The 57,671-nt window shown below is 60.8% G+C and carries 54 protein-coding genes and 1 pseudogene (2 of these 55 cut by a window edge); 17 read left to right on the forward strand and 38 right to left on the reverse strand.

Annotated elements, in window-relative coordinates:
- Positions 1–27, forward strand: the 3' end of a protein-coding gene (locus AX760_RS25390; protein WP_071835796.1) for an acyloxyacyl hydrolase. The gene continues 558 nt to the left of window position 1, outside the view; the window shows 27 of its 585 coding nt (coding positions 559–585); its start codon lies off the left edge, out of view; its stop codon occupies positions 25–27.
- Positions 28–45: 18 nt separating this feature from the next.
- On the opposite strand, the gene exbD is transcribed toward AX760_RS25390, so the two are convergent.
- From exbD to AX760_RS25405, 3 genes are all read right to left on the reverse strand, one after another.
- Positions 46–474, reverse strand: a complete 429-nt coding sequence (gene exbD / locus AX760_RS25395) for a TonB system transport protein ExbD (protein WP_071835797.1) — start codon at positions 472–474, stop codon at positions 46–48.
- Between the two features lie 3 nt (positions 475–477).
- Entirely contained in the window at positions 478–1,497 is a 1,020-nt protein-coding gene (exbB, locus tag AX760_RS25400) for a tonB-system energizer ExbB (RefSeq protein WP_071835798.1), read from the reverse strand.
- A gap of 257 nt (positions 1,498–1,754) precedes the next feature.
- Positions 1,755–4,292 carry a ComEC/Rec2 family competence protein gene (locus AX760_RS25405; RefSeq protein WP_425348897.1) on the reverse strand — a complete coding sequence of 846 codons (2,538 nt, stop codon included), beginning with the start codon at positions 4,290–4,292 and terminating at the stop codon, positions 1,755–1,757.
- A gap of 310 nt (positions 4,293–4,602) precedes the next feature.
- Here AX760_RS25405 and gltA point away from each other — a divergent pair, with 310 nt between their 5' ends.
- On the forward strand, positions 4,603–5,892 hold the full coding sequence (gltA, locus tag AX760_RS25410; RefSeq protein ID WP_071835799.1) for a citrate synthase: 1,290 nt from the start codon (positions 4,603–4,605) through the stop codon (positions 5,890–5,892).
- Positions 5,893–5,919: 27 nt separating this feature from the next.
- Here the strand turns inward: gltA and lpxB are convergent, their stop codons facing one another.
- The 14 genes from lpxB to AX760_RS25480 all read right to left on the reverse strand — a co-directional run bounded on the left by lpxB (position 5,920) and on the right by AX760_RS25480 (position 20,208).
- Complete coding sequence (gene lpxB, locus AX760_RS25415; RefSeq protein WP_071835800.1) at positions 5,920–7,095, reverse strand: lipid-A-disaccharide synthase; 1,176 nt, start codon at positions 7,093–7,095, stop codon at positions 5,920–5,922.
- The gene (locus AX760_RS25420; RefSeq protein ID WP_071835801.1) at positions 7,092–7,973 is read right to left on the reverse strand and encodes an LpxI family protein; all 882 of its coding nucleotides are present in this window, start codon (positions 7,971–7,973) and stop codon (positions 7,092–7,094) included. Before AX760_RS25420 ends, lpxB begins: the two co-directional genes overlap by 4 nt.
- Positions 7,974–7,977: 4 nt before the next feature.
- On the reverse strand, positions 7,978–8,790 hold the full coding sequence (lpxA, locus tag AX760_RS25425) for an acyl-ACP--UDP-N-acetylglucosamine O-acyltransferase (protein ID WP_071835802.1): 813 nt from the start codon (positions 8,788–8,790) through the stop codon (positions 7,978–7,980).
- A gap of 2 nt (positions 8,791–8,792) precedes the next feature.
- The gene (fabZ, locus tag AX760_RS25430; RefSeq protein WP_071835803.1) at positions 8,793–9,260 is read right to left on the reverse strand and encodes a 3-hydroxyacyl-ACP dehydratase FabZ; all 468 of its coding nucleotides are present in this window, start codon (positions 9,258–9,260) and stop codon (positions 8,793–8,795) included.
- Positions 9,253–10,320: a UDP-3-O-(3-hydroxymyristoyl)glucosamine N-acyltransferase gene (gene lpxD / locus AX760_RS25435; protein WP_071835804.1), complete on the reverse strand. Its 1,068-nt coding sequence runs from the start codon at positions 10,318–10,320 to the stop codon at positions 9,253–9,255. Before lpxD ends, fabZ begins: the two co-directional genes overlap by 8 nt.
- 47 nt (positions 10,321–10,367) lie before the next feature.
- Complete coding sequence (bamA, locus tag AX760_RS25440) at positions 10,368–12,698, reverse strand: outer membrane protein assembly factor BamA (protein ID WP_071835805.1); 2,331 nt, start codon at positions 12,696–12,698, stop codon at positions 10,368–10,370.
- Positions 12,699–12,938: 240 nt separating this feature from the next.
- Entirely contained in the window at positions 12,939–14,072 is a 1,134-nt protein-coding gene (gene rseP, locus AX760_RS25445) for an RIP metalloprotease RseP (protein ID WP_071835806.1), read from the reverse strand.
- A gap of 34 nt (positions 14,073–14,106) precedes the next feature.
- Positions 14,107–14,940: a phosphatidate cytidylyltransferase gene (locus AX760_RS25450; RefSeq protein WP_071835807.1), complete on the reverse strand. Its 834-nt coding sequence runs from the start codon at positions 14,938–14,940 to the stop codon at positions 14,107–14,109.
- Entirely contained in the window at positions 14,940–15,686 is a 747-nt protein-coding gene (locus AX760_RS25455; protein WP_071835808.1) for an isoprenyl transferase, read from the reverse strand. The genes AX760_RS25450 and AX760_RS25455 overlap by 1 nt, the downstream gene beginning before the upstream one ends.
- Positions 15,687–15,720: 34 nt before the next feature.
- The gene (frr, locus tag AX760_RS25460; protein ID WP_071835809.1) at positions 15,721–16,281 is read right to left on the reverse strand and encodes a ribosome recycling factor; all 561 of its coding nucleotides are present in this window, start codon (positions 16,279–16,281) and stop codon (positions 15,721–15,723) included.
- 62 nt (positions 16,282–16,343) lie between these two features.
- Entirely contained in the window at positions 16,344–17,066 is a 723-nt protein-coding gene (pyrH, locus tag AX760_RS25465; RefSeq protein ID WP_071835810.1) for a UMP kinase, read from the reverse strand.
- A gap of 179 nt (positions 17,067–17,245) precedes the next feature.
- Positions 17,246–18,172 carry a translation elongation factor Ts gene (tsf, locus tag AX760_RS25470; RefSeq protein ID WP_071835811.1) on the reverse strand — a complete coding sequence of 309 codons (927 nt, stop codon included), beginning with the start codon at positions 18,170–18,172 and terminating at the stop codon, positions 17,246–17,248.
- A gap of 259 nt (positions 18,173–18,431) precedes the next feature.
- Positions 18,432–19,199, reverse strand: a complete 768-nt coding sequence (gene rpsB, locus AX760_RS25475) for a 30S ribosomal protein S2 (RefSeq protein ID WP_071835812.1) — start codon at positions 19,197–19,199, stop codon at positions 18,432–18,434.
- A 181-nt stretch (positions 19,200–19,380) separates the two neighbouring features.
- Positions 19,381–20,208, reverse strand: a complete 828-nt coding sequence (locus tag AX760_RS25480; RefSeq protein ID WP_071835813.1) for a cell envelope integrity EipB family protein — start codon at positions 20,206–20,208, stop codon at positions 19,381–19,383.
- Positions 20,209–20,362: 154 nt separating this feature from the next.
- Here AX760_RS25480 and AX760_RS25485 point away from each other — a divergent pair, with 154 nt between their 5' ends.
- Genes AX760_RS25485 through AX760_RS25500 form a run of 4 tightly spaced genes read left to right on the forward strand, consistent with a single transcriptional unit; the run spans position 20,363 to position 23,262 of the window.
- A complete protein-coding gene (locus AX760_RS25485) occupies positions 20,363–20,830 on the forward strand; it encodes a RidA family protein (RefSeq protein WP_071835814.1) in 468 nt (155 codons plus the stop codon).
- 16 nt (positions 20,831–20,846) lie between these two features.
- Entirely contained in the window at positions 20,847–21,584 is a 738-nt protein-coding gene (locus tag AX760_RS25490; RefSeq protein WP_071835815.1) for a glycerophosphodiester phosphodiesterase, read from the forward strand.
- A gap of 3 nt (positions 21,585–21,587) precedes the next feature.
- Positions 21,588–22,787 carry a GNAT family N-acetyltransferase gene (locus tag AX760_RS25495; RefSeq protein WP_071835816.1) on the forward strand — a complete coding sequence of 400 codons (1,200 nt, stop codon included), beginning with the start codon at positions 21,588–21,590 and terminating at the stop codon, positions 22,785–22,787.
- A 43-nt stretch (positions 22,788–22,830) separates the two neighbouring features.
- Positions 22,831–23,262 (forward strand): HIT family protein, encoded by a 432-nt coding sequence (locus tag AX760_RS25500; protein WP_071835817.1) that lies wholly within the window; start codon positions 22,831–22,833, stop codon positions 23,260–23,262.
- Here AX760_RS25500 and AX760_RS25505 read toward each other — a convergent pair whose 3' ends face one another.
- From AX760_RS25505 to AX760_RS25540, 8 genes are all read right to left on the reverse strand, one after another.
- The gene (locus tag AX760_RS25505) at positions 23,263–23,634 is read right to left on the reverse strand and encodes an AzlD domain-containing protein (protein WP_071835818.1); all 372 of its coding nucleotides are present in this window, start codon (positions 23,632–23,634) and stop codon (positions 23,263–23,265) included. It lies immediately after the preceding gene.
- Positions 23,604–24,341, reverse strand: a complete 738-nt coding sequence (locus AX760_RS25510) for an AzlC family ABC transporter permease (protein ID WP_071835819.1) — start codon at positions 24,339–24,341, stop codon at positions 23,604–23,606. Before AX760_RS25510 ends, AX760_RS25505 begins: the two co-directional genes overlap by 31 nt.
- 82 nt (positions 24,342–24,423) lie before the next feature.
- Positions 24,424–26,958: an ATP-dependent Clp protease ATP-binding subunit ClpA gene (clpA, locus tag AX760_RS25515; RefSeq protein ID WP_071835820.1), complete on the reverse strand. Its 2,535-nt coding sequence runs from the start codon at positions 26,956–26,958 to the stop codon at positions 24,424–24,426.
- 10 nt (positions 26,959–26,968) lie between these two features.
- Positions 26,969–27,322, reverse strand: coding sequence for an ATP-dependent Clp protease adapter ClpS (gene clpS, locus AX760_RS25520; protein ID WP_071835821.1), 354 nt, complete (start codon positions 27,320–27,322; stop codon positions 26,969–26,971).
- A gap of 354 nt (positions 27,323–27,676) precedes the next feature.
- A complete protein-coding gene (locus AX760_RS25525; protein ID WP_071835822.1) occupies positions 27,677–28,030 on the reverse strand; it encodes a phasin family protein in 354 nt (117 codons plus the stop codon).
- A 234-nt stretch (positions 28,031–28,264) separates the two neighbouring features.
- The gene (locus tag AX760_RS25530; protein ID WP_071835823.1) at positions 28,265–28,468 is read right to left on the reverse strand and encodes a DUF3126 family protein; all 204 of its coding nucleotides are present in this window, start codon (positions 28,466–28,468) and stop codon (positions 28,265–28,267) included.
- 85 nt (positions 28,469–28,553) lie between these two features.
- The gene (gene cysE, locus AX760_RS25535; protein WP_071835824.1) at positions 28,554–29,384 is read right to left on the reverse strand and encodes a serine O-acetyltransferase; all 831 of its coding nucleotides are present in this window, start codon (positions 29,382–29,384) and stop codon (positions 28,554–28,556) included.
- A 155-nt stretch (positions 29,385–29,539) separates the two neighbouring features.
- On the reverse strand, positions 29,540–30,325 hold the full coding sequence (locus AX760_RS25540) for an alpha/beta fold hydrolase (RefSeq protein ID WP_071835825.1): 786 nt from the start codon (positions 30,323–30,325) through the stop codon (positions 29,540–29,542).
- 179 nt (positions 30,326–30,504) lie between these two features.
- Here AX760_RS25540 and AX760_RS25545 point away from each other — a divergent pair, with 179 nt between their 5' ends.
- Positions 30,505–30,750, forward strand: a complete 246-nt coding sequence (locus AX760_RS25545; RefSeq protein ID WP_071835826.1) for a zinc-finger domain-containing protein — start codon at positions 30,505–30,507, stop codon at positions 30,748–30,750.
- A 26-nt stretch (positions 30,751–30,776) separates the two neighbouring features.
- On the forward strand, positions 30,777–31,949 hold the full coding sequence (locus AX760_RS25550; RefSeq protein ID WP_071835827.1) for an FAD-dependent oxidoreductase: 1,173 nt from the start codon (positions 30,777–30,779) through the stop codon (positions 31,947–31,949).
- A 7-nt stretch (positions 31,950–31,956) separates the two neighbouring features.
- Here AX760_RS25550 and AX760_RS25555 read toward each other — a convergent pair whose 3' ends face one another.
- Positions 31,957–33,147 carry a cystathionine beta-lyase gene (locus tag AX760_RS25555; RefSeq protein WP_071835828.1) on the reverse strand — a complete coding sequence of 397 codons (1,191 nt, stop codon included), beginning with the start codon at positions 33,145–33,147 and terminating at the stop codon, positions 31,957–31,959.
- Between the two features lie 345 nt (positions 33,148–33,492).
- Here AX760_RS25555 and AX760_RS25560 point away from each other — a divergent pair, with 345 nt between their 5' ends.
- From AX760_RS25560 to AX760_RS25575, 4 genes are all read left to right on the forward strand, one after another.
- Entirely contained in the window at positions 33,493–34,518 is a 1,026-nt protein-coding gene (locus AX760_RS25560) for an amino acid ABC transporter substrate-binding protein (RefSeq protein WP_071835829.1), read from the forward strand.
- 97 nt (positions 34,519–34,615) lie between these two features.
- Positions 34,616–35,809 (forward strand): amino acid ABC transporter permease, encoded by a 1,194-nt coding sequence (locus AX760_RS25565; RefSeq protein ID WP_071835830.1) that lies wholly within the window; start codon positions 34,616–34,618, stop codon positions 35,807–35,809.
- A 4-nt stretch (positions 35,810–35,813) separates the two neighbouring features.
- Positions 35,814–36,971, forward strand: a complete 1,158-nt coding sequence (locus tag AX760_RS25570) for an amino acid ABC transporter permease (protein WP_071835831.1) — start codon at positions 35,814–35,816, stop codon at positions 36,969–36,971.
- Positions 36,972–36,990: 19 nt separating this feature from the next.
- Complete coding sequence (locus AX760_RS25575; RefSeq protein WP_071835832.1) at positions 36,991–37,767, forward strand: amino acid ABC transporter ATP-binding protein; 777 nt, start codon at positions 36,991–36,993, stop codon at positions 37,765–37,767.
- A 78-nt stretch (positions 37,768–37,845) separates the two neighbouring features.
- Here the strand turns inward: AX760_RS25575 and AX760_RS25580 are convergent, their stop codons facing one another.
- From AX760_RS25580 to AX760_RS26950, 6 genes are all read right to left on the reverse strand, one after another.
- Entirely contained in the window at positions 37,846–39,396 is a 1,551-nt protein-coding gene (locus AX760_RS25580; RefSeq protein ID WP_071835833.1) for a caspase family protein, read from the reverse strand.
- Positions 39,396–40,952, reverse strand: a complete 1,557-nt coding sequence (locus AX760_RS25585) for a caspase family protein (protein ID WP_071835834.1) — start codon at positions 40,950–40,952, stop codon at positions 39,396–39,398. Before AX760_RS25585 ends, AX760_RS25580 begins: the two co-directional genes overlap by 1 nt.
- A 3-nt stretch (positions 40,953–40,955) precedes the next feature.
- Positions 40,956–41,855 (reverse strand): OmpA family protein, encoded by a 900-nt coding sequence (locus AX760_RS25590; RefSeq protein WP_071835835.1) that lies wholly within the window; start codon positions 41,853–41,855, stop codon positions 40,956–40,958.
- 89 nt (positions 41,856–41,944) lie between these two features.
- Positions 41,945–45,247, reverse strand: a complete 3,303-nt coding sequence (locus AX760_RS25595; RefSeq protein ID WP_071835836.1) for a c-type cytochrome — start codon at positions 45,245–45,247, stop codon at positions 41,945–41,947.
- 46 nt (positions 45,248–45,293) lie between these two features.
- Positions 45,294–46,553, reverse strand: coding sequence for a ferredoxin reductase family protein (locus tag AX760_RS25600; protein ID WP_071835837.1), 1,260 nt, complete (start codon positions 46,551–46,553; stop codon positions 45,294–45,296).
- A gap of 218 nt (positions 46,554–46,771) precedes the next feature.
- Positions 46,772–47,038: a hypothetical protein gene (locus AX760_RS26950; RefSeq protein ID WP_071835838.1), complete on the reverse strand. Its 267-nt coding sequence runs from the start codon at positions 47,036–47,038 to the stop codon at positions 46,772–46,774.
- Positions 47,039–47,162: 124 nt separating this feature from the next.
- Here AX760_RS26950 and AX760_RS27880 point away from each other — a divergent pair, with 124 nt between their 5' ends.
- The 3 genes and pseudogenes from AX760_RS27880 (at position 47,163) to AX760_RS25620 (ending at position 50,571) form a co-directional block, all read left to right on the forward strand.
- Positions 47,163–49,130 carry a M10 family metallopeptidase C-terminal domain-containing protein gene (locus tag AX760_RS27880; protein WP_071835839.1) on the forward strand — a complete coding sequence of 656 codons (1,968 nt, stop codon included), beginning with the start codon at positions 47,163–47,165 and terminating at the stop codon, positions 49,128–49,130.
- 211 nt (positions 49,131–49,341) lie between these two features.
- Positions 49,342–49,557 (forward strand): annotated as a pseudogene (locus tag AX760_RS25615) (ABC transporter permease); the annotation flags it as partial.
- Positions 49,558–49,950: 393 nt separating this feature from the next.
- Positions 49,951–50,571: a GntR family transcriptional regulator gene (locus AX760_RS25620; RefSeq protein ID WP_071835840.1), complete on the forward strand. Its 621-nt coding sequence runs from the start codon at positions 49,951–49,953 to the stop codon at positions 50,569–50,571.
- A gap of 68 nt (positions 50,572–50,639) precedes the next feature.
- Here the strand turns inward: AX760_RS25620 and AX760_RS25625 are convergent, their stop codons facing one another.
- The 5 genes from AX760_RS25625 to cysG form a co-directional block, all read right to left on the reverse strand.
- Entirely contained in the window at positions 50,640–51,455 is an 816-nt protein-coding gene (locus AX760_RS25625) for a ferredoxin--NADP reductase (RefSeq protein WP_071835841.1), read from the reverse strand.
- Between the two features lie 156 nt (positions 51,456–51,611).
- Positions 51,612–52,112, reverse strand: a complete 501-nt coding sequence (locus tag AX760_RS25630; RefSeq protein WP_071835842.1) for a DUF934 domain-containing protein — start codon at positions 52,110–52,112, stop codon at positions 51,612–51,614.
- Positions 52,113–52,122: 10 nt separating this feature from the next.
- Positions 52,123–53,793, reverse strand: coding sequence for a nitrite/sulfite reductase (locus AX760_RS25635; RefSeq protein WP_071835843.1), 1,671 nt, complete (start codon positions 53,791–53,793; stop codon positions 52,123–52,125).
- 14 nt (positions 53,794–53,807) lie between these two features.
- Positions 53,808–54,122 carry a DUF2849 domain-containing protein gene (locus AX760_RS25640; protein WP_071835844.1) on the reverse strand — a complete coding sequence of 105 codons (315 nt, stop codon included), beginning with the start codon at positions 54,120–54,122 and terminating at the stop codon, positions 53,808–53,810.
- Position 54,123: 1 nt separating this feature from the next.
- Complete coding sequence (gene cysG, locus AX760_RS25645) at positions 54,124–55,593, reverse strand: siroheme synthase CysG (protein WP_071835845.1); 1,470 nt, start codon at positions 55,591–55,593, stop codon at positions 54,124–54,126.
- A 258-nt stretch (positions 55,594–55,851) separates the two neighbouring features.
- Between cysG and AX760_RS25650 the strand changes: the two genes are divergently transcribed.
- A complete protein-coding gene (locus AX760_RS25650) occupies positions 55,852–56,439 on the forward strand; it encodes a deaminase (RefSeq protein WP_071835846.1) in 588 nt (195 codons plus the stop codon).
- A 5-nt stretch (positions 56,440–56,444) separates the two neighbouring features.
- Positions 56,445–57,278: a nucleoside triphosphate pyrophosphohydrolase gene (gene mazG / locus AX760_RS25655; protein WP_071835847.1), complete on the forward strand. Its 834-nt coding sequence runs from the start codon at positions 56,445–56,447 to the stop codon at positions 57,276–57,278.
- A gap of 169 nt (positions 57,279–57,447) precedes the next feature.
- On the opposite strand, the gene hflX is transcribed toward mazG, so the two are convergent.
- Positions 57,448–57,671, reverse strand: partial view of a GTPase HflX gene (gene hflX / locus AX760_RS25660; RefSeq protein WP_071835848.1) — the 3' portion only. The gene runs 1,102 nt beyond the window's last position; the window shows 224 of its 1,326 coding nt (coding positions 1,103–1,326); its start codon lies off the right edge, out of view; its stop codon occupies positions 57,448–57,450.

Below are 57,671 nucleotides of genomic sequence, written 5' to 3' on the forward strand. Positions count from 1 at the left end.
GGTCTGGCGATCGGCTATAAATTCTGAGCCCGCTGCCCTGCTTCCTCAGCGGGCCGGCGCAGCTTCCAGACCGACCAGTGCGATCTTGCCATAACCGGCACGCTGGATGAGGTTCATGACCGTCATCAACTCCCCATAATCCACTGCCTTGTCGACGCGCAGAAGAATGCGGGTGTCCCTTTTGCCCTCGGTCACCTGTTCCAGCGTCGCGACGAAACTGTCCCGCGCTGTCTCCTCGTTGCCGAGCGCCAGCGTCAGATCGTCCTTGAGGGTGACAAACACCGGCTTGTCGTCTCGCTTCACCGGCTGGGCGGCAGATTGCGGCAGGTCGACCTTCATGTCGACGGTCGCCAGCGGCGCCGCAACCATGAAGATGATGAGCAGCACCAGCATGACGTCGATGAACGGCGTCACGTTGATTTCGCTGTTTTCGTCGAGGTCGCCACCGCCACCGTCGCTGAGTTTGCTGGCCATGGTTTATCCGATCCTGGCGATTGCGGCATCGACCTGGTGCGGCTGCAGGTCGGGTCTGCGGCTTGCCTGCCTACGGGCGGCCCGGAAATCGAGATCGCGGCTCACCAGACGTTCGACAGCCGCCGACGCATCGGCGAGCAGGAGGCGGTAGCCGCCGATCGAGCGGGCAAAATAGTTGTAGATGACAACTGCCGGAATGGCGGCGACAAGACCGATCGCCGTTGCCAGAAGCGCTTCGGCGATGCCGGGGGCAACGATTGCCAGATTGGTTGTCTGTGCCTGGCTGATGCCGATGAAGGAATTCATGATGCCCCAGACCGTGCCGAACAGGCCGACGAAGGGGGAGATCGATCCGATCGTTGCGAGGATGCCGGTGCCGCTGGCGATCTTCTTGCCGGCGCCGGCCTCGATCCGCGTCAGGCGGGAGGCGACACGCTCCTTGACGCCCTGCGTCGGCACGATGTCCAGGGTGGCTTCCGATTTGGCAAGCTCTTCGCCGGCAGCCGCGACCATCTGGCCAGCCGGTCCCTTTCGCTCGCCGAGTTCGTCGCGAACATCGCGCAACACCGTTGCATCGGTCAGGAGTCGAACGGCGCGTTTGATCCGATGTTTCGCACCGGCAATCTCGACAAGCTTGGCAATCAGAATGGCCCAGGTTGCGACAGAGGCCAATGCGAGCCCGATCATCACGCCCTTGACCACGATATCGGCAGCCAGGAACATGCCGAGTGGTGACAGATCATGCGGCAGCGTGGCGTCGGCTGCAGGCGTGTCTGCGGCGTCCGCCAATGGGTCCGTCAGATCCAGTTCCGGCCCGGCACCATTGTCCGATGCCGTGGCTGGCAGGGAGCCCTCGGGCTCTGCGGTCTGGCCGGTCTGGACCACGCGGTCAACAGTCCGGCTTTCGCCGGCAACTGGGGCCGGCGCTTCCTGCGCCAGGGCAGGCTGCATGGTTGTCAGGCCCGTTGAACCCAGCAGCAGAGCAGCCAGCAGGATCCATTTCGGCATTACCGGGTTCGACATATCCTATCCTTTCGATCAATCCGGCCGCATCCGCATGGGATACAGGCCCGCAATCCGGGACCATAAACAGCTTCCGACAGGCCAATCTCCTCGCCGCCATGGGCGAGCGACCGCAAGACCATCTTTTTCCAGCCGCTGTTTACGACACAGTATGGTTGAAAGACAAGTATATGTGGAGTATTTTTATCAAGAAATATCGAGGCCCTGAAAGACCGGCGTCGATCGCTCGCAAGGCCCCCGTGCAGGACCAGAGGACATCAATCGGCCGGCAATACCGGTACGAATGCGCCGGTGCGCCAGTCATAAAGCCGATGTCGCTCCCAGGCGCGGGTGGCGCCGCCAACGGCCTCGACAATCCGCATCCCGGTTGTGCCTTGGCCTGAACCCGTCGTCACGTCATCACTCGCGTAAATTTCCAGGGCACCGCTGCGGCGCAGGCTTTTGCCGCTGATCAGCCGCGCACCGGTGCGGCAGGTCGAAAACCGCAGCATGACCGGCGTGACGACGATATCCGCGGTATCGCAGGCCGCGCCGACGAAGCGGGCATCCTCGACCGCAACGACGAGCCACCCCTCTCGCGTTGTCATCGCGCACCATTGTTTTGGCGCACAGCCGAACCGGCCCGCGGGACTTTCAAGAAGTGCGCGGCGGATCGATGTTTTGGCGGCAACGACATCGATCGGCGGTTTTGGTGCGCGCCGGTTGCCCACGCCTGGAGACAGGATCGGTGGCGGATCCGCATAGGGCTTGTCTGCTTTTGCCTTCTCCGCCTGCTCCGTGTCCGCTTGCGCAAGATCGGCCCGCTGAACGGGGGGCCGGTGATCATCCAGATCCAGGGCACGCTGCCATTGCGCGAAAATGAAGTCCGGCGGTTTTTGGCGGTTGACCGATGCCCTCGCCCCCTCGATCGCCGCCACCAGACGGCCATCTTCCGAAATGACAAGGGCCGGCATGCTCGTCGACTGGACCAGCAGGACGACGACGCCGGCGGTCATCACGATCAACCCGCCGGCGGCAAGCCGGGTCCGGAAAAGGCACAGGAAGACACCACCCGCAGCAATCAGCAGGACTGCGCTCTCCGGCAGCCGTCCGGTCGTGATGTCGCCCTGCCAGCCGGCAACTATGCGGGCCATGGCGATCATCCATTCGATGCCCTGCCCCATGATCAGCAAGGGATAACGGTCGAGGCCCAACGGCATGAGCATCATGGCGATCAAGGCAAACGGCATGACGAGAACGCTGATCACCGGCATTGCCATGATGTTGCCAGCCAGTCCATAGGCCGCCAGCCGGTGGAAATGCCCGGCGGAATAGATCATGGTCGACAGCCCGCCGATCAGCGAACTGAGAAAAAGTCCGCCAAAAAAACCGGATACGAACCGCAGCCCGCCTGCGCCGGGGATGACGAGCGGCCTTTCCTCCAGCTTGCGATCGCGCCAATGCGCGTAACCTGCGACCAGCGCAAGGGTCGCGGCAAAGGACATCTGGAAGCCTGGACCGGTGACAGCAGAGGGATTGACGAGCAGGATGACGATCGCGGACAAAGCAACGTTGCGCAGGCTGATCGAGGGACGGTCGAAAAACACGGCCACAAGCATGATCGAGATCATGATCCAGGAGCGCACAGCCGACACGGCGCCGCCGGAGATCAGGATATAGGCAAAGACCATGACAAGGGCGCCGGTCGCCGCGATCTTCTTGATTGCCACGCGCTGCGCAAGGCCCGGAACGAGGCAAAGCAGGGTGCGGGCACCGATCAGGAACGTACCGGCCGCCAGAACCATGTTCAAGCCGGAAATGGCAAGCACATGGGCCAGCCCCGCCTGCCGCAACACGTCGATCGTGTCGCGACTGATCGCCCTTTCCTCGGCGGTCACCAGTGCTGCGGCAATGGCGCCGGCATCGCCGCCGATCGTCGTGCGGATGCGCGTTCCAATCGCCTCCCGCCACCGTGCGATTTCCTCCGTTATCCGCCCCCGGAGGGCGACAGCGGCGCCGTTCACCCTGGCCTCCGCTGCCGTTACGGCATGCGGCGTCCCATAGAAATAACCCACAGCGCCGATGCCCTTGAAATAGCTGTCGAAAGCAAAATCGTTCAACCCGGGCAAAGCCGGTCCGGAGGGCGGCGACAGCCGGGCCCTCCCCTCGATTGTCCGACCGATCGCGATGGCGGCTTCGCGGCTGCGCGACAAAAGGCTGACCTTGTCGGGTGGCCGCTTCAGCCTTGGGTCGGAGGTTTGCGTGACGGCAACGATATAGCGCCAGTGACCACGGTCCGTCGCTTCACGGCCGATCACCGTGCCGCGCACCAGGGTCGTCACCGGCGTATCGAGCAGGACCGTATCCAGGCGCTGCGTCTCGAGTGCCGCCAGAAGCATGCCGGCAACGAAACAGGCCACAAGCCGGCTGCCGAGGCGCCACACAGTCCGGGCATGGCGCAAGAGGATCGCAGCCATGCCGGAAACGCACAGCAGCAATGCGAGTTTGTAGAGTCCAGGCTGTTCGGCCAGGGCGAACCAGGTGAGCGCACCGGCGCCGATGAACACCGGAATGAACAGAAAAGCATGGCCATAAGCCTGCTCCTCGGCAATCGCCCTGGAGATGGCCGGCATGATCGCCTCTGGTCGCCATCGGAGCGTTTTGCGGATCAAATCCGGAGATCGGCGCTGAAAGCCTTCAATTGCGCCGCTTTGTCGCTCCGTCTCGACAAGGATCCCGTCTGCAAACCGCAGGTCTACCGTCGCGCCGACGGGATCATCGCGCTTGACGTCCACCCTTGCATGCCCCTCGCCCATGCCGCGTGCCCCGCAGTTCCTGCCAGACACAGAGTGCAACCATACCGGTAGAAATGCAACCGAAGAGAAAGATGCCTAAAAATACGGCAGCATCAGCACTTCCTTGGGCAATCGGTGCCTGCGCTTTGTTTTAAGCCATTGGAGATGTGCGTTGAACATGTAATTATTGCGCTGCCGTATGCCTTATTTTGCATCGCACAATTTGCCTTTCGTTCAACTTGGCAGGTGTGGGTAAATCATATAGCAAATGGACAACGTTAATAACTGTGGCACTTTTGTGTGCCATTTTGCTGCAAACGGAGGATCACCCATGACAGGAAAAAGCGCAGTCGTAACAGTCGATAACAAATCGGTCGAGTTACCGGTGCGATCCGGGTCGATCGGTCCGGATGTTGTCGATATTGCCACGCTCTACAAGCAGACCGGCCAGTTTACCTATGACCCGGGCTTCACATCCACAGCATCCTGCGAATCGAAAATCACCTATATTGACGGCGACGAAGGCATTCTTCTGCACCGTGGCTATCCGATCGAGCAGCTGGCCGAGCATGGCGATTTCCTCGAAATCTGCTACCTGCTCCTCTACGGCGAACTGCCGAGCAAGGCACAGAAGATCGACTTCGACTACCGCGTCACCCATCACACGATGGTGCATGAGCAGATGTCGCGCTTCTTCACCGGCTTCCGCCGTGATGCCCATCCGATGGCCGTCATGTGCGGCTGTGTCGGGGCGCTGTCGGCCTTCTACCACGACTCGACCGACATCACCGATCCGCACCAGCGGATGGTCGCTTCGCTGCGCATGATCGCCAAGATGCCGACGCTCGCCGCCATGGCCTACAAGTACCATATCGGCCAGCCCTTCGTGTATCCGAAGAATGATCTCGACTACGCGTCGAACTTCCTGCGCATGTGCTTTGCCGTTCCTTGCGAGGAATATACGGTCAATCCGGTGCTGGCGCGTGCCATGGACCGCATCTTCATCCTGCATGCCGATCACGAGCAGAACGCCTCGACCTCGACCGTCCGCCTCGCCGGCTCGTCGGGTGCCAACCCGTTCGCCTGTATCGCTGCCGGCATTGCCTGCCTCTGGGGCCCGGCCCATGGCGGCGCCAACGAAGCCGCCCTCAACATGCTGGCCGAAATCGGAACCGTCGACCGCATTCCGGAATTCGTGGCCCGTGCCAAGGACAAGAACGATCCGTTCCGCCTCATGGGCTTTGGCCACCGCGTCTACAAGAACTACGATCCGCGCGCCAAGATCATGCAGAAGACGACGCATGAGGTTCTGGCCGAACTCGGACATCGGGATGACCCGCTGCTCGAAGTCGCCATGGAACTCGAGCGCATCGCGCTGACGGACAGCTACTTCATCGAAAAGAAGCTCTATCCGAACATCGACTTCTATTCCGGCATCACGCTCAAGGCGCTCGGCTTCCCAACGACGATGTTCACGGTGCTGTTTGCACTCGCCCGCACCGTCGGCTGGATCGCCCAGTGGAACGAGATGATCGAAGATCCGGAACAGCGCATCGGCCGCCCGCGCCAGCTTTACATCGGCGAACCGCAGCGCGACTACCTTCCGGTGTCGAAGCGCTAACAGCGCCGCAGCCAACAAAAAACCCGGTCATCGACCGGGTTTTTTTGTGCTCAGCAGATCCATGATGACACCGGCCGCCTTTTGTCCGGGCGGCTGACGCGTCTTCATGCGCTCCCAGACCAGATCGTAGCCCTCCAGCATGGCGCGGCGCTGTGTCGTGTCGGCGACCAGTCGTTCCACCCAGCGGGCAAGGTTTCCCGGCCGCACGACCTCGACATATTCCGGCACGACGGGATAGTCGGCAATCAGGTTTGGCAGGGCTGCCGTCCAGATGGTGATGCGATGGGCCATCAGCTTGAACAGCCAATCGACCTTATAGGCTGAAATTGCAGGAATACCGGCCAGCGCCAGTTCGAGAATAACGGTGCCGGAAGCAGCGATCGCCGCATCCGCCTGCGCAAATGCTTTCCATTTTTCCTCCGTACCAGTCGTAATGACCGGTTGCCGGTCCCAGTCCGCGACCATGGCACGCACCAGCTGCTCCTGCCGCGGCACGGTCGGCAGCAGGAACCGCATGTCCGGATTGCGGGCTGCAAGCTGCTTCATCGTCTCACCGAACAGCGGCAACAGACGCTTGATCTCGCTCGACCTTGACCCCGGAAGAATGAGGCAGGTGGTGTTGCCGCCCGCTCCCGACATGCGCCGCGCGGCAATCGTTTGACGCGCACCCAGCAGAGCCGGATCGCTAGCCAGCCTGTGGCCGACATAGGTGGTCTCGGGGCCATCAAGGGCGATCATCGCCTGCGGCTCGAAGGGCAGCACCGCCAGCACGTGATCGACATAGGCGCGCATGCGCGGTGCGCGCTCGGGCTTCCAGGCCCAGACGCTCGGGCAAACATAATTGACCACCGGCAGGTCCGGCAGCGCCTTGCGCACGGCTTTCGCCACACGGTGGGTAAAATCGGGACTGTCGATGATCACAAGCACATCCGGCTTCGCCGCGATGATCGCCGCCGTCGTCAGGCGAATGCGCCGGATGAGGTTGGGCAGGCGTGCCAGAACCTGCGAAAGGCCCATGATCGACAGTTCGGAATAGTCGAACAGCGACCGCAGTCCCTGCGCCTCCAGCGCCTCTCCGCCGACGCCGACCAGTTCCAGAGGGCCATTGAGACGCTGCCGCAGGGCAAGGACCAGATCGCCGCCGAGAAGGTCTCCGGAGACCTCGCCGGCAATGATCGCCACTTTCAGCGCAGGCGCGGTCACGAACGCCCCCGGAGGCTTGCCCGATCGACGCCAATCACGAACAGACCGGCCTTGTCGGCCGCCGCAATCAGTTCCGCGCGCTCCAGAACAAGCGCCCGGCCCGCCTCGACGGCAACGCCCGCCAGGCCGGCTGCCGCCGCGTGGGCAATGGTCGACGGGCCGATCGACGGCAGGTCGGCGCGGACGTCCTGCTGCGGCTTGCAGAGCTTGACCAGCACGCCGCGGCGGCGCGCGGAAATGCGCCCGTCCGCCTTGAGCCGCGCCACCCGCTCCAGCATCGCATCGGTGCCCTCAGGGCCTTCCAGGGCAACCACCCGGCCGCCGACGGCCACGGCACCCTGCCCGACATCCAGATGCCCGAGCGCAATGGCGGCAGCTTCGGCGATCTCGATATCGGCCTGGTCCTCGGCGCCCGGCTCGCGCCCGCCCAGCGGCCCGACCGTTGCCAGAAGCTCCGGCACTATGTCCTGCACGCCGATGACACGTGCGCCATTCGTTTCGATCAGTTCGATCGCCATCTTGAGCACGGCGTCGTCGCCGCCGGACAGAAGCGTGCGCAGCACGCTTGGAACCCTGGCAAGACTTTTCAGCGTCGGCTTGATGTCGCGCCAGTCGGGACGGCGGCGCACAGCACCCGAGAGAACGACGCGACCAATCCCGGCATTGCGGAACAGGCTGCTGATCGCTTTGAAATTGCCGATGCCGAGCGTCGTGTTCTCGAAATCCGACCAGTCGCGATCGGATTCGTTGGCAAGCGCAATGATGAAAGGATTTTCGCCATGCCTGCGCGCCGCTTCGGCGACATGCAGGGGCAGGAGACCGCTGCCGGCGATGATCGCCAGCCGGTCTTTGATCTCAGGCCGGCTGTCCAGGATCATCTGCTCAGCCCTTGCTGCCCCGTGTCGGCGACGAAAGGGCACGGTCGCTTTCAGCCGCGATGAAATCGAGGATCTCCATGGCCGGCGGGCAGTCGGCGTAGTCGTCACGGATCGCAGCCGCGTTGGCGCGAACCGAGCCCGCGCCGTCGAAAATCTGCTTGTAGGCGCGCCGGACTGCGTGGATGACAGGTTTTTCAATGCCGGACCGGCCCATGCCCACGACATTCAGCCCGCCCAGCAGGCCGGGATTGCCGTTCAGCATGCCATAGGGAATGACATCGTAGGACACCGCCGAAAGCCCGCCAACGAAAGCCTGGTGACCAATGCGGGTAAACTGGTGCACGGCAGAACCGCCGCCGAGAATGGCGCGGTCGCCGACCGTCACATGGCCGGCCAGCATGACGTTGTTCGAGAGGATGATGTTGTTGCCGAGGCGGCAGTCATGCGCGACATGGGCATAGGCGAGGAACAGGCAATTGTCGCCGACGACAGTCGTCCCGCCGTGCTCGATCGTGCCGGTGTTCATGGTCACGCCTTCGCGGATCGTGCAGTTCTCACCGATCACCAGTGTCGTATCGACGGCGCTGTGGTGAACGCTCTGGGAATCACCGCCGATGACGGCGGACGGAAAGATCCGGCTGCCCTTGCCGACGGTCGTGCGGCCGAGAACCACCACATGGCTCAGAAGTTCGACATTATCGTGCAGCGTGACTTTTGGCCCGACATGGCAGAAGGGTCCGATCGTCACGTTTTCACCAATCACCGCGCCGTCTTCAATCACGGAGAGCGGGTGGATCCTTGCACTGGCGGAAATCATGATCAGGCATCTTCCTTGGCTATAATCATCGCGCCGATATCAGCTTCCGCGACAAGTTGCCCGTCAACTTTTGCATCACAGTGAAACTTCCAGATATTGCCACGCTGCTTCTGCTTGACGACATGATATTCGACGCGGTCGCCGGGCACCACTGGCTTGCGGAAGCGGGCATTGTCGATGGTCATGAAGTAGACCAGATTGCTGCCGCCGCCGTTCTTGCGGGCGCAGATCGCGCCGGCCGTCTGGGCCATGCCCTCGATCAGAAGCACACCCGGCATGATCGGCTGCTCGGGGAAATGCCCGGTGAAATGCGGCTCGTTCGCGGTCACGTTCTTGATGCCAACAGCGGAATTGTCGCCGTCGATCTCGATGATCTTGTCCACGAGAAGAAACGGATACCGGTGCGGAAGCAGTTTCAAGATTTCCTTGATATCGGCCGTACCGAGAACGGTGGTCGCTGCTTCACTCATCATTGCCTCCCGCTTTTTTCTGTCTGCTGTGCGCGCGCGCGGCAATCTCCGCCATGTCGCGCAGGAAATCCCGCATTGGCCGGGCCGGTATGCCGCCGTAGCGCTCGCCAGCCGGCACATCGGCCGCGACACCGCTCATGGCGGCGATCTGTGCCCGGTCGCCAATGGTGATATGGCCGTTGATGGCCGCCGCACCGCCGATCAGGACACCGTCACCGATGCGAGTGCTGCCGGCAATGCCCACCTGGGCGGCGATACCGCAATGCCTGCCGACGCGGACATTGTGGCCGAGTTGAACCATATTATCGATTTTCGTGCCTTCGCCGACCACCGTATCGTCCATCGCGCCGCGATCGATCGTGGTGTTGGCGCCGATCTCGACCCTGTCCTGCAGGATGACGCGGCCAATCTGGACGATCTTGATCATGCCACCCTTCGGCCCCGGCGCATTGCCAAAGCCGTCCTGGCCGATCCGCGCACCCGGGTGAATGATGACCTCGTCGCCGATCAGCGCGCAGAGCACGCTGGCGCCGGCCGCAATCGTGCAGTCACGGCCGATCCGAACCCCCGGCCCGATCACGGCCCCTGCGGCAATCCATGTTCCAGCACCGATCTGCGCACCAGCGCCGATCACAGCCGTCGCCTCGATCTGCACACCGTCCTCGATCCGCGCCGACGGATCGACAAAGGCAGCCGGCGATATGCCCGGCGGTCCGGACAGGTTCTGCACGGGGCGCATGGCCTGCGGATACAGAAGCGAGCCTGCGACGGCAAAGGCCGTATGCGCATGCTGCGTCAAAAGAACCGGAATATGTGGGGGGACGATCGCCGCAATGGCCTTGTCGCAAACAATCGCTGCAGCCTGGCATGTCTCCAGTTCGCTGCGGTTCTTGCGGGACAACATGTAACAGATGTCATCCTGTTTTGCCCGGTAGACGGGCGAAACCGACCGGACAACCCGGTCAGCCACTGTCTGATCTTCCAGTGTCGCCCCGATCTGATCCGCCAGCATATCCAGGCGGATCCCATCATGGGGCGGGAAGAACCAGTTCTGTTCCATGGCCGATACTCCAGAACGATTTGGCAGGCAGTTCTGGACTGCGACGATTAGAACGACGACGAGATACCGAACTTCAGGTTCTGGACGCGGTCGAAGTCTTCCTTGGCAATCGGGAACGCATAGTCGACACGCAGCGGACCGAATGGTGATGCCCAGAGCAGGCCAAGACCGACAGAGGCACGCAGCGACGCATCGGTGCCACGCACACCATCCGCACCTGTGACACTCACCTCATTGCCGTAAAGCGTTCCGGCATCGACGAAGAAGGCGCCACGGAAGCCGCTGTCACGCGGAATGCCCGGGAGCGGGAATGTCGCTTCAGCCGAAGCCGTGAAGTAGGTCGTGCCGCCGATCGAGTCGCCGTTGGCAGCGCGCGGCCCAACACCGTTCCGCTCGAAGCCGCGAATGTCGTTGCCGCTCAGCTGGAACTGGTCGAAGACCTCCATCTGACCGGATGTCCCGACAACATGGCCAGCACTACCGGCGATCGATGCAATGATGTCTGCATCGTCGTTCAGCGTGTAATAGGCCTTCGCCTTGCCGCTGATCTTGTAGAAATCCGACGTGCCGCCAAGGCCCGCAAATTCCTGCGTGATCGACGCAATGATACCCTCGTGCGGCGCCGCAGCATCATCCAGCGAATTGTAGCTGATGACCTGCGAGATCGACGAACGTGTCCAAGGCGAACCATCGATCACCCGATCATAGGGGCTCGACAGTTCAGTTTTGTCGCCACGATAATCATATTCCGAATAGTTGTAGCGGAACGTCGTCGAAATTCGCTCGGTGATCGGTGCCGTGACGCGCAGGCTGAAGCCCTGCTCATCATAGCTGTAGTTGTCGTCGTCGAAATCATTCTCGTTCTTGAACACATCAAAGCCGGCGGCCAGACGGTAACCGAGGAAATAGGGCTCGGTGAACGAGACGTTGTAGGTGCGGCTTTCGTCGCCGCGACCGGCGGCAAGACGAATATACTGGCCACGGCCGAGGAAGTTCTTTTCCTCGATCGAGGCCTCCAGAAGGAAGCCGCCGCCGCTGCCGGCCGAATAGCCCGCACCGACACCGAAGGATCCTGTCGACTGGTCCTGCACATCAACGACGATGACGACGCGGTCCGGAGCCGTCCCCGGAGCCGTCGTGATATTGACGGCGGAGAAGTAGCCGAGCGCGTCGAGACGACGCTTGGCGCGCGCAATCATTTCCTGGTTGAAGGCGTCGCCTTCGCTGAGGTCGAATTCGCGACGGATGACGTAGTCACGTGTGCGTGTGTTGCCGCGGATCTCGATGCGCTCAACATAGGCACGCTCGCCCTGGTCAACCAGATAATCGACGGCGATCGTACGATTGTCGAAATTACGGTTGCCACGCGGCGTGACGCGCGCAAAGGGATAACCTTCGGCAGCCACACGCTTGGAAATTTCCGAAATGCTCTCCTGTACGTCCTTGGCCTTGTAAACGGACCCTTCGCTGGTCTGGACCAGACCCTTGAGGGCCTCAGCATCCACACCTTCGACAGTCGATTCGACATTAACAGGACCGAAGTCGTAGCGCTCGCCTTCTTCAACGGTGATCGTCACCGTGTACTCGTTGGTCGATTCATCAAGGGCAGCGTCGGAAGAAACGACGCGGAAATCCGCATAACCGTGATTGTAATAGAACTGGCGCAGCAACTCTTCATCGGCGCGCAGCTTGTCTTCGTTGTAGACGTCCTTGCGGTTCAGGAACGAGAAGAGACCGGATTTCTTGGTTGCGATCACCGACTGCAGGCGACCATCACCATAGGCCGTGTTGCCGACGAAGCTGATCTGGCTGATCTTGGTGCGCGTGCCTTCATTGATCACGAAGGCGAGATTGACGCGCCCTTCCGCGATCGGAACCACCTGGGTCGTGACCGTCACATCCTCGCGACCGATCCCGGCATAGGCCTGCTTGATCGCCGCGATATCCGACTCAACGGTCGCTTCGCTGTAAGGGCCGAGCGGCTGCGTGCGCACGGCTTCCTGAAGTTTATTGTCCTTGATCTTGCGGTTGCCGTTGAACACCACCTGGTTGATCAACTGGTTCTCGCTGACAGACACGACGAGCGTGCCGCCTGAAATATTGATGCTGACGTCGGAAAAATACCCGGTCGCGTAGAGACGCTTCACCGAGGAATCGATGTCGGAATTGCTGAAGCTCTTGCCGGGGGTGATCGTGATGTTGGCGCGAACGGTTTCGGCGCTGACGCGCGTCGCACCGCGAACCTCTACCCGGCTGATGACAGCGGCCTCTGCAACAGACGCACTAGCAAGCGTTACGATGCCTGTACCCGTTGCGACAATTCCAGCAGACAGCGCAACCGCCGATACCGCGTTCAAAAACTTTGAACCAGCTTTCATAAATCTTACCTTTTTCCCAACGTCTCGCAGCAAAGCCATACCGACTCCGGCCACGTTTGCCGTTTTAACTGCTTTTCCCATACAAGCAAGGTCGCTCGTTAATTTCTGTTTACTTCAATTCAAACCGTGTCCCAACGGCCACTACAGAATTGATTTATCGTAAACAATTCCTTTCGACACAACCCATTGAAAACCAAGGGTGCTGCCGTTCTCCCAGGCAATCCGCAAGCCCGTCTTGGCCTAGCCGATCAGCATGCTGATGTCGTTCCACGTCGCGAACACCATCAGCATCAGAACCATTGCAAAACCGATGCGGAAAGCGATGTCCTGGGCGCCCGGACCGACAGGTTTTCCCCTGACGGCTTCCACCGCATAAAACATCAGATGCCCGCCATCAAGTACCGGAACCGGCATTAGGTTGAGAAGTCCAATGGAAACCGACAGGACGGCTGCCAATTGCAGCACGGCGGCGATGCCGAGCGTCGCCATCTGTCCCGAGGCCTGGGCAACGCGGATGGGTCCGCCCAGCTGATCCGCTTTCATCCGGCCGGTCACGAGGTTGGCGAGATAGTTGAACGTCCCGGTGACGATGTGCCAGCTTTCGACAGCCCCCTGCCCGACAGCTTCAATCGGCCCAAAAGTCTGGAGCCGGAAATTGCCGGCTTCCTGATTGGTGACGATACCGATAATGCCCAGTTCCATCTTGTTGCCGAACTGGTCGGTGATCTCCGTGCGCTGCGGCACCATCGGCAGATCCAGGAACGCGTCCTTGCGTTCCACCCTTATGGTGATCGGCGTTTCCGGGCGTATGCTGACGTAACGGCGGACATCGTCGAATGTCGTGACGGCATTGCCGTCGATCGAGACGAGCAGGTCTCCGGGCAGCACGCCGGCCTTCTGCGCCGCACTGTCGACCTTGACCTCGGCAACGATCGGATCGGCAACCGACTTGCCGTAGATCGAGAAGAGGACCGCAAAGATCGCGATCGCCAGGATGAAATTGGCGATCGGCCCCGCGGCGACGGTCGCGGCTCTCTTCCAGAGTTTGGCACCGAGAAACGTGCGGTCCCGATCTTCTGCCGAAAACTTTTCAAGACGGGCATAGTCCGGAATGCTGGCCGCATCCTCGTCCCCGAAGAATTTCACATAGCCACCCAGCGGAATGGCACAGAATTTCCAGCGCGTTCCATGGCGATCGGTAAAGCCGAAGATCTCCGGGCCGAACCCGACAGCAAAAGCAACGATACGGATGCCAGACCACCGCCCGACGAGGTAATGGCCCATCTCATGCACGAAGACCAGCAGCGTCAGCACCAGAAGGAATGGCACGATATAGCCCAGAACGAACTGCATCGCATCGGCCAGGAAAGTCATTCGCGTACCCCGTTCATGTCGCCTGAGGGGCGCTTTAGAGCCCCAGCAGGATTGCCCCTGTCGATGTGGTCTGCGCACCGGCAAATACGACCTGCATCAAAGAAAGCAGAAGTGCTGCAAAACAGGCGAAAACAAGGCCGTCGACCCGATCCATCACGCCACCATGGCCAGGAATGAGTTTGCTGGAGTCCTTTGCACCGAATTTGCGCTTGATGAAACTTTCGAAGAGATCGCCGCTCTGGCTTGCCACGGACAGCACGAGTGCCAGCACCGGCAAACGAAGATCATCCAGCGAAAACTGGCTGGACACCAGGGCAACCCCGGCAATCACCCCGGACACAGCGCCGCCGATGGCTCCGGACCAGGTTTTCCCGGGCGAAATCCGCGGTGCAAGTTTCGGTCCGCCAATCGCACGGCCCGTGAAATAGGCCAGGATATCGGTCGCCCAGACGACGGCAAAGACGAACAGCATGGCAATCAGGCCAGCCGAATCGTCACCCCGGATCGCAGACAGGGAAATGCCGGTCAGGCCCGCATAGACGATGCCGCCCGGTTGCCAGAAGCTTCCCTTGCGCAGCATGACCCACAACAACGAGACGATGGCGAAGCCCGACAGGACCGGAATGGTCAGACCGACATCGTCGAACAGGATCAGCCCGGCAACGACAATCTGCGACAACCATCCGAAGGCGTTTGCCTGGAAATCGACGTCGGCAAGCCGTGTCATCGTCGACCATTCGTAATAGACGAGCAGCGCAATGGCGACGGACAGAATCTGGAACGTCAGGCCGCCGGCCCAGGTCGCGAAAAGAACGACGACAGCCATGACGATGCCGGACAGGATGCGCAGCTTGAGTTCTGTCTGCATCAGGAACCGACCGCAATTGTCTGGCGCGGCGACAGGCCGCCAAAACGGCGCTCCCGGCCGGCATATTTTTCAAGGGCAGCCAGAAACACCTCGCGGGTGAAGTCCGGCCAGAGTTCGGGAACGAAGAGCAATTCCGAATAGGCCGCCTGCCACAACAGGAAATTGGACAGCCGCTCCTCGCCACTGGTGCGCAGGATCAGGTCGGGATCGGGAATGCCCGCCGTATCCATCCGGCTGGAGATCACCTCCGGCGTGATCTGTTCCGGGGTCATGCGTCCCTGGGCGACCTCGACCGCAAGCGCCTGCATCGCCCGGGTCATCTCGTCGCGCGAGCCGTAGTTGAAGGCGATGACCAGCGTAATGCCGGTATTGCTTCGCGTCGTCTCCTCGGCCTCGAGAAGAAGCGGCAGGATGTCTCCCCGCAGGTTCTTCTTGTCGCCAATCACGCGGATCCGGACATTCTGGCCGTGAAGTTCCGCCAGATCGCGACGGATAAAGGCTTTCAGCAGCCCCATGAGGTCGGAAACCTCCGCTTCAGGCCTGTTCCAGTTTTCCGAGGAGAAGGCGAACAGCGTCAGGTAGCGAATGCCGACGTCGCCTGCCGTGCGCACGGCTTCGCGGACCGCCTCGACGCCCTTGCGATGCCCCATCGTTCGCGGGAGACCGCGCGAATTGGCCCAGCGGCCGTTGCCATCCATGATGATGGCAACGTGCTCGGGAACGTCTCCTGCTGTGAGTTTTGACATCGGTGACCCGAAAAACAGAGATTCGATACGCAGACTAGACCTGCATGATTTCCTTTTCCTTGTCGGCGAGCAAGCGGTCGATGTCGGAAATCACCTCGTCGGTGATTTTCTGCACCTTTTCAGACTGGCTGCGGCTGATGTCCTGCCCGATATCGCCATCCTTTTCCGCTTTCTTGAGGCTGTCCATGCCGTCGCGGCGAACGTTGCGAATGGCGATTTTTGCCTTTTCGCTATAGTCATGGGCAACCTTGACCAGCGACTTGCGGCGCTCCTCATTCAGTTCCGGCAGCGGAATGCGCAGGTTCTGGCCATCGACGATCGGGTTGAGGCCGAGATTGGATTCGCGGATTGCCCGGTCGACGGCGTTGACCATGGATTTGTCCCAGATGGAAACGCCCAGCATGCGCGCTTCGGGAACCGTGATGTTGGCGACCTGGTTGAGCGGAACGCGCGAACCATAGGCCTCCACCATCACCGGGTCGAGCACGTTGGCCGAGGCGCGGCCGGTGCGCAGGGACGCGATATCACTCTTGAACGCGTTGATGGCGCCATCCATGCGGCGCTTCAGGTCATTCAGGTCAATACCTTCACTCATGGATCAAACTCCCGTTTTTTTTGTAGACGCGAACGCTCCTGTCGGGACCGTCCGTCAGGCTTTCAATTGTCGGTGACGATGGTCGCACGACCGCCGCCGGTCAGGATTTCCGCGAAACCACCTTTTTCGTGGATCGAGAACACGATGATCGGAATGCTGTTTTCCCGCGCCAGCGCGACGGCTGCGATGTCCATCACGGCGAGGCCCTTGTTGAGCACTTCGCTGTGCGTCAGGCGCTCGAAACGGGTCGCGGTCGGATCCTTCTTCGGATCAGCGGAATAGATGCCGTCAACCTGCGTTCCCTTGAAGATCGCCTCGGCGCCCATTTCGGCGGCCCGCAGCGCGGCAGCCGAATCGGTCGTGAAGAACGGATTGCCGGTGCCGCCCGCAAAGATCACGACGCGGCCAAGCGAGAGATGGTAGAGGGTGGCGCGCTGCGAAAAACTCTCGCAGATTTCCGGCATGGCAATGGCCGACAGAACGACGGTATCGATGTTCTGCTTGCGCAGCGAGGTCGCGAGCGCCAGCGCATTGATGATGGTGGCCAGCATGCCCATATGGTCGCCGGTGACGCGGTCGCCGCCCTTCGAGGCAACGGCGACGCCACGGAAAATATTGCCGCCGCCGACAACCACGCCGACTTCCACACCCATCGCCCGCGCTTCTGCGATATCGGCTGCGATACGGTCTGCAACCGCGACATCGATGCCGAATCCCTGGCTGCCCATCAGCGCTTCGCCCGAGGCCTTCAGTAGCACGCGTTTGTAGAGAGGTTTGGCCGACATCGTTACTCCTGAAATAGAACGGTACATGCGCGCGGCATGCGAAAAAAGGAAGCTGTTGATCGGGCCCGCCGGTCGCACGGCAATCCACCGGCGACGGAGACCAATGATGATGCCGGATACACGAAGGGCACCGCGTTGTCACGCGATGCCCTTTTGTTTTCCCAATCAGGATGAAGAAATCAGCCCTTGGCGACAGCAGCCACTTCTGCAGCGAAATCGCTCTCTTCCTTCTCGACGCCTTCGCCGAGCAGGAGACGCGCCATGCCCGTCACTTCGATCGGTGCGCCGACCGTCTTTTCGGCTTCCTTGATCGCCGCTTCGACCGTCAGCTCAGGGTTCATGACGAAGGCCTGCGAAAGCAGAGCGACTTCTTCGAAGAACTTGCGCATGCGGCCATCGACCATCTTCTCGATGATGTTGTCCGGCTTGCCCGAGGCGCGCGACTGTTCGATGAAGATGTTGCGCTCGCGCTCGGCAACGGTTGCATCGACTTCGCTCGAACGAATGGCCAGGGGATTGGTCGCTGCGATGTGCATGGCAACCTGGCGGCCGATCGTGTTGAGCGCATCCTTGTCGCCGGTCGACTTCAGCGCGACGAGCACGCCGAGCTTGCCGAGACCGTCAGCAACGGCGTTGTGGACATAGGTGGCAACGACGCCGTCTTCGACGGACAGAAGCGCCGACCGGCGCAGCGACATGTTCTCGCCGATGGTCGCGATCGCATCGGTGATGCTTTCGCCGACAGACTTGCCGGTGGCCGGGTAGTTGGCCGCGCTGATCGTCTCGACGGCACCGTCGGTTTCAACGGCAACCTTGGCAATGCCACGGACCAGATCCTGGAAGGCATCGTTGCGGGCAACGAAGTCAGTTTCGGAGTTCAGTTCGATGACAACGGCCTTGGTGCCGCTCGCGGTGATGCCGATGAGGCCTTCGGCCGCTGCACGGCCCGACTTCTTGTCAGCCTTGGCAATGCCCTTGGCGCGCAGCCAGTCAACCGCGGCTTCCATGTCGCCATTGGTTTCGCCGAGTGCCTTCTTGCAGTCCATCATGCCTGCGCCGGTCATATCGCGCAGTTCCTTCACCATTGCTGCAGTAATAGTGCTCATCTTTTTTGCCTCTTCGTTTGTTCGTCTGGTGTGCTGCCCGAGTACCGGCGCGCGACCAGGAGGATGTGGCAGGGCATGACCCCTGAATGTGACATCGTGATGAAGTCATCAGCACGACGGATGCAGGCTGGAAAGCGCCGTATGTTTGTGGCGAACCCAGATGCAAAAAAGAACAAGGCCGTTCACTTCCTCAGTCGCAAACGGCCTTGTCCTGATTTTATGGTAGACACCGGCGGAACGGATCCGCCGGCTGGCCTGATCAGGCTTCGGCGGCTTCTTCGAGCGCCGGTTCGACCGGCAGTTCGCTGGACGCCCCGAGATCGCGGCCGGAAGCACCCTGCTGACGGGCGATGCCGTCAAGCGCTGCACGCGAGATCAGATCGCAATAGAGCGAAATGGCGCGCGACGCGTCGTCATTGCCGGGGATCGGGTAGTCGATACGGTCCGGATCGCAGTTCGAATCGATGATCGCGACAACCGGGATGCCAAGACGCTTGGCTTCGTCGATGGCAATCGATTCCTTGTTGGTATCGATGATGAACATCAGGTCCGGAACGCCGCCCATGTCGCGGATACCGCCGAGCGCACGGTTGAGCTTTTCGCGCTCGCGCTCAAGGTTCAGGCGTTCCTTCTTGGTGAAGCCCGAAGCTTCCGAGTTGAGGATTTCGTCGAGCTTGCGCAGGCGCTGGATCGAGTTCGAAATCGTCTTCCAGTTGGTCATCATGCCGCCGAGCCAGCGGGCATTGACGTAATACTGGGCCGAACGCTTGGCAGCATCGGCAATGATTTCCGACGCCTGGCGCTTGGTGCCGACGAACAGGACGCGGCCGCCCTTGGCGACGGTATCGCTGACCATCTGCAGGGCGCGCGACAGCATCGGCACAGTCTGTGCAAGGTCGATGATGTGGACGTTGGAACGATCGCCGAAGATGTACGGCTTCATTTTCGGGTTCCAGCGATGTGTCTGGTGGCCGAAGTGAACGCCAGCTTCCAGAAGCTGACGCATGCTAAAATCGGGCAATGCCATGCCTTTTTCTCCTTTTCCGGTTGAACCTCCGCAAGGCAAACAGCACCTTCTTCGAAGATGCCACCGGGTGGAACCGACCGGATTTCTCCCGGACAGCCCCAAACCTTACGTGTGGAATGGGCTGGCCATACAAGCTGTCGCCCTAGAAATCAAGGGTAGATACGGGAAATGTGTCGCGGCTCTACTTGCAATCCTCGGTCTTGAACATTTCAAGATCCGCCAATTTGCCGCTGAGAACGAAATCGCCATAGTCCATCGTCAGGTCGCGGGTGATGCCGTTGTCATAGAGCTTGAACTGCATCCGGTAGATCGGCAGGGCATCGCCGGCCTGTTCGTCGTTGAAATAGGAAATCGTCACCGGCCAATAGGCCTTGGCTGCCATGGCACCCGCCTTTCCGACATCGACGTCATCCGGCTTCGGCTGCTGCGCCTTGCCGACCATGGTCGTGGTGATCAACGTCTTGTCGCCGGCGTCGGAGCCGTCAAAGATGCGCGATTCGAACAGCGTCTCGCCCTTCTGGGCGCGATCAATAACCTCGAGCATGTGTTCGGTCGGAAAGAGGCTCTGCGCCAGGTCAACCTGGCGCTTGTCGGGGGCCGTCAGATCGACAGTCACACCCGTGTCCGCCTCATGCGCGGAGCCGCGCACTTCCTTGTCGAGCTTCTCGTCGGTGAAGGAGCGTGTCAGAAACCGGAAATTGCCGTTCTTGAGGTCTTCATAGGTCGTCGTCTGCTGATCGGTCAGCTTAACCTCGTCACCGGTGTCGACCTGGGTCACGAACCGGAAACTCACCGTATAGCCCTCGCAGGCAGACCCGTTGAATTCATAGACCATGCGGCCATACATGCCGGCGATACCGGAGCGGTCGGAGGCATCCTTCAGCTCAAGATCATAGACCGCGCGATGCGGAACCAGGATGCTTGCCGATGCAGCGCCCGCGCCGCCGGCCGTCATGACCGAGCAACACGCCCCTGCCACAAGGGCTGAGACAAAGTCTGACCGAAACATCCGTTTCCTCCTGTTGGACTCGCCAGCGATGTTATAAGAACGCATTCGGCAAAAGCGAGGCATCGCCCATGACGAAGTGGTAATTTCTCCCGTCATGGATCTTGCTTTGCATGCAGCATTTGAAAACAAAAGACAACAATCACCGGAGTTATCCATGTCCGCAGAGATCGAAGCACGCATCAAAGACCTCGGAATCACCCTGCCGCAGGCCGCAGCGCCGGCCGCCAACTATGTTCCCTACGTGATCAGCGGTTCGCATCTCTATATTTCCGGACAATTGCCCATGGAAAGCGGCAAGATCGGCGTGACCGGCCATCTCGGCAAGGATGTGGATGTTGCCACCGGTCAGCGTGCCGCGGAACTCTGCGCGATCAACATTCTGGCGCAGGCTAAGTCTGCACTCGGCGGCGACCTTGGGCGCATCGCGCGGATCGTCAAGATCAACGGCTTCGTCGCCTCGGTCCCGGAGTTCGTCGAGCAGCATCTCGTCATCAACGGCGCCTCGAACCTGCTGGTGAACATCCTTGGCGATGCCGGCGTGCATGCGCGGGCCGCCGTCGGCATGGCATCCCTGCCCTTCAACGCCGCCGTCGAGATCGACGCCGTCATCGAAATTGCCTGATCGGAACAGCAGCGCCATGCCCATTGTCACGAAAGACCTCTCCTGGCTGACAGCACAGCCGGTTGCCCATCGCGGCTACCACGACATGAACAAGACGGTTTGGGAAAACACGCTGCCGGCGTTCAAGCGCGCCGTCGAGGCCGGTTTCGCGATCGAATGCGACCTGCAATATACGGCCGACAGCGTCCCTGTCGTCTTCCATGACGACGACATGCAGCGGCTCTGCGGCATCAAGGGCGATATCCGTGCCAAGACAGCGGGCGAACTCGGTCTGATCGCCATTGGCGGCACGGCCGACAAGGTACCCACCCTCGGTGCGCTGCTCCGGCTGGTCAAGGGCCGGGTGCCGATCGTGCTGGAACTCAAGGGCCGAAAAGGTGATGACGAGGGTTTTGCCGACGCGGTCCTTGAAACGCTCGACGGCTATACCGGCCCGATCGCCCTGATGAGCTTCGATCACTGGCTGTTGAAGGACCTGAAGGCACTCGAGCCATCCTACCCGGTCGGGCTGACGGCGGATGGTGCCAAGCCAGACACATTCGTCGTTCACGAAGAAGCGATGCAGCTCGGGCTTGATTTCGTTTCCTATTTCTACGGGCATCTGCCAAATTCCTTCATCACGAAGGTGCGCGCGCAGGGTGTGCCGGTCATCACCTGGACGGTGCGCGACGAGGCGGCGATCGAGCAGACCTTTGCCCATGCCGACCAGATGACGTTCGAAGGGTTCGATCCGAGAGAAAGGATCATTGCGTAAAGCATGGCAGGCGACGTCAGGATACGCATCGAAACTTCCTTTGCCGACATTACCACGGACAGCTGGAACAGGCTGTCCGGGGCCTCAAAAGGCCAATCCGGCAGCATCTACAATCCGTTTGTCTCGCACGCCTATCTGTCATCGCTGGAGGAATCCGGCTCGGCCATGGCGGAAACCGGTTGGCTCGGCCAGCATCTTCTCTTGGAGAACGACGCGGGCGGGCTCGACGGCGCGCTTCCCTGCTATATGAAAAACCACAGCCAGGGCGAATATGTCTTCGATCACGCCTGGGCCGACGCCTTCGAGCGGGCCGGCGGGCGCTATTACCCGAAGCTGCAATGCTCGGTGCCCTTCACACCGGCGACCGGCCCTCGCCTGCTGCATGCCATGGGGACCGACCGCAGCTCCATCCAGGCGGGGCTTGCCGCCGGGCTGAAGGAGCTGGCCCGCCGCCACAGCATTTCCTCAGCGCATGTCACGTTCCTGCCGCAGGACGAGGTGGCGACACTGGAGGATGCCGGCTTCCTGCATCGCACCGACCAGCAGTTCCATTTCACCAATGCCGGCTACGGCTCGCATGACGATTTTCTGGAGACGCTGGCGTCGCGCAAGCGCAAGGCGCTGAAGAAGGAACGCCGTTCGGCCCTCGAAAACGGCATCACCATCGACTGGCTGACCGGCGCCGACCTCACCGAAGCCATCTGGGACCAGTTTTTTGCCTTCTACACCGATACCGGCAGCCGAAAATGGGGTCGCCCCTACCTGACGCGCAAATTCTACTCGCTGATCGGCGAGCGCATGGCCGACGACATTCTTCTGGTGATGGCCAAGCGGGACGGACGCTACATCGCCGGCGCCATCAACTTCATCGGCGGCGATGCGCTCTATGGCCGGCATTGGGGGGCAATCGAGGATCACCCCTTCCTGCATTTCGAAGTCTGCTATCATCAGGCGATCGATTTTGCGATTGCCAAGGGGCTGGCGCGTGTCGAGGCCGGGGCGCAGGGCGAACACAAGCTGGCGCGCGGCTATCTGCCCGTCACCACCCATTCGGCCCATTTCATCAGCCATCCCGGGCTGGCGCGCGCCGTTTCCGACTACCTCCGGCGGGAGCGCCAGGAGGTGGAGCAGATCGGTGAAATCCTTTCCGACCACAGCCCGTTCCGCAAGGGCGAGCGGCAGGATCCGGATCGCGACGACTAAAATTTGAGCCACAGGATTGAGAGACGTCAGGGAGACCGATGCGATGACAGGCACACACTACGACACCGGCAACATCTTCGCCAAAATCCTGCGCGGCGAGATACCCGCGCACAAGGTCTATGAAGACGAGACGACGCTGGCCTTCATGGATGTCATGCCGCAGGCGGACGGTCATGTTCTGGTGATCCCGAAGACCGCCGCGCGCAATCTTCTTGATATCGATCCCGCCTTGCTTCCCGGCCTGATCGCCGTTGTCCAGACGGTGGCGATCGCCGCGCGCGACGCCTTCGACGCCGATGGCATCACCATCATGCAGTTCAACGAAGCGCCGGCCGGCCAGTCCGTCTTCCACCTGCATTTCCACATCATCCCGCGCAAGGAAGGGTCGATGCTCAAGCCGCATTCCGGCGGGATGGCGGATGGTGCCATGCTCGCCGAGCAGGCAGCAAGAATCAGAAACGCCCTGGCGGGCTGATCAGAACCCCAAAAGGAAAAGGCCTATCCCGAGGGCTGCAATCGCCGTGCCTATGCCGATGGCGGGCTTCTGACGGAACACGAAGAAGGCCAGCGTGCCGGCGGCGATCGCCCCCAGCCGCAGCCAGAGCGGCGATTGTTCGAGAATGCCGGTCGGATAGAGAATGAGCTTGGCGACGACCGCGGCCACCAGCGCGGTCGCAACGGCGCGCACCCAGTTCAAGGCCTCCGAATCCTCGCGCAGGCGGTTTCCGGCGAGAACGCCGAGCCAGCGCCAGAGATCGGTTGCCAGCCAGCCGGCAATGGCGATGAAGGCATAGGCCCACCAGCCGTCGTCCCAGCTCATGTGCCCGCCCTTTGCTTCATTCGCCATGCGCGCTCCACCACCCAGGCCAGCGTGCCGCCGCCGACCCCGGCCAGGAGAATGTCGAATTCCGGCGCAAGCCAGTAGAAGAATGGCCCGGCGATCAATCCGATGACCAGGGCCACATAGATCACCGGATGCCGCGCCGAACTCCAGATCGAGGCGAGAAAATAGACGGGTGTCAGGAAGAAAAGACAACCCGCGATGATCGGCGGAAACTCGGCGACGAAGCGGTAGACGATGGCGACCAGCAGCATGTTGGCAAGAACCAGCGTGACACCGAAGCCGGCAAAGAAGGCGATGCGATGCTGGCGCGGGACCGTCTGGATCCGCTCCATGGCAAACACCCAGGCGGTGATGGCCACGAAATGCGAGAGCAGCAGCAGAAGCCAGGTCGGTGTCCGGGACGTGCGAATTTCCGGAATGAGCGCCGCCACCATCGGCATCAGCCGGATCGAGGAGAGCGTCACTGCGATGAAGGCGGTCAAGAGATTGGCGCCGCTCATGATCGAGCCGACAAGGATCACCTTGGCCGGAAGGGCCCAGACGATGCCGGTCATGAACACCACCTGCTCGACGGGAACACCGGCCTGCGCGGTGAAGGCGCAGAACCCGACGAAGGAGAGCATGAGGATGATCGCCGGGAGGCTGGCTATGCCGCGCATACCGGCCAGGAACCAGTCCCTGCCCGTTCCCTCGCTCTGGCCGACGTCCATCAGTATTTCCAAATATGCCTGTGCCACAAACCATCAGTGCCGGACGATGACGCCCGGCACTGAGAGATCTCTTTGGTTCCGCTTACTTCTTGCGCGGAACCTTGGGAACGGTCCGGCCCTTGCGCGGGCCTTCGCCTGGATCGGCTGACGGTGCAGCTTTTGCCTCGGGCTCACTGACCGCGGCGGCCTTGGCGGCGCGCTTCGGCTTGGCCTTCGTCGCAGGCTCGGCCCCCACCGTCTCGACTTCCCGTGCCTTGGCCGCCTTGGCGGCCTTGCGTACGGGATTGACGACTTCGGCCTTCGGCTTGATGCGGGCCGTTTCCGGAACCGAATCGAGCAGCAGTCCCTTGCTGCCATCCGGCTTGGTGCCGACGGTGACCTTGACGACGCCGCCCTTTTTCAGCTTGCCGAACAGGATCTCATCGGCCAACGGCTTCTTGATGCTTTCCTGAATGACCCGCGAGAGCGGACGCGCGCCCATCTTCTCGTCATAGCCCTTTTCCGACAGCCAAGCGATCGCATCCTGGTGCAGATCGAAGGTCACGTTGCGTTCGGCAAGCTGCGTTTCCAGCTGCATGACGAACTTCTGCACGACCTGGTGGATGACCTGCGTCGGCAGCGAGGCAAACGGAATCACCGCATCGAGACGGTTGCGGAATTCCGGCGTGAACAGCCGGTTGAGCGCCTCTACGTCGTCACCTTCGCGCTTGGCCGAGCCGAAGCCGAAAGCAGCCTTGGCCATTTCCGAAGCGCCCGCATTCGTCGTCATGATCAGGATGACGTTGCGGAAGTCGATCTTCTTGCCGTTATGGTCGGTCAGCTGTCCATGATCCATGACCTGCAACAGGATGTTGAACAGATCCGGATGGGCCTTCTCGATTTCATCGAGCAGCAGCACCGAATGCGGATGCTGGTCGATGCCGTCGGTCAGCAGACCGCCCTGGTCGAAACCGACATAGCCGGGAGGCGCACCGAGCAGACGCGACACCGTGTGCCGCTCCATGTATTCCGACATGTCGAAGCGGATAAGCTCGACGCCGAGCGATGCTGCCAGCTGCTTGGCGACTTCCGTCTTGCCGACGCCAGTCGGGCCGGAGAAGACATAGGAGCCGATCGGCTTGTTGGGTTCGCGCAGGCCGGCCCGCGCCAGCTTGATCGCTGACGACAGCGCCTCGATGGCCAGGTCCTGGCCGTAGACCACCGAGCGCAGTTCCTTTTCGAGGTTGGCGAGAACGGTCTCGTCGTCCTTCGAAACGGTCTTAGGCGGAATGCGGGCCATCGTGGCGATCGTTGCCTCGATTTCCTTCTCCGTAATCAGCTTGCGACGCTTGCCGACCGGCAGCAACATCTGCGCGGCACCGGTTTCGTCGATGACGTCAATCGCCTTGTCCGGCAGTTTGCGGTCGTTGATATAGCGGGCCGAAAGCTCGACGGCCGACTTGATCGCCTCGTTCGAGTACTTCAGCTTGTGATAGTCCTCGAAATAGGGCTTCAGGCCCTTCATGATGGCAATCGCATCGTCGATGCTCGGCTCGACGACATCGATCTTCTGGAAGCGGCGCACGAGTGCCCTGTCCTTTTCGAAGAACTGGCGGTATTCCTTGTAGGTGGTCGAACCGATGCAGCGGATCGCCCCCGACGAGAGCGCCGGCTTCAGCAGATTGGACGCATCCATGGCGCCGCCCGACGTCGCACCCGCACCGATGACGGTGTGGATTTCGTCGATGAACAGAACCGCGCCCGGATACTCCTCGAGTTCCTTGACGACCTGCTTCAAACGCTCCTCGAAATCACCGCGATACCGCGTTCCGGCGAGCAGCGTGCCCATGTCGAGCGAAAAGATGGTCGCGTCTTGCAACGCTTCCGGAACCTTCTTCTCGACGATGCGCTTGGCGAGCCCCTCGGCAATCGCCGTCTTGCCGACGCCGGGATCGCCCACGTAAAGCGGGTTGTTCTTGGAGCGGCGGCACAGGATCTGAATGGTGCGGTTAACCTCGGAATGGCGACCGATCAGTGGATCGATCTTGCCGACCTTGGCCTTTTCGTTGAGGTTGACGCAATAGGCCGTCAGCGCATCCTGCTGTTTCTTGGCGCCCTGTTCGTCCTGGTCGCGCGGTGGCTTCGGCTCGGAATCGGGCTCGTCTGCCCCCCGCAGCGGACGTGATTCCGAGGCTCCGGGCCGCTTGCCGATGCCATGCGAGATGAAATTGACGGCGTCATAGCGCGTCATCTCCTGCTCCTGCAGGAAATAGGCGGCGTGGCTTTCGCGTTCGGCAAAGATCGCGACGAGCACGTTGGCCCCTGTGACTTCCTCGCGGCCCGACGACTGAACATGGATCACCGCACGCTGGATGACGCGCTGGAAACCGGCTGTCGGCTTGGAATCCTCGTCGTAGCCGGTCACCAGATTGCCGAGTTCGTGGTCGACATAATCGGACACGGTCTTGCGCAGGCTGTCGAGATTGACGTTGCAGGCGCCCATCACGGCCGCTGCATCCGCATCGTCGATCAACGCCAGGAGGAGGTGCTCAAGCGTCGCGTATTCGTGGTGGCGCTCATTGGCCAGAGTCAGAGCCTGATGCAACGCCTTTTCAAGGCTTGTTGAAAATGTTGGCACGTTCAGTTCCTCATTTCTTTTCCATGACGCATTGCAGCGGATGCTGATGTTCGCGCGCGAAATCCATCACCTGCGTCACTTTGGTTTCGGCCACCTCGTAGGTAAAAATACCGCATTCACCCACGCCGTGATTGTGAACATGGAGCATGATGTGCGTGGCCGTTTCGCGATCCTTCTGGAAGAAACGCTCCAGGATATGGATCACGAATTCCATCGGCGTATAGTCGTCGTTCAGAAGCAGGACACGGTACAGGCTCGGCTTCTTCGTCTTGGGCTTTGTCCGGGTTATGACGGAGGTGCCACGGTTGGCATTGTCCCCGTCGCCCTCGCTGCCCTTTTGCATCCGGACCGGCATGGCGATCATTCTTCTTCATTCCCTTGGACAGCCGCAAAACGTGGGAGATCGTTGCGGCGTGTGCGTGACATATAATCTAGTGGTTCTTTTTCAGATTTTAAGACTGTTCTTCCGCACTGCAATCACATTTGCGTTCGGCGACGCAAGATTGACCAAATTTCCCTGCAGCGCCGTGCAACCAGTATGACGCACAAGGCACGCTCAAGCACTTTTAATCGACTGCGTCATTTTCACCTTCAAACGATTCCGCTTGAAGGAACGATGCAGCAGGGTATCCCCGCTTGCGCCATCCTGCAAACGACAAAAAACCGGCTGCGCTTGAGGCAGCCGGTTCTGAGACGTGAAATAACGATTGCGCGCGGATCAGGCCGCAGCGGCAGCCTTCACAACAGCGGTGGCCTTGGCGACCGGCGCTTCATAGGGCTTGTAAGCATCCTTGGCGAGGTCGGCATACATTTCGCCAATCTTCGTCGCTTCGGAGACATAGCCTTCATAGGAGGACTTGACGTAGCCGGTCTGCAGTTCGAAAGCCGCCTCGACGCTCTTCACGCTCGAAAGCTTTTCGAAATGCGCAACGCTGTTTTCGAAAGACTTCTTGGAATAATCAGCAGCCTCGGTCGCGATCGCCTGAAATGCCTTCGTCATCGCCGAATAGCTTTTCATCATCGTTTCCATGGCTTCCTTGTTCTTCTTGTTTGCGTCTTCGAAATTGAACATCCGGTTGCTCCTTGTTGCCGGCTGACGATGAAAATAGTTTAGGTGCACTGCACAATAAAGTCAATATATACGTGCATTGCAATAAACTCTGTCTTTGCAACGGCTTGATGAAAACCCCGAAAATTTCGACCTATTTCGTTCGTTTTCGAGCCCAGAAAAACAGGTCCAAACAAAAAACCCGCCCTGAATGGCTCAGGACGGGTCGGGTCTTTTCCGGTCGAATGCGTTGTTCGACTACAGGTCGATGTCGAGGATCGCCATGGAGAAGCTGTAGGACAACTCGCCGTCTTCTTCGTCGCGGAAGACCACGCCGAGGAACTCGTCGCCGAGATAGACTTCAGCGGATTCATCCTTCTTCGCACGCGCCTTGATCATCATTCCCGCGTTGAATGTGCGCTTGAAATAGGCTTCGAGCTTTGTGATTTCTTCGGGCTTCAAGTCTCGTCTCCAGAATAGTTTGATTTGCGCCGCTTCTCGCATGGAGCCTCAAGCGCTGTAAACCCCAAAGGGCGATGGATGGTGATCAGATTTCGAACGTCGTTGCCAGCAACTGGTCCATGGACCGCGACGGCTCCGAGCAACCGGCTTCGCCGACCACGCGCGCCGGAACACCGGCCACCGTGGTTTTCGGCGGCACCGGTTTCAGCACCACGGAACCGGCCGCGACCCTGGAGCAATTGCCGATGTGAATGTTACCGAGGATCTTGGCACCGGCACCGATCAGCACGCCATTGCCGATCTTCGGATGGCGGTCGCTGCCTTCCTTGCCCGTGCCACCCAAGGTCACGCCGTGCAGGATCGAGACGTTGTCGCCGATGACAGCCGTCTCGCCGACAACGAGACCGGTGGCATGGTCGAGAAAGATCCCCTTGCCGATCCGCGCGGCCGGATTGATGTCTGTCTGGAACACCGACGACGACCGGCTCTGCAGATAGAGCGCCAGATCGCGGCGGCCGTGTTCAAGCAGCCAATGGGCCAGCCTGTGCGTCTGGATCGCGTGGAAACCCTTGAAATAGAGGATCACCTCCATAAACCGCGTGCAGGCCGGGTCACGATCGTAGACCGCCTGGATATCGACGCGCAGGATGGCGCCCCATTCCGGCCAATCCGACAGCATTTCCGCAAAGGTCTGGCGCAGCAGGTTCGCCTGGAGATCCGGATGGTCGAGCCGCTCGCAGATGCGATGGATGACGGTTTCCTCCAGGGAGTGCTGATTGATGATGGTCGAGTAAAGGAAAGCGGCCAGGAGCGGTTCCTGTTCGGACGCGGCACGCGCTTCCTGCTGCAGGCTGTCCCAAATCGGGTCCATGGCCTTGACGGTCTCGGTCTGACGTAGATCGGTCTTGGCGACCATCGTCGCTCTCCTTCGTTTTCGTCGCGCTGTGTCGGCACCCTGCGCGAATATAGGATAAAATCCTGCCGACATAAATGGGCAGATGCAAATGACATTCCCGTCACGGACGAGCCCGTGGGATGCCTTTGCCCACAAGGCGTCCGCCTTCGCGGTCTCTAAGCGGGGCCGATGGCTGCCAGAAATTCGAGCGCCGCCTTCTTGAACACCCTGTCTCCGACCGCCAGCATGTGATCGCGGCCCGGGATGTCGAGCGCGGTTGCCTGGGGCATCAGGGCGGCGAGTTCCTGGGGCGAGCCGGCAATGTCGTCTGCCGTGCCGACACCGATGAGCGCGGGCACATCGATGCGAGCCATCTCGGCTTGCGTCAACAGGTCACGCGAGGTGGAGATGCAGGCGGCAAGCGCGACACGGTCGCTTTTCGTCTGGTCGGCAAAGGCCCGGAACATACGGCCCCTCTCATGCGTCACCACATCCAGCGACGGCGCGCGCAAGGCATCCGCGATCGGATCCCAGTCACCGACACCGGTGACCATGCCGATGCCAAGGCCGCCGAGGATCAGCGAGCGCACGCGATCGGGGTGATAGAGCGCAAGAAATGCGGATATGCGCGCGCCCATCGAATAGCCCATGATATGGGCCTTTGCGATCCCCAGATGGTCAAGCAGGGCTGCGGCGTCGCCGGCCATCACCTCTGCATGATACAGGGCCGGATCGTGCGGCTTGCTGCTGGCCCCGTGGCCGCGATTGTCGAGCGCCATCACGCGGTAACCGGTATCACCCAGCGTTTTCAGCCAGCCGGGAAACACCCAGTTGACGTTGGCGCTCGAGGCAAAACCGTGAATCAGCAGGATCGGATCGCCGGAAGGATCACCCGCGTCGAAAAAGGCGATGTCGAGGCCGTCATGGCGAAACTTGGAAAACAGCGGCGGATCGAGGGTCATGGCTTTGTCCTGTTGCGCCCGGAACCTAGAATTTTCTGCCGCGGGGGAAAACCCCCGGCGCGCCAAAACCAACGCAAAAGCGAAAGGCGCGGCATCTTTACAGCTACACTTTTCAAACAAAGCCCCCTATGGTGCGGCCCGAATTAGAGATGCATCAGCAGACTTCAGTGGAGCACGACATGGCCGGGCACGGTATTCCTCATTTCCAGAACGACGGCGGTCACCGGGTCATCGAGATCGGCGTCAAGGAATTCATGTGCACGGGTGCGTCAGTGCCCTTCGACCACCCGCATGTCTATCTCGACATGGGCGACGACAACGAAAAAGTCTGCCCCTACTGCTCGACGCTCTACCGCTTCGATCGTACGCTGAAGGCCGAGCAGACCGTGCCGGACGGCTGCGTGTTTCACGCCAGGGCAGCCTGAGCCGCAGAGCGGCGAAAGAAATCTCAATGCCTGAGAGCGTATCGATTGCGATCGTCGGTGCCGGCATCGCCGGCCTGACGGCGGCACTTTCGCTGGCCAGCCGCGGTTTTTCCGTCGACATCATCGAGCAGGCCGCAGAACTCAGCAGCATCGGTGCCGGGCTGCAACTCTCACCGAACGCAACTGGTATCCTCGCGCGTCTGGGGCTTCTGCCGGCGCTCGAAGCCGTCTGGACCGAGCCGAATGTGATCGCGCTGGTCGACGGACGGACGCTGAAGCCCCTGGCGCAGGTGCCGTCTGGCGCCTTCGCACGAAACCGATGGAAGGCGCCCTACGGCGTGCTGCATCGCGCCAGCCTGCAACGCATCCTGATCGAGGCCGTTGCGCGGCAGCCGCTCTGCCGGCTGCACCTTGGACAAAAGCTGGAAACCGCAGACCCTCAATCGATTGCCGCCCTCACAGGCCAAGCTGCCGGACTGATTATTGGTGCCGACGGGGTCTGGTCGTCCGTGCGAACGCAGGTTGCGGAGGCCGGCCGGGCGCTATTTTCCGGCCATGTCGCCTTCCGCCTCACTGTCGGCTGGGACGCGGCGCCTTCACTGCTCGACCCAGGCAGGGTCATCGCGTTCCTCGGTCGAAAGGCACATCTCGTCGCCTATCCTTTGCGGGACGCGAAATTGTTCAATCTGGTTGCCATCACGAAGGGACTCTCCGGCCAAAGCCTGTCATGGGATGGGAGCGCTGCCGGGGCGCGGCAGAGCGAACTGCTCGCCGCCCTTTCAGGCTGGCATCCGGACCTGCGCCGCTTGATCGGGCTCAGCCCAGAGCCGACTTTCTGGCCGCTCCACGAAGTCAGCGATGGCCCCTGGCACAACGGGCGCGACACCATCCTGATCGGCGATGCCGCCCATGCGATGATGCCGTTTGCAGCGCAGGGCGCGGCGATGGCGATCGAGGATGCCTGGGAGCTGGCCGCCTTTCTCGATTCTGGCCGCTCACAGCCACAGGCGCTGGCCGCCTTCGTCGAACACCGCAAAAAGCGGATCGGGAAAGTCCGGGCGCGCGGCGCCTTCAACCGCTTTGCCTACCATGCCAGCGGCCCGGTCGGCCTGGCCCGCAACCTGGTCCTGTCACGGAAGCGGCCAGAGGATCTGGCCGCCGATCTCGACTGGCTGTACGGCTACAGCGCCGGCGACTGAGCGGCCCTCAGACGGCTGCGGCCGCGCTCAGGCCGGCTTCGATGTCCTTGCGCAGGTCTGCCACGTCTTCGAGACCGATCTGCAGACGCAGCACCGGCCCTTCGGTCGGCGCCTTGGAGATCGTGCGGTCCGAAAGGCTGACATGCACCGCAAGGCTCTCATAGCCACCCCAGGAATAACCGAGGCCGAAAAGCGACAGGGCATTGAGGAAGGCGTGCGCCTTCGCCTTGAACCTGTCCTCGCTCTCCACCTTGAGCACGATCGAAAAAATACCGCTGGAGCCGCAGAAGTCACGCTTCCAGAGGTCGTGGCCGGGGAAGCTCGGCAAGGCCGGATGCAGGACACGCGCAACGTCGTCGCGTTCGGCCAGCCAGCGCGCGAGGTTGAGCGTGCTTTCCTGGTGCCGTTCCAGGCGCAGGCCCATTGTCCTGAGGCCGCGCAGGATCTGGTAGCTGTCGTCGGGCGACCCGCAGATGCCGAGCGTGAGATTGGCTTCCTTCAGTTGCGCCCAATGCGTCGCATTGGCCGAAACCGTGCCCATCAGGATGTCAGAATGGCCGGACGGATATTTGGTGGCGGCATGAATGGAAATATCGACGCCATGGTCGAGCGGCTTGAAATAGAGGGGTGTCGCCCAGGTATTGTCCATCGTCACCACGCAGCCGTGGCGGTGGGCGGCAGCCGCGATCGCAGCGATGTCCTGCATCTCGAAGGTGTTGGAACCCGGCGCTTCCGTGTGCACCAGCTTGGTGTTCGCCCGGATCAGCGATTCGATCCCGGCACCGATCATCGGGTCATAGTATTCGACCGTCACGCCGAGCCGCGTCAGCATGGTGGTGCAAAAATGACGGGTGGGGAAATAGACCGAATCGACGATCAGCGCATGATCGCCGGCCGACAGGAAGGCGAGGAACGGAACCGTGACAGCCGCCAGACCCGACGGCACAAGAATGGTCCCGGCAGAGCCTTCCAACGCATCGATCGCTTCGCAGAGCGCGTCGGTGGTCGGCGTGCCCCGGGTGCCATAGATGTATTTCTGCGCCCGGGTTTCCATGGTCTTGGCATCCGGGAACAGAACTGTCGAGGCGCGCACGACGGGCGGATTGACGAAGCCGTGGTAGTCGGCCGGGTTGTTTCCTGTATGGCTCAGACGGGTGTTCACGCCTGCCCCGGCCAGAATGGTCTTTCTATCTGTCATTGCATCATTCCATTGGAGAAACTATTGACCGAGTTTTCGGTGTCTGCGCCAAGCGGGTCAAGGGCATTCTGACAGCTGCACACGGGAGAAATCTCCTGAGAACAACTGGGAAGTCCCATTTTTAAGCATAATCCTGCACTTAATCGCGGTGAAACGCCTAAATTTAGATCGAAACTGAGGAATTGGTCCGCGCGGCACATAAAATCGGCAACATGTCTTGACCCTGCGGCGTTTTGGGCATGAGATAGGTCCCACTCGCGCCAGGAGGGTGGCGGGGGCCGCATGTCTCGCCTTACACGGCTGCAGGCTGCGGGACGAACAAGACAACAAAAAGGGTTACAAAAAATGACAAAAATGATCTTGGCGGCGCTCGCGGGCGCTGCAGTCATGGCAATTGGCACACAGGCCGCGTCTGGCGCGACACTTGACGATGTCAAGGCAAAGGGCTTCGTTCAATGCGGCGTAAACTCCGGTCTGGCCGGCTTTTCGGCACCGGATGCATCGGGCAACTGGAGCGGTCTCGACGTCGACTACTGCAAGGCGGTCGCAGCAGCCGTGTTCGGCGATGCAACGAAGGTCAAGTTCACGCCGACATCCGCAAAGGACCGTTTCCCGGCCCTGCAGTCCGGTGAAGTCGATGTTCTCACGCGCAACACGACCTGGACCCTGAACCGCGACACCGCACTCGGCTTCAATTTCCGCGCCGTCAACTATTATGACGGTCAGGGCTTCATGGTTCGCAAGGGGCTCGAGGTCAAGTCGGCGCTGGAACTTTCCGGTGCCGCCGTCTGCGTCCAGAGCGGCACGACGACCGAGCTTAACCTCGCCGATTATTTCAAGGCCAACAACCTCCAGTACAACCCGGTGGTCTTCGAAAAGCTCGAAGAAGTGAACGCTGCCTATGATGCCGGCCGTTGCGACGTCTACACGACCGACCAGTCGGGCCTGTATTCCCTGCGTCTGACGCTTGCCGCTCCGGATGATCACATCATCCTGCCGGAAATCATCTCGAAAGAGCCGCTTGGACCAGCCGTTCGCCAGGGCGACGACCAGTGGTTCGACATCGTGACATGGGCGCATTATGCGATGATCAACGCCGAAGACTTTGGCATCACGTCGGCCAACGTCGAAGAGATGAAGAAGTCGCCGAATCCTGACATCCAGCGCTTCCTCGGCGTTGAAGCCGATACCAAGATCGGCACCGACCTCGGCCTGACCAATGACTGGGCTGTCAACATCATCAAGGCCGTCGGCAATTACGGCGAATCCTTCGATCGCAATGTTGGCCCGTCCAGCCCGCTGAAGATCGAGCGCGGCCTGAACGCACTGTGGAGCAAGGGCGGCATCCAGTACGCACCTCCGGTACGCTAAGACCTTATCGAAAATCGACAAAGCGGCTCCGGCCGCTTTGTCATCCTAAAAATAAAGAAACGCCCAAACAGGGTGTTCAGGGGAAATGAGGCACTGAATGACCGTTGACGCCACGACTCCGTCCGGCAAGGATCGCCCGACACGATCCATTTTGAACGACCCGAAATTTCGCGGCTACCTCTACCAAGGCTTGACGATTTTGCTGCTGGTGGGCTTCGTTTACTGGGTCGCCATCAACACGATTGAAAATCTCCAGCGCGCCAACATCGCTTCAGGCTATGGCTTCCTGAACGGCCGCGCCGGGTTCGATGTCGGGCAATCGCTCATCCAATACAGCTCCGATTCCACCTATGGACGGGCGTTGCTCGTCGGTTTCGTCAACACGCTGCTCGTTGCCTTCTGCGGGATCATCACCGCGACCATCATCGGCTTCCTCGTCGGCATCGGCCGGCTGTCGCACAATTGGCTGATCGCCAAGCTGGCGATGATCTATGTCGAGTTCTTCCGGAATATCCCGCCGCTGCTTGTTATCTTTTTCTGGTACAGCGGCGTTCTTGCCGTCATGCCGCAGGCCCGCGACGCGCTGGAGCTTCCGTTTGATATCTATGTCAGCAATCGTGGCGTGGCATTTCCCAGACCGGTCTTCGAAAGCATGACGCAGTTTACCTTCTATGCGTTTGTCCTTGGTGCGATTGCCAGCTTCTTCATTGCCCGCTTCGCGCGCAAACGCCAGATGGAGACCGGCCAGACCTTTCCGCTGCTGCCGACGGTTCTTGGCCTGATGATCGGCGTTCCGCTGGTCGTCTTCTTGCTCACGGGCAGGCCGCTGTCCTTCGACATCCCCATTGCAGGCCGGTTCAACCTGACAGGCGGCTCCGTCGTCGGGCCGGAATTCCTGTCTCTGTTCCTCGCGCTGTCCTTCTATACCGCTTCGTTTATCGCCGAAATCGTGCGCGCCGGCATCCTCGGTGTCAGCAAGGGGCAGTCGGAAGCAGCCCATGCGCTGGGCATCCGGCCCGGACTGACAACGCGGCTGGTGGTCATTCCGCAGGCCATGCGCATCGTCATTCCACCGCTCACCAGCCAATACCTCAACCTGACCAAAAACTCGTCGCTGGCCATCGCCATCGGTTATGCCGATCTCGTAGCTGTCGGCGGCACGATCCTCAACCAGACAGGTCAGGCAATCGAGATCGTCACGATCTGGATCATTGTCTACCTGACATTGAGCCTTTCGACGTCGCTATTCATGAATTGGTTCAACGCCAGGATGGCATTGGTGGAGAGATAAGATCATGAACGCTGAGGCAATCAATTTCGTTCGCCGCGACATGCTCGCACAAGAACCGCCGCCGGGGCTCCAGAAGGGGCTCGGCGCGTGGATGAAGAAGAATATGTTTGCGACACCGAAGGACTCCGTCCTGACGATCATCGCATTCCTCATTCTGGTCTGGATGGTGCCACCGGCAGTCAAGTGGCTGTTTATCGATGCGTCCTGGACCGGGGGCGGACGCGGGGTCTGCGCCACGGTGGCGCAGGGCGGATCACAGCCGGAAGGCTGGAGTGGCGGTTGCTGGGCCTTCGTTGGCGCCAAGTTCGACCAGTTCCTGTTCGGCCGCTATCCGGTCGAAGAACGCTGGCGGCCCATTCTGGTCGGTGCCCTCTTCATCGCACTGCTCATTCCCATGCTGATGCCCAAGGTGCCGCACAAGATCATCAATGCGATCCTTCTGTTCATCGCCTTGCCGATCTTCGCTTTCGTGCTGTTGCTCGGTGGCGTTTTCGGACTGGTACCGGTCGAAACACCGCTCTGGGGCGGCCTGATGGTCACCCTGATCCTGTCCTTCGTCGGCATCGCTGTCTCCCTGCCCTTCGGCATCGTGCTCGCACTCGGTCGTCGGTCACAAATGCCGGTCATCCGGATGATCTGCACGATCTTCATCGAAATCGTGCGTGGCATTCCGCTGATCACGGTGCTGTTCATGGCAAGCGTCATGCTGCCGCTTTTCCTGCCGCAGGGCATGACGGTCGATAAGTTCCTGCGCGCGCTGATCGGCGTCTCGTTCTTTGCATCCGCCTATATGGCAGAAGTCATCCGGGGCGGCTTGCAGGCGATCCCCAAGGGGCAGGCCGAAGGCGCCGATTCGCTCGGTCTCAGCTACTGGCACAAGATGAACCTGATCATTCTGCCGCAGGCCCTGAAGCTCGTTATTCCCGGGATCGTCAATACCTTCATCGGTCTCTTCAAGGATACATCGCTCGTCTCGATCATCGGCATGTTCGACCTTCTCGGCATCGTTCGCCTGAACTTCTCCGACTCGAACTGGGCATCACCCGTCACACCGATCTCGGGCCTGATCTTTGCAGGCTTCACGTTCTGGATTTTCTGCTTCGGCATGTCGCGCTATTCGGGGTTCATGGAACGCCTGCTCGACAAAGGCCACAAACGATAACTCTCAAGGGGAAACAACAATGGCAACCGAAGCCGCAACCTCAAAAATGGAAGTCTCCGCCACCGACGTCGCCGTCGAAATCGTCGGCATGAACAAGTGGTATGGCGACTTCCACGTTCTGCGCGACATCAACCTGAAGGTCATGCGCGGTGAACGCATCGTCATCGCCGGCCCTTCGGGCTCGGGTAAGTCGACGATGATCCGCTGCATCAACCGGCTGGAAGAGCACCAGAAGGGCAATATCTTTGTCGACGGTATCGAACTCACCAACGACCTGAAGAAGATCGACGAAGTGCGCCGCGAAGTCGGCATGGTGTTCCAGCACTTCAACCTCTTCCCGCACCTGACGATTCTCGAAAACTGCACGCTGGCCCCGATCTGGGTCCGCAAGATGCCGAAGAAGCAGGCGGAAGAAGTGGCGATGCACTTCCTCAAGCGCGTCAAGATCCCGGAACAGGCCCATAAATATCCGGGCCAGTTGTCCGGTGGCCAGCAGCAGCGCGTGGCGATTGCCCGCTCGCTCTGCATGAACCCGCGCGTCATGCTGTTTGACGAGCCGACATCCGCACTCGACCCGGAAATGATCAAGGAAGTTCTGGATACGATGGTGGGCCTTGCGGAAGAAGGCATGACCATGCTCTGCGTCACCCACGAAATGGGCTTTGCGCGTCAGGTTGCAAACCGCGTGATCTTCATGGACCAGGGCCAGATCGTCGAACAGAACGAGCCGGCCGAGTTCTTCGACAATCCGCAGCACGAACGCACCAAGCTGTTCCTCAGCCAGATCCTGCACTGATCGAAATATCCGTGCGAAAACAAAAGGTCCGCTTCCATCGAAGCGGACCTTTTTCGTCTCCTTGGATCGTGGCTGACGTTACTCGACGCTGTATTTCAGCGTCGTCATCGACCATTGGATGCCGCGATTTTCAAGATCTCCGGTCCAGGTCTTTTGCAGGCGCGCAACGATATCGCTCAGCGTTTCCCGGGCATTGAGTTCGACCTTGAGGCCACGCTCATAGGGCGCGAGAGAATCAAGGTCGACCGCATCGCTGACGACGATCGCCACCATGATGCTTTCGCCGGACCCGTCTGCCTCGAAATCGAACCCGTAATAATCATCCGGCATGGTCAGCGTCGAACCGGCCCTGAGCGGCGTGATCTTCTGGGCAAACTCGTTCGGAAAGAACTGCGTGGCAATCCCGTTCGTGTTGACATCGAGCAGGATCAGATTGCCGCCCAGTTTGCTGGTCACCGAAACCTTGAAGACATCGCCCTTTTTCATCTTCGGTCCGCGATCGAGCGCGATCGTGACGTCGCCAGTGTCTGCCTTGCCGACGATATCGCCGACCGCTGACACCGGATTGGCATCGACATAGACGGGTTGCGCGGAGGCCTCGACCTTGACCTGCTCGTAAGTGGCGTCGTGCTTCTGCTCGTCAGGCGCTGCAGCCACGTCGTCAGGCACAGGCTGTGGCTCGACGACGCTTGTGCCGAGCGCGGCAGTCAGTGTTTCCAGTTGCGGATCGAGGTTTTCGCAATTTTGCTGCGACTGGCAGTAGGCCTGCGACTGCGCCTTCACATATTCGAACAATTCGGCCTTGCTGATCAGGCCATTGCCATTGCCATCGGAAGCGGTCGGCGTGTGGCCACCAATATAGGCGGAGGTGAAGACGCCGTGGCGCTTGTCTTCCGGCAGGCGCACATCGTCCCATGCCACCTGATAGGGGGCCGCCGCACTCCAGGTGGTCACGCCGCTTTCCTTGACGACGGGCTTGTCGACGACGCCAGCGTCGATCCGCAGCCCGCGGGTCAATGCCTGCTGGACCGGCTGGGCAAAGGGACGCGGCAGGTAGCGTGCGCCTTTGATGCCGGCGGCCACATCCGGCGAAAGCGAACGCGAAATCGTGCCGGAATGGCAGGCGTCGATGACCAGCGTCACCACCCTGCCCTTCATCCTCTCCAGCAGCGGCTCGATATCATCATCCAGAATGACATTGGTCCAGTCGCTGTCGACAGCCTTGATATCGTAGGTTGAGAGCGCCTCGTCCATGCCGTCCTCCTCATCCTCGTTCAGGTCCTTGACCTGCAGGCCGTGGCCGGAGAAATAGAGAAAGATGCGATCGCCATCCTTTGTATCCCTGATCAGCCAGTCCTCGATCGAGGACAGGATCGAAGCGCGGCTGGCTTGCGCATCCTTGAGCACACGGATGCTGTCCGGCTCGAAATCCAGTGTGTTGGTCAAGAGATCCTGCATGGCCAGGACATCGTTCTTCGGACCGTGCAGGAACATGTCCGGCGGCAGGCTTTCATAGGTCCCAATGCCGATCAAAAGCGCCCTGTCGGCCGCCTGCAGGGGCGATACCATCACCGCCAGCCACACGCAGGCCGGCAGGAAACGGCGCCAAACGCGGATCATGCTCTCCATCACGGCCTCTCCTGTGTGTAGAGCGGCTGGATCGCGATGCTGCTGTCTGATGCATCGATCCGCGTTTGCAGGACCTGCAGCAGGGTTGCTGCGTCGATCGAGGGACTGGCGAGCACGGCAGCAATCGCATCGACCGGCTCGTTGGTCGCGATCACCACGAGATGATCGGCGCCGAATGGCCTGACGACCTCCAGATCCGGCAGCTTGAATGCGGCCTCGCTTGCGGCAGACTGGACGTCGATCAGTTGCACTTCACCGGTATTGGCGAGATTGAAGACGACGCGGCTGCTATAGCCGGAGGCCGGCGCCGCAAATGTCAGCCGGTCCCCGCTCCGATACAGGTCCTTGAGCGGCGTCAGCGAGACCGTGCCGGCCTTCTGGCTGGCCATCGCCTTGAGGAAATCGAGCAGCACGAATTTGTCGACGACGCCCTGCACCCTGGCTTCGGTAATCGCCTGGCCGGCAAGGTCGCCGTTCGGCGTGTAGAAATTTCCAGCCGCCGCATCCCAGCGATAGGGCACGCCGGCGCCGCCGATATTGGCGATCGCGATGGTCGAGCCCGAAACGGACAATGCGAGCTTGTCCGTCCAGCCGAGATCGCGGGCAGATTTGAGGCCGTTTGCCTGCCCGGTCCCGGTCCCGGTCCCGGGCGCTGTCTCTGTCGGCCGTATCAGGCTGCGGCTCAGGGAAACCACGACTTCGTCTTGCGAGCGGGGTATCTGCGGTGTGAAATTTGGGACCTGCAAGGCTTCGGACTGGTTCTTGACGTTGGAAAAAACATAATCTTCGAGTTCCAGCCGTGAAATCATGCCGTCGCCGTTGCGATCGCCGGCCCCTTCAAGGGCGCGCGCGAAACTCCAGCTCAAGGCACCGCGCGGCTCGCCATTGATGATCACTTCGGGCGTCGGCTGGCTTTCCAGCGAGGCGGCGAGCACGGTGACATCGCGGAAATCGCGTTCCCGCAGCTTGGCGCCGGACATTGCTTCTTCTGATGGTGCAGACAGTTTTACGGTAACGGCCGGTGCCAGCCGCGTCTTGCCGGAAAACGACCGGCTCATGCCGCCGGAATGGCAACTGTCGGAGACGAAAAGCACGCGGATGCCCTTGGCCTCGGCCTCAGCAAACCAGGCGTTCAGCTCGTTGTCGACGATGATCTCGTGATCAGTTTCCTCAGCACGGTCGCGGTCGAAGCCGGGCAATTGCAGGAATTCATCGAGCCCGTCATCCTCGTCGCCAGCCACCAGTTCCGGCATCTGCGAGCCGTGCCCGGCATAGGTGAAGATGATCGTATCGTCCTTGGAGGCCCGCTCGACGAAATCGGTCCAGGCATCGCGAATGGCGACCTTGGTGACGTCTGCGTCGATGAATTTGGCAATCTGGGTGATGCCCGCCTGGCCCAGCGCAGCCGCGACGTCCTCTGCATCCTTCACGGCGCCATCAAGACTGCTTTCATAGGGATATTGATCCGCTCCGACGACCAGCGCGTAGGTTTCCGCCGCAGCATTCTGGAGCGGCAGCGCGCCCAGCGTGGCGGCCATGAGGATCCGGCAAAACATGCGTCAATTCTCCACGTCGAGTTCGACACGACGGTTAAGCTGGTGCAGCGTTGCCTCGTCGTAGGCACTGGCATCATCCGGCTTGAACGGTTCGTCCTCGCCCCGTCCGACACTTTTCCACCTGCCCTTGTAGCCTGCGGACACAAGATAGTGGCCGAGCGCCTCGGCACGTTTCAGGGACAGGCTGCGATTGGCCTGCGGCGAACCGACCGGGTCCGTATGGCCGATCAGCGTGATCGACGTGGGATTGACCGACTTCAGGCACTCGCTTACGTCCTTGGCGGACTGCAACCCCTCCGGCGTGAAGTCCGCGGTACCGAACACATAACGCACGGGCGTTGATTTCTTTTTCAGGGATACGCCCCGGTAGGTAACCTTGCAGGGCCCGCGCAGGGCAAGCTTGACCGGCTTGGTCGCCACGAGCCGCATTTCACCGGCAAGATGGTCCAGCCTGCGGATGTAATCGGCGTCCGGCGCCATCCAGTCCGGCGTCAGCGTCTCGTTCGCCGCATCCTCCAGCGCCAGCTGGTAGTATTGCGCCGCAGAATCATAGTCCTTGCGCTCGCGACTGATGTCGCCCAGCGCGTCGAGCACCTGCCAGGGCGCTCCGATGGTCTTTTGCACTGTCTCCAGCTCAGCGCCGAACTCCTGAAGCTTCCGGCCCTGCCCGACCGCGCCGACAATGCGGTTGAAGGTTGCAAGCGCCGCGACCCGATCGATGATCGCCATCTCATCCGGCGAACAGGTCTGTGCAAAATCAGCGGCGGCGACCGCCCGTGCGCCAGCCTCGTCGCCGGCATTCATCCGGTCGGCGACATCGCTCAGCGCCGTGCAGGCGGCGGCGGCCGGAACAGCAGAGATCACCCCAAACAGGGATGCAAAAACAGCTGTTCTCAAAACCATGGCCCTGTCCTTTCCTCATTATTCCGCGTGTTGATCCCGCGTTTTGTGAAGACGGGCCCACCGTTTCCGGCCGGCCCGCCACCCTGTCTTTACCTGATCTCGAACGTCACCATCTGGACACCGCTCGCACCATTGTCGTTCTCCGCCTGCTTGGCGAGGTTGATCGCCAGTCCGCGCGTCGCCGGCTGGTTCGATGTCCTGACCAGGTCTCGGGCCTTTTCAGCCGAAAGCCTGGCATCCCCAAGCCCACCGGCGCGGCAATAGGCGATCATGGTTTCGGCCGGCGCCGGTGTATCGAAGGTCAGATTGCCGCTTCCGGGCTGCGGGATCAGGCGCCTCTCGCCCGCCTGCAACGTCGTGCTTCCGATCATTGCGGCCGGAATGATCTCGACATTGCCGGTCTCCTCCACATACAGCACCTGCAACTCGCAAGCCTTGTTGGAGCTCAGCTCGAAGGTCAGATGATCGCCCACCCTGGCCGTGGTCGAGCTGACATAGAGTGCCAGTTCCAGCTTCTGGTAGTCCTTTGCCTGTTCCTGGCGATAGGCCGGTGCGGCGTCGGCAAGATTTGCCGGCTTCACATAGGCTTCCTCGTTCTTGGCGGGCGCGACATAACCGGCCTTGAAGTCGATCTTGCCGGCGTCGCTGCCTCCCTGGATCTCGACCTGGTCGACGTCAGCCGCCGCGTAGACATTGCTCACGTCAAGCGGTTCCAGCTGCATCAGCGGGTAGACCAGCAGCGGATATTGCTGCTCGAGTTCGGCGCGCGGGATCGTGCCGCCCGCTTCAAGCGTCGTTACCCAGTCGATGCCGAGCCGAAGGGCATCGAGATCCGTGACACGACGGATTGCCTCGGAAAACGCGTCCGGGGTCATGTCGAACTCCGACGCCAGCGCCTCGAAATCGAGTTCATCCTCGTATTTATCGGCGAAGTAGGTGAAAAGCTCCGCATTGCCGGGTGCAAGAATGCTCTGCTGCCCGCCATCCGGCGTCGGCTCCGTGACGCCGAGCTTTTCCAGCGCCGCAACAAAGCGTTCGCGGTCCTTGTTGTAGGCTTCGTCCAGTTGCTCCTGCGGCACATACATGGACAGCAAGACATCCTGCTGGTCCTTGCTGAACAGCGTCGATGTCTGGATGTGCTCGCGCAACTGATCACGCTTCGACAGAATGCCGTTTGCATGGCAGTCGAAGCACGACCGGGCATTGATGATCTCGATGCCCTTGCCGATCGGCCGTTCACGGAACGAGACGATCGCGGTTGGCCCGACATCGATCTGCTTGCCTTCTGCAGTCGACAGGTAGTAGCCCTGCAGGCCATTCGGCAGCGAGAAGATCATCTCACCACCATCATGCTCGAAGGAGGTCAGGTGGGTGTCCAGCGGCTCCAGTTCCTTCGGTCCATGCGGGAAACGCTTCAAGACCTGCTTGCCGACATCGCCGCCGAAGTCATAGGACTTCCAGTAATAGCCGCCAAACGGCATATCATGGCGTTCCAGCATGCGGTTGTGGTCCGACACGCCCGAGGAACCATCGGCAAAGCCGGCGCGGATCACCTTGCGACGACGGATGTTTTCATCCACGTCGATCTTGAAACGATGTTCAAGGTCGCGAATCTGCGTCGGCAGCTTCATCAGGTAGTTGTAGATGTTCGGTCTGGCGCCGAAGCTCATGAACCAGTCGATCCGCATGATCGGCAGGACCGTTTCGGTTTCCTTGCTGAGCGCCCGCAGCGACGCGTCGCTGCCCGGATCGACGCCGTAAAAATACTGGCTGATCAGGAAGTTGTAGTCCTGCTCCGACCATTCGAGATCGCGCAGGTCAACCCGCACCAGAAGCCCGTTGGTGTCTTCGACTTCCTCCGGCAGCACCAGTTCGGGGCCGTAGGAGAGCGAGTTTAGGAGCTTCTTGAAACCGCCGGCGAGAACGTCCATGCGCTTCATGAAGGTCTTGTCGTCTTCGCAGCCCATCATGCCGTTATACTGGTTGCGATAGGAGAAGTAGCGCATATACGGCCGGTCGAGTTCGTTGACATTCGAGATATCCTTGAGGGCCGCTTCGATGAAGTCGCCATAGGACAGCATCGGACGCACCCGCTCCGGCTTGCTCGCCGCCGTTTCCGGAAGATCCGTTTCGGTCAGCGCATTGATCCAGTCCTCGAGGCTCTTGACCTCTTCGGCTGTCGGACGTTTGCCAAGCGGCATGCGGCCGCTGGTGACGGATGTGAAAAGGCGGGACTTCGACGCATCGCCCGGCGTCACAAAGGTCGCATCGGCTGCAATCGAAGCGAGGTCGCCGGCCGGATAGCTGCCCTGCGAGCCCTCACCCGGGCCATGGCAATTGCGGCAATATTTGCCGATAAACGCATCCGCCGCTCCGGCCAGGGCTGCGTTGTCGCCGGACAGCGCACTTGCGGGTGTGCTTTCCTTGCAGACAGCCGTCGTCGATTGCGCCACCGGTTCCGGTGCCTTCACCTCCCGGTCGGCCAGATAGGCATACATGGCGGTGCGGTCATCCTCGGAGAGCGCCGCGAGCCCCTTTGCGATCTCGCGCATGACGGGATCGTTGAGCGGGGCGCCCGACAGTTTCTTGCCCTCTTCCATCAGGCCGACGGTGAAGATATCGGGCGATGCCAGAGACCCCATCTTGGCCTTGGTGATGTCAGGGGCCACCGCCCCCGTCAGGCCCTTTTCCCCCTCGTAGGCCCGCTCCTTGTCGAGACCGTATGTGGTGGTGCGCGGCGTGTGGCAATCGCCGCAGCCGCCGACATTTTCCACCAGGTAGCGGCCGCGCTCCATCTGCGTTTCCTCGCGGGGCTGATAGGCCGTGACGTTGAAGTGACTGCGCTTCCACAGCGTGATCGTCGTTTGCCGGCTGAACGGAAAGGCGATCTCGTGTTCCTTCGACACGGCATCCGCCTGCGGCAGCGTTTCGATATAGGCCTTGATATCCAGCACATCCTCCGGCTTCATGCCGCCATAGGACGTGTAGGGCATGACGGGATAGAGGTTGTCGCCCTCGCCATCGAGGCCAACCATGACGGCATTCAGGAAGCGGGCATTGCCCCAGCCGCCGATGCCGTTGGAATGGGCTGAAATGTTCGGGGCGAAGAACTTGCCGATCGCCGTGTCCATCGCCATGCCGCCTGAGAGCAGCGCGGTATCCGCGCCAGAGCCGTGGCAGGCGCCGCAACCGGCGGCACCGAACAGATACTTGCCGTTTTCGGCATTGGCCTTGTAGGTTGCATAGGCGTCGTCGGCGAAGGCGTCGCGCGCCGAGGCGGTCGTCGGACACTGAACCATCGCCGCAGTGACGAACGCCAGGATCCACGCCGGCCGCATCAGGCGGACCCGTGCGCTGGAAAGTCCTTCAGGCAGTTTCCCGAACATGCGCATGGCTTGTTCTCCTTGCTTTCTGAAATGATCGAAACGTCTATGCGTCTTATCGGAACTGGAACTGCTCGAACTCGACACGTCTGGGTGCCTTGCCGAGTGCTTTCAGCCCTTTTTCAATGGCTGCTCTCAAGGGCGGCGGGCCGCAGAACCAGAGGTCTGCTTCGCCAGGGTCCACCGTGCTGGCCGCCACGATCTTCCCGGCGTCGAGGCGACCGTCCTTGGCGGAATCATGCAGGCTGAAACTGAAATTCTGCAGCTTTTCGGCCTGCGTCTCGAAGGTTTCGAGGCCGATCGCCTCGCTGCGGTCACGCACGCAATAGACAAGATGGATATCCTGTCCCTCGTCACCCCTAAGGCGGCTGGCCATGGCCAGAAACGGCGTAATGCCGATGCCGCCGGCGAGCCAGATCTGCTTCTTGCCGCCACGCCTGTGGTTGAAGTGTCCGTAGCCACCCTCGAGCGTCACCGCATCGCCGACAGCAATGCCCTCGCGCAGGGCTTTCGTATAGTCGCCCAGCGCCTTGATCGCGAAGCGCACGACGCCATCATCGTCGATCCCCGCAATCGTGAACGGGTGCGGCTCGCGCAGGCCGGGCTTGTTGACGCGGAAAAACCCGAACTGGCCGGGTTTCGCCTTCAGCGCCCGGCCGGTCGGGCGCGCCGAAATGATCGTCGCCCCCTCGTGGCGGTTGACGTCGAACACTTCGTAGCTGCGCGTGCGCATCCAGGGCAGAAGCTGCGTGTAGATATAGCTGGCGATGCCGATGGCCGCGAAGACATTGAGATAATTGGCCAGCAGCGCCGTGCCGTCATAGGGCCGCTTGATGAACATCTGGTGGAAGGCGACCATGACGAACAACAGCCCGATAAGCCGATGCGTGATCCGCCAGAGGTGATAGGGGATCTCGATCCGGGTGCGCGGAACGATCTTGACGAGGCTCAGCACCAGAAGGATGACAAAACCATAAAAGGCATATTCCCCGGCAAAGGCTGCAAGCTGGTTGAGGCCACTGGTCAGGGCCAGGCCCTTGAAATCCGGCGTGATGAAGTAGTGCGCCAGGATCAGCACGAGAACGGCGATGCCGATTTTGCGATGCAGCTGGTAAATCCGGTCGAGCCCGCCGAACAGCCGTTCGATAAGGGGGGGACGCGTGGCCAGAAACTGGGCAATGCCCATGCCGACGAAGGCCATGGATGATGCAACGAGCGAAAACGTCGTGCCGGCATTGGTATGACTGACGGCAGGCACGGCAAGCAGGCCTGCAAAACCAATCAATGACCAGACGATGTATGCACCCGCAGTCAATTTGCGCCCCCCACAAATATCACCGGCAGTCGACAGTTCCCTTGGGTTCAAGACTGGCAAGGCCCATGGGGTTCGTCAACTGCTATTGTAGCTCTTACGGATTGAGGATCGGCTTTATTCGGCTGTCCGAAACTTTATGGTTGCGGCGTGCCTGATGAAACACGAATCCGGATGTCTGCCTCGGCGATGATACCCGAAGCTTGGCAAGGAGGCGACGATCATTTCCGCTCCATCGCCTCAAGTGCCTGCCGGGCCTCCTCGACCAGAGGATTGCCCGGATGGCGGCGAATGAAACGCTCGAGCGCCGCGCGTGTGTTCTTGTCCTTGGCCCGCGCCAGTTCGGAGCGCAGGGCAGCATCGGCATCTGGCGGCGGCAGCATGTTTCCTCCGGTTTCGCGCGGGCTTTTTTCAGCAGCCACGACCTCCCCCGTCACCAACCCCGGTGCCGAAACCAGCAGGATAGCAAGCCATTGCACCGCGCGCATCAATCAACTCCCGAAACAGCAAGGCATCGTCTGGAAACCGAAGCTTTAACCCTCTTTCTTAAACTGGTTTTCTCGAATCGCCATCAAACTTATAGTTTCTCCTCCTGCGCATGGAAAACGAGATATGACTGGAACCAACAAGACGATCAAGTTTGTGGCGGACACCGGAAACCAGCTCATTGACGGGCTCATCTCGACCTATGCCTGGGGCGGGACCGCGATCACCTACGCTTTTCCTACGAGTGCAAGCAGCTACAGCTACGCGGGTGAAAAGAACGATGGTTTCGCCAGCATCTCGTCGGCGCAGATAAAGGCCGCCCGGTTTGCGCTGGACAAGAGCACCGGCACTGCCGCCAATGACGGCTTTTCCGTGGAAGGTTTTACCAATCTCAGCATTTCGGAGGGCAGCGCTTCGACGGCAACCCTGCGCTTCGCCCAGTCGAACGAGCCAGCCACAGCCCATGCCTATTATCCTTTCGCCGATGCGAGTGGCGGCGACATCTGGTTCGGCACCGACTACAACTATCGCTCGCCGGTTGCCGGAAACTATGAGTGGCATACGCTGATCCATGAGCTTGGCCATGCGCTTGGCCTCAAACACGGTCATGAAACGGAATTCCCTGGCGCTCTTCCCAGCAACAAGGACTCCCTCGAATATTCCGTTATGACCTACAGGACTTTCATCGGCGATGATGCCCAGGGTTACAAATACGAGGCGTTCGGCGCGCCACAGACGTTCATGATGGCAGACATTGCAGCCCTGCAGCACATGTATGGTGCCGATTTTTCGACGAACAACGGCAACACCGTCTACAAATGGACACCCGGGAGCGGAAACACCATCGTCGACGGCACCATTGCCGTCGCGCCCGGCGCCAACCGGATTTTTGCGACGATCTGGGATGGTGGCGGCGTCGATACGTTCGATCTGACAAGCTATAGGACAGGCCTCAAGGTCGATCTGCGAGCCGGTCAGCATTCGTTGTTCAGCGAAGACCAGCTTGCCTATCTCGATGGCGGACCGAATGACGGTTATGCCCGTGGCAACATCTTCAATACCCTGCTTTACAATGGCAATACGCGGTCGCTGATCGAAAATGTAAAAGGTGGCTCCGGCAATGATTCCCTGCGCGGCAACCAGTTGGCCAATTCCCTGTCCGGCAATGACGGCAACGATACGCTGAATGGCGACAAGGGCAATGACAAGCTCTATGGCGGCGCAGGCAATGATACCCTCATCGGCGGCTCGGGGGCCGACACGCTCTCCGGCGGTACCGGCACGGATACGGCATCCTATGCAACGGCAACGAAGGGGGTTGTCGCCAATCTCGCGGCGCCGCAGCAAAACACCAATGACGCAGCGGGCGACACCTATTCGTCGATCGAAAACCTGACCGGTTCGGACTTCAGCGACCGTCTCTACGGCAACAGCGGCAACAATGTCATCTCCGCCGGCAAGGGAAACGACCTGCTTGTTGGCGGTGCGGGCGCGGATAGGTTTTCGGGCGGCACCGGCACCGATACGGTCGCCTATACAAACGCGACGAAGGGGGTTGTCGTCAATTTCAACACGCCGGCGGCCAATACCAATGATGCCAGGGGCGACAGCTTTTCATCGATCGAAAATCTCACCGGCTCAAGCTATGCCGATAAGCTTTATGGCAATAGCGGCGCCAATGCGATCACCGGCGGCGGCGGCGCGGATCTGCTCAGCGGCGGCGGTGGCAGGGACTGGCTCTACGGCGGTGCCGACGCCGACGATCTCTACGGTGGCAGCGGTGCCGACGTCTTTGTCTACAAGGCCGTGACCGACACCGGCAAGACAGTCGCGGCGGCCGATACGATCTTCGACTTCAGCATTTTGGACGGCGACAGGATCGACCTGTCGGCGATCGACGCCAATATCAAGGTGTCCGGCAATCAGGCCTTCAGCTTCGTCGGAACATTCACCGGCGCCTCGGCCGAGGTTCGCTTCGTGAAGGCCACGTCCGACACCTATGTCTACGGCGACGTCGACGGTGACAAGAAGACCGACTTCATCATCAATCTCGATGATGCCGTGACGATGCAGCAAAGCTATTTCATCCTTTGATCCTCGGCGCTCAACGATCTGCTGGTCTTCCTCGATTTCTCCTGGACACAGGGCCGGCATGCGGCAAGCATTGTTGCGGTTGGCAACCTCGTCGCGCTGATCATTCTCTCGGTCGCAGCAGCCGTCGCGGCTCAGGGCCGGGACGCTTGCGAAGCGGACACTGCGGGCCCGAACATCGATGAGATCGGTGACAAGGAAACGCTTGCCGCAAATCGGCCTCTTCGCTTCATGGTTCGTGTTCAACGGGTGGCAAGCCAGCACGATCGGCGCGAACAACGCCAGTTTGTCCTTCCAACTGACGATGAACAGCAGCGTCATGCTGACGGCGGGGCTGCTCGGCCTGGTGATCGGTGTCGTCGGCGGCGCGCTACCGGCCTTCTCCGCCACCCGTCTGCCTCTGACGGTCGCTTTGCGGGCGCGGGGGTGATGCGTCGGCGTTTCGCACAGATCTCTTCGAAGGGAACGACGGCCCCTTGCCATCCGTGGCGGCAGGCATTGCCCACCTTGTTTGACCATTCGGGACGCCAAAACGGCGGGCGCAGCGGGCGGCAAATCCGCGTCCCCATCAGTCGAGCCTGGCCAGACAACAAATAACGTCCGTGTATTTCTTCGTCGCTGCAATCGTGTTATCGCCAGTCGCCGCGAACTGAAGCGCCGGTCAACGCTTTCAGTTCGGTCTCGTCGTGATGGTCTCGGCGGGAATTTGTCACAACTGCGAGGCCGGTGGATTATCCCTACGCTCGGCAATGTGGTATATCAGCAGTCTTGCCATCCCAGTTGGAGCCTATCCTTGCCTGATATACCAGAAAGATCCAGATCTGTGTCGCGATCATCATCGCAGGCCCATCTGGCCTATCTGTCGCTGGAAAGCCTGATCGTCACGCTGAAGTTGGCGCCGGGCTCGCTGGTCACCGAAAAACAGCTGATCGAACTGGCCGGCCACGGGCGCACGCCGGTGCGCGAGGCGATCCAGAAACTGGCCTGGCAAGGCCTGATCGCCGTGCGCGCCCGGGTGGGCCTGCAGATTTCGGAGATCAAGCCGGACGATCACCGGCATGTCATGGACGTCCGCAGCCGGCTCGAACCGCTCGCCGCCGCCCTGGTGGCGGAGCATGCAAGCCTCAAACAGCGCACCGCGTTGATCGAATGCGCGCAGCACATGACGGCCTGCTCGATCAATGCCGACATGGAGGGGTTTCTGTCGGCGGACAAGGCCTTTGACGAGATCATGGAGGCCGCCTGCCCCAATGCTTTCCTGACCGCCGCACTCGCCCCCCTGCAGACCCATGCCCGCCGCCTCTGGTTTAAGGCCGCATCGGCCGAGCATATGGACCAGTCGGTGGATCTCCATGTGAAGGTCATTCGCGCCATCCACCAGGCCGATGCGGCTGCAGCTTCCGCAGCGATGACAAAACTGCTCGCCTATCTCGCGGATCGCTGATTCCGACATGAAAAAGGGCGGCTTGCCCACGCAAACCGCCCCTCACCGTCCGGAATATGTGTTGGCGATCAGCCGACGAAGGCACGCTCGATGACGAATTCGCCCGGCTTGTTGTTGGCGCCTTCGGTCAGGCCGGCCGCCTCGAGAATTTCCTTGGTTTCCTTCAGCATCTCGGTCGAGCCGCAGATCATGCCGCGGTCAATGGCCGGATCGAAGGCCGGAAGCCCCAGGTCTGCGAAGAACTTGCCGTCGCGCATCAGATTGGTGATGCGGCCCTTGAAGGGATAATCCTCGCGCGTCACCGTCGCGTAGTGGCGCAGCTTGTCGCCAACGAGTTCGGCGAGGAACTCGTGATTGCGGATTTCCTCAATCAGGTCGAAGCCATATTTCAGCTCGGCGACATCGCGCGTCGTATGGGTCAGGATGACCTCTTCGAACTTCTCGTAGGTTTCGGGATCGCGGATCAGGCTTGCGAAAGGCGCGATGCCGGTGCCGGTCGAGAACATGTAGAGGCGTTTACCGGGCGTCAGCGCGTCGAGCACCAGCGTGCCGGTCGGCTTCTTGCGCATCAGCACCTGATCGCCGGGCTGGATCGACTGCAGATGCGATGTCAGCGGACCGTCCTGCACCTTGATCGAGAAGAATTCGAGTTCATCATCCCAGGCGGGGCTGGCGATCGAATAGGCGCGGTAAATCGGCTTGCCATCGACCATCAGGCCGATCATCGCAAATTCGCCGGAGCGGAACCGGAATTCGGCCGGGCGCGTCATGCGGAAGCTGAACAGCCGATCCGTATAATGCGTCACCTTCGTCACCGTTTCGGCGAACACGCCGGCGGGGATGGTTGCGGGAACAAATTCTTCGACCTTGGCAGGAGCGTTCATCGTGGTCTTGGTCCTGTATGGTGAGCAGAGAGATCAGCTTTAGGCGGATAAAGCACCGATACGGCAAAGGAAAGCAAATCCGTTCCAATTATACGCTGCTTTGCGCCAATTGCCTTGCTTCAGACTGTCGCGGGCACTTTTGTCGAGAAGCGGGCTTCAGGAAACCCGCCGCCAGCTGTAGGATTTGGCATCCGCCGAAGCCCGCGCCGTTGGCTGGTAGTGATTGTCGATGCCCGGAAGCCGGCCCTCCGACAGGCGCTGGATGGCCGTCGCGTTGGTCACCGCGAAACTGTCGATGCCGCAGCGCAGCATCAACGGCACCTGGTCGATCAGCACATCGCCCACAGCGCGGATCTCGTTTTCGAAACCAAGCCGCTCGCGCAGCAACGACGCATGGCTGAAAGCCCGGCCATCGTTGAAAGCCGGGAATGCGACCGCCACGATCGCCAGCCTTGCCAGATAGGGCTCGAGCCGTTTGACGTCATCGGCCGGCTTGACGAGTACGCCCAGACCGACATCGTTGCTTTCATCGGCGCGCGCAATCAGCGTGTCGATATCCAGCAGCGGCTTCTGCTCGTCGTTTGCCTTGAGCTCATCGGTTTCGACGATCCACGGATCGTTGTCGACAAAACCGGTCTCTTTCCAGATCTTGGTCATGGCTTTTCCCTTATGCCGCTGCTGACGAAGAGCCGTAAAGCGCGAGCTTGAACGGCTGCGGACCGACACGGCGATAGGCTTCGAGGAAGGTTTCCGACGCGTCGTTGCGCAGGCCAAGATAGGTATCGACGATGGTCTCGATCGCGTCGGTGACCTTTTCAGGCTCAAAACCGCGGCCGATGATCTCGCCGATCGAGGTGTTTTCGTCGCCGGAACCGCCCAGTGTGATCTGGTAGAGTTCAGCACCCTTCTTCTCGACGCCGAGCAGGCCGATATGACCGACATGATGGTGGCCGCAGGCATTGATGCAGCCGGAAATCTTGATCTTCAGCTCGCCGATCTCGGCCTGGCGCGCCGGATCGCCGAAGCGCGTCGAGATTTCCTGTGACAGCGGGATCGACCGCGCATTGGCCAGCGCGCAATAGTCGAGCCCGGGACAGGCAATGATATCGGTGATCAGGCCGGCATTGGCCGTTGCCAGCCCAGAGGAGACGAGACCGCGATAGACGGCTTCGAGATCGGCCAGCGCCACATGCGGCAGGATCAGGTTCTGCTCGTGGCTGACGCGAATTTCGTCGAAGGCGTAGTCTTCGGCGATATCGGCGACAAGGTCCATCTGGGCATCGCTGGCATCGCCCGGAATGCCGCCGATCGGCTTCAGCGAGATCGTTACCATGCCATAGTCCGGATGGCTGTGCGGCTTTACGTTCTGGTCGACCCAGCGGGCGAAATTCTCGTCCGCCTTTTTCCAGCGGGCAAGGTTCGCCCAGCCTTCAGGACGCTCCGGCATGGCCGGCAGGGCAAAATAGGCTGTGATCGCCTGGATATCGGCATCCGGCAGTTTCAGTTCGGTGTTCTTCAGGTCGGCAAATTCGACATCCACCTGGCGCGCCAGTTCCTCGGCGCCGGTTTCGTGCGCGAGGATCTTGATGCGGGCCTTGTACTTGTTGTCACGGCGGCCATGCAGGTTGTAAACGCGCATGATCGCAGTCGTGTAGGACAACAGGTCCTCTTCCGGCAGGAAGTCGCGGATCTTCTTGGCGATCATCGGCGTGCGGCCCTGGCCACCGCCGACATAGACGGCAAAGCCGATCTCGCCCTGGTCGTTCTTCTTCAGGTGCAGGCCGATGTCGTGCACCTGGATGGCGGCGCGGTCGTGGGCTGCCCCGGTGACGGCAATCTTGAACTTGCGCGGCAGGAAGGAGAATTCTGGATGCACCGACGACCATTGCCGCAGGATTTCGGCATAGGGGCGCGGGTCGGCGATCTCGTCGGCGGCGGCGCCGGCAAAATGATCGGCCGTGACATTGCGGATGCAGTTGCCGGAGGTCTGGATGGCATGCATCTCGACCGAGGCAAGCTCGGTCAGGATATCCGGCGTATCCGACAGTTTCGGCCAGTTGTACTGGATGTTCTGGCGGGTGGTGAAGTGGCCATAACCGCGGTCATACTTGCGCGCGATATGGGCGAGCATGCGCATCTGCCTGGCATTCAGCGTGCCATAGGGAATGGCAACCCGCAGCATATAGGCGTGCAGTTGCAGATAGACGCCGTTCATCAGCCGGAGCGGCTTGAAGGCATCCTCGGCAAGCTCTCCGGAAAGGCGGCGTTCCACCTGATCGCGGAACTGCTCGACGCGGTCATGGACAAAGGCGTGGTCGAATTCATCATAACGATACATCGGTCTTCAATTCCTCAGGCAGCATGGACGGGGCCGGCAAGGCCCTTGTATCCGGGGGCGTATTCCATCGTCGGGCCTTCGGCGCGAATGCGCTCGCGCAGGCGCAGCGGACGCAGCACGCCGTTGACTTCTTCGATGTCGATGACGTTGACGTCAACCACCTTGTTGTCGGCAAACGCCGTTTTACCGGTCGATTCGAGTGCCGAAACCGCCTCGGCATGGCGCGCCACAAACGCGTCCTGGAGCGATTCCACCCAGTTGCCGGCGGCATCCAGCCAGACCGAGATGCCGTCCGAAAGGCGGTTGGCAGTCAGCACTTTGTCGACCATGTCAGTTCCTCAACTCGTCTTCTTGTGTTTCACGCTCACCGGGCGCGGCGACAGCGGCATCGGCCAGCCTGCCCGCCTGCCTTACCAGCGGCTCGGAATGTTCGAAATTGGCGCCGGCGACCGCATCGCCAATGATCACCATAACCGGACCGTTCAACTCGTTGCGGTGTTCCAGGTCGGGCAGGTCCCGCAGCGTGCCATGCAGCAGGCGACGGTCGTTGCGGCTGGCATTCTCGATGACCGCCACCGTCGTTTCGGCAGGCAAGCCGGCTTCCATCAGCCGTGCAGCGACCGATGCGGCCACTGTGCGGCCCATATAGACGGCAATGGTGGCGCCGGAAATCGCCAGTCGCGCCCAGTCGGGCAAAACGTCGCCGGTCAGGTCATGGCCGGTCGTGAAGATCAGCGAGGAGGCCACGCCGCGCAATGTCAGCGGCAGCTCGAAATCGGCAGCTGCAGCAAAGGCCGAGGTGATGCCGGGCACGATCTCGTAGCTGATGCCGGCTTCGCGCAAAGCGGCCATTTCCTCGCCGGCGCGGCCATAGACGAGCGGATCGCCGGATTTCAGCCGCACGACGCGCTTGCCTTCCAGGGCAAGGCGAACGAGAAGCCGGTTGATCTCGCCCTGCGACTTCGAATGACAGCCCTTGCGCTTGCCGACGGAGAGGCGTTCGGCATCGCGCCGCCCCATGTCGACGATCGCCTGCGGCACCAGCGCATCATAGACCAGAACGTCGGCTTCCATCATCACGCGCTGGGCGCGCAGCGTCAGAAGATCCTCGGCACCCGGACCAGCGCCCACCAGCCAGACATGGCCGGGCACATTGCCCAGGGTCTTCAAGAGACGGGTCGCCTCGCGCCGCGCAAAAGACGTGTTTCCAAGTGCCACCTGATCGGCAACCGCGCCGGAAAAGAACCGGCGCCAGAAAACGCGACGGGCAACGCCGCGCGGCAAAAGCCGGTCGACGGCGCGCCGGTAGCTCTGCGCCAGGCTGGCCAGCGCGCCAAGCGACGGGGAAAGGATCTGGTCGACCTGCGCCCGGATCATCTGGGCGAGCACGGGACCGGCGCCTTCCGTTCCGATGGCAACGGCAACAGGGGCGCGATTGACCAGAGCCGGCGTCAGGAAGTCGCAGAATTCGGGCTGGTCGACCGCATTGGCGGGAATTTTAGCGGCCCGGGCCGCAGCGACGATCACCTGGTCCTGATGTTCGTCACCGGTGGCGGCAAAAACCAGCACCGCGCCCTCGACCTGCTGCGGCACAAAGGCGGCGCTAACGGTGGTCACGGCATGCTGCGCCAGATAATCGGCGAAATCGGCCTGCGGGTTCTCCGCGAAGACGGTGATAGCGGCCTGGGTGTTGCGCAGCAGCCGGACCTTGGCATAGGCCTCGTCCCCATTGCCAAACACCGCCACGCATTTCTGCGCAACGCGGAAGAAGGCCGGGAAGACGGTCAGCTGTTCGGTCATATCAGAGAATAATCATCCTGTTACAGGTCTGGCAGACTATCGTCTTTATAGGCTGGAAATTGAAGAAACAGAAATGCGGATGCCTTTGCCGTCCCGTATTGTTTTGCTCGTCTTTCCTGAAATGGCGCAAATATCTCCCCTTGCTCCGCAGAAATCCCGTCTTCGTCGCCTTGTCGGGGATGACGCATGGCAGGGATTGCGCATCTGCAGCAATACCCGCTAAATGCTGAAAACCAAGCCCCCCGGAGCCTTTTCACCATGGAACAACAGGACCTGGCAAAACGCCTGCTTGACGTCATCGAGGACGACATCCTGCCTTTGACCGAGCGCGGCGTCGCCGCCGGCAACAAGGTTTTCGGCGCTGCCATCCTGCGCAAGTCGGATCTGTCGCTGGTCGTTGCCGAGACCAACAATGAAACCGAAAATCCGCTCTGGCATGGTGAAGTGCACACGTTGAAGCGATTCTACGAGCGCGCCGACAAGGCCGACACCAAGGATCTGATCTTCCTGTCGACGCACGAGCCCTGCTCCATGTGCCTGTCGGCGATCACCTGGGCCGGTTTCGACAATTTCTACTATTTCTTCAGCCATGAAGATTCGCGTGACGCCTTCGCCATCCCGCACGACCTAAAGATCCTCAAGGAGGTTTTTCGGCTGGAACCCGGCGGTTATGCCAGGAACAACGCCTTCTGGCGCTCTGCCGCCATTGCCGATCTGGTGGCCACGTCGGAAGAGGAGGCAAAGACCGCGCTGCGCCGGCAGGACCAGCGCATTCGCGCCCGCTATCAGGCCCTGTCAGAGACCTACCAGTCGGCCAAGGACACCAACGCCATCCCGCTGAACTGAGAGCCATGCACCCTTCAAAAGACATCCAGCGCCTCATCGATATCATGGAAGCCCTGCGCCAGCCGGAGACCGGCTGCCCCTGGGACATTGTCCAGACCTTCGAGACCATCAAGCCATACACGCTCGAGGAGGCCTATGAGGTCGCCGACGCGATCGAGCGCAACGACATGGATGATCTCTGCGACGAACTGGGCGATCTTCTGCTGCAGGTCGTGTTCCATGCCAGGATGGCCGAAGAAGCCGGCGATTTTTCCTTCGGCGACGTGGTCGAGGCGATCACCAGAAAGATGATCCGCAGACACCCGCATGTCTTTGCCCGCTCGCAGGCCGACACGCCCGCAGCGGTCAAACTGCAGTGGAGCGAGATCAAGCAGACGGAAAAGGCCGAACGCCTCGAACGGCGGGCCCGTCGGGGTTTGCCGGAAGACGCAGACAAGGGCTATCTCGGCTCTGTCCAGCGCAGCTTCCCTGCCCTCGTGGAAGCGCTGAAACTTCAGGAGCGCGCCGCCAAGGTCGGCTTCGACTGGTCGTCACCGGAACCGATCCTAAACAAGATCGAGGAGGAGATCGCCGAACTGCGCGAGGCTCTCGCATCGAACGACAAGCGGAAGGTCGCCGACGAACTGGGCGACCTGATCTTCGCTGTCGTCAACATCGGCCGCCATGTCGGCGCCGACCCGGAAATGGCGCTGCGCGGCACCAACACCAAATTCCGGCGTCGGTTTGGCCATATCGAGACGGAACTGGGAGCGTCCGGCGAGAGCCTGCAAGAGGCGACGCTGGAGCGGATGGAAGGATTGTGGCAGGCGGCCAAGGCGATCGAGCGGCAGCTAACGTAACGGCAGGAAGAACTTGCGTCTTCACGCTGCGTCATCCTCGGCCTTGCGCCGAGGATCTATGAAACCTGTGAAATCAAGCCGTTGAAGATGCTCGGGGCAAGCCCGAGCATGACGCAGTTGCACTGTTCAGGCCGTGCCAGAACGCCGCAAACGCGACGAAGGCAGGCCCCTACCAGTCCTTCGCCACAGCCTTCGGCCCATTGCCCAACCTGCGGTCCAGTTCTTCCGATTCGCTCGGTGTCATGCGAAGATCGAGGCTGACAGAGCCGTCTTCCATGTCTTCGCGGCCGTCCACCATCGTGTGTTCGTAGACCCAGGACAGCAATTGCAGCTTGTTGGCGGGCAGCACGACATTGCATTCCATCAGGACGCCTGACAGGCGCTCGCCGATGA

The sequence above is a fragment of the Pararhizobium antarcticum genome (genome assembly GCF_001885585.1).
GTDB classification, from domain to species: domain Bacteria; phylum Pseudomonadota; class Alphaproteobacteria; order Rhizobiales; family Rhizobiaceae; genus Pararhizobium; species Pararhizobium antarcticum.

Coding starts and splice junctions, on each gene's coding strand:
- fabZ (WP_071835803.1), bottom strand. CDS start 9,260: ATGAGTGAAGCAGCGACCACCGTTCTCGGTACGGCCGATATCAAGGAA.
- AX760_RS25555 (WP_071835828.1), bottom strand. CDS start 33,147: ATGACAGATAGAAAGACCATTCTGGCCGGGGCAGGCGTGAACACCCGT.
- AX760_RS25595 (WP_071835836.1), bottom strand. CDS start 45,247: ATGCGCATGTTCGGGAAACTGCCTGAAGGACTTTCCAGCGCACGGGTC.
- AX760_RS25560 (WP_071835829.1), top strand. CDS start 33,493: ATGACAAAAATGATCTTGGCGGCGCTCGCGGGCGCTGCAGTCATGGCA.
- AX760_RS25405 (WP_425348897.1), bottom strand. CDS start 4,292: ATGGGCGAGGGGCATGCAAGGGTGGACGTCAAGCGCGATGATCCCGTC.
- lpxA (WP_071835802.1), bottom strand. CDS start 8,790: ATGATTTCCGCCAGTGCAAGGATCCACCCGCTCTCCGTGATTGAAGAC.
- AX760_RS25565 (WP_071835830.1), top strand. CDS start 34,616: ATGACCGTTGACGCCACGACTCCGTCCGGCAAGGATCGCCCGACACGA.
- gltA (WP_071835799.1), top strand. CDS start 4,603: ATGACAGGAAAAAGCGCAGTCGTAACAGTCGATAACAAATCGGTCGAG.
- frr (WP_071835809.1), bottom strand. CDS start 16,281: ATGAGTGAAGGTATTGACCTGAATGACCTGAAGCGCCGCATGGATGGC.
- AX760_RS25550 (WP_071835827.1), top strand. CDS start 30,777: ATGCCTGAGAGCGTATCGATTGCGATCGTCGGTGCCGGCATCGCCGGC.
- AX760_RS25455 (WP_071835808.1), bottom strand. CDS start 15,686: ATGTCAAAACTCACAGCAGGAGACGTTCCCGAGCACGTTGCCATCATC.
- AX760_RS25635 (WP_071835843.1), bottom strand. CDS start 53,793: ATGTATCGTTATGATGAATTCGACCACGCCTTTGTCCATGACCGCGTC.
- AX760_RS25650 (WP_071835846.1), top strand. CDS start 55,852: ATGGAACAACAGGACCTGGCAAAACGCCTGCTTGACGTCATCGAGGAC.
- exbD (WP_071835797.1), bottom strand. CDS start 474: ATGGCCAGCAAACTCAGCGACGGTGGCGGTGGCGACCTCGACGAAAAC.
- clpS (WP_071835821.1), bottom strand. CDS start 27,322: ATGATCGCCATGCCGGTCCGGATGCAAAAGGGCAGCGAGGGCGACGGG.
- AX760_RS25510 (WP_071835819.1), bottom strand. CDS start 24,341: ATGGACGTCGGCCAGAGCGAGGGAACGGGCAGGGACTGGTTCCTGGCC.
- exbB (WP_071835798.1), bottom strand. CDS start 1,497: ATGTCGAACCCGGTAATGCCGAAATGGATCCTGCTGGCTGCTCTGCTG.
- AX760_RS25525 (WP_071835822.1), bottom strand. CDS start 28,030: ATGTTCAATTTCGAAGACGCAAACAAGAAGAACAAGGAAGCCATGGAA.
- mazG (WP_071835847.1), top strand. CDS start 56,445: ATGCACCCTTCAAAAGACATCCAGCGCCTCATCGATATCATGGAAGCC.
- pyrH (WP_071835810.1), bottom strand. CDS start 17,066: ATGTCGGCCAAACCTCTCTACAAACGCGTGCTACTGAAGGCCTCGGGC.
- AX760_RS25545 (WP_071835826.1), top strand. CDS start 30,505: ATGGCCGGGCACGGTATTCCTCATTTCCAGAACGACGGCGGTCACCGG.
- tsf (WP_071835811.1), bottom strand. CDS start 18,172: ATGAGCACTATTACTGCAGCAATGGTGAAGGAACTGCGCGATATGACC.
- AX760_RS25640 (WP_071835844.1), bottom strand. CDS start 54,122: ATGGTCGACAAAGTGCTGACTGCCAACCGCCTTTCGGACGGCATCTCG.
- bamA (WP_071835805.1), bottom strand. CDS start 12,698: ATGAAAGCTGGTTCAAAGTTTTTGAACGCGGTATCGGCGGTTGCGCTG.
- AX760_RS25485 (WP_071835814.1), top strand. CDS start 20,363: ATGTCCGCAGAGATCGAAGCACGCATCAAAGACCTCGGAATCACCCTG.
- AX760_RS25625 (WP_071835841.1), bottom strand. CDS start 51,455: ATGAACGCTCCTGCCAAGGTCGAAGAATTTGTTCCCGCAACCATCCCC.
- AX760_RS25585 (WP_071835834.1), bottom strand. CDS start 40,952: ATGTTTTGCCGGATCCTCATGGCCGCCACGCTGGGCGCGCTGCCGCTC.
- AX760_RS25570 (WP_071835831.1), top strand. CDS start 35,814: ATGAACGCTGAGGCAATCAATTTCGTTCGCCGCGACATGCTCGCACAA.
- AX760_RS25590 (WP_071835835.1), bottom strand. CDS start 41,855: ATGGTTTTGAGAACAGCTGTTTTTGCATCCCTGTTTGGGGTGATCTCT.
- AX760_RS25575 (WP_071835832.1), top strand. CDS start 36,991: ATGGCAACCGAAGCCGCAACCTCAAAAATGGAAGTCTCCGCCACCGAC.
- AX760_RS27880 (WP_071835839.1), top strand. CDS start 47,163: ATGACTGGAACCAACAAGACGATCAAGTTTGTGGCGGACACCGGAAAC.
- lpxD (WP_071835804.1), bottom strand. CDS start 10,320: ATGGAACAGAACTGGTTCTTCCCGCCCCATGATGGGATCCGCCTGGAT.
- cysE (WP_071835824.1), bottom strand. CDS start 29,384: ATGGTCGCCAAGACCGATCTACGTCAGACCGAGACCGTCAAGGCCATG.
- AX760_RS26950 (WP_071835838.1), bottom strand. CDS start 47,038: ATGCGCGCGGTGCAATGGCTTGCTATCCTGCTGGTTTCGGCACCGGGG.
- AX760_RS25500 (WP_071835817.1), top strand. CDS start 22,831: ATGACAGGCACACACTACGACACCGGCAACATCTTCGCCAAAATCCTG.
- rseP (WP_071835806.1), bottom strand. CDS start 14,072: ATGACTTTCCTGGCCGATGCGATGCAGTTCGTTCTGGGCTATATCGTG.
- AX760_RS25630 (WP_071835842.1), bottom strand. CDS start 52,112: ATGACCAAGATCTGGAAAGAGACCGGTTTTGTCGACAACGATCCGTGG.
- AX760_RS25490 (WP_071835815.1), top strand. CDS start 20,847: ATGCCCATTGTCACGAAAGACCTCTCCTGGCTGACAGCACAGCCGGTT.
- AX760_RS25580 (WP_071835833.1), bottom strand. CDS start 39,396: ATGGAGAGCATGATCCGCGTTTGGCGCCGTTTCCTGCCGGCCTGCGTG.
- rpsB (WP_071835812.1), bottom strand. CDS start 19,199: ATGGCATTGCCCGATTTTAGCATGCGTCAGCTTCTGGAAGCTGGCGTT.
- AX760_RS25450 (WP_071835807.1), bottom strand. CDS start 14,940: ATGCAGACAGAACTCAAGCTGCGCATCCTGTCCGGCATCGTCATGGCT.
- AX760_RS25505 (WP_071835818.1), bottom strand. CDS start 23,634: ATGGCGAATGAAGCAAAGGGCGGGCACATGAGCTGGGACGACGGCTGG.
- AX760_RS25495 (WP_071835816.1), top strand. CDS start 21,588: ATGGCAGGCGACGTCAGGATACGCATCGAAACTTCCTTTGCCGACATT.
- AX760_RS25480 (WP_071835813.1), bottom strand. CDS start 20,208: ATGTTTCGGTCAGACTTTGTCTCAGCCCTTGTGGCAGGGGCGTGTTGC.
- AX760_RS25420 (WP_071835801.1), bottom strand. CDS start 7,973: ATGATCCTGGACAGCCGGCCTGAGATCAAAGACCGGCTGGCGATCATC.
- AX760_RS25540 (WP_071835825.1), bottom strand. CDS start 30,325: ATGACCCTCGATCCGCCGCTGTTTTCCAAGTTTCGCCATGACGGCCTC.
- cysG (WP_071835845.1), bottom strand. CDS start 55,593: ATGACCGAACAGCTGACCGTCTTCCCGGCCTTCTTCCGCGTTGCGCAG.